This is a genomic window from Pseudobutyrivibrio sp. OR37, assembly GCF_900113655.1.
Lineage (GTDB): Bacteria > Bacillota > Clostridia > Lachnospirales > Lachnospiraceae > Pseudobutyrivibrio.
On sequence record NZ_FOQF01000011.1, the window covers coordinates 57672 to 108634 of the forward strand.

General features: G+C 39.6%; 47 protein-coding genes, 1 pseudogene and 1 other annotated feature (1 of these 49 only partly in view). Of the genes and pseudogenes, 3 read left to right on the top strand and 45 right to left on the bottom strand.

The window, feature by feature from the left end:
- The 12 genes from BM097_RS07325 to BM097_RS07380 form a co-directional block, all read right to left on the bottom strand.
- Positions 1–92, bottom strand: the start of a protein-coding gene (locus tag BM097_RS07325; protein ID WP_090547504.1) for an alginate O-acetyltransferase AlgX-related protein. The gene continues 1177 nt to the left of window position 1, outside the view; only the first 92 of its 1269 coding nucleotides appear in the window; its start codon is at positions 90–92; the stop codon falls past the left edge of the window.
- 20 nt (positions 93–112) lie between these two features.
- On the bottom strand, positions 113–1579 hold the full coding sequence (locus BM097_RS07330; RefSeq protein WP_090547506.1) for an MBOAT family O-acyltransferase: 1467 nt from the start codon (positions 1577–1579) through the stop codon (positions 113–115).
- Between the two features lies 1 nt (position 1580).
- A complete protein-coding gene (locus BM097_RS07335; RefSeq protein ID WP_090547509.1) occupies positions 1581–2684 on the bottom strand; it encodes an acyltransferase family protein in 1104 nt (367 codons plus the stop codon).
- Positions 2685–2687: 3 nt separating this feature from the next.
- Positions 2688–3068 carry a PH domain-containing protein gene (locus tag BM097_RS07340; RefSeq protein ID WP_090547512.1) on the bottom strand — a complete coding sequence of 127 codons (381 nt, stop codon included), beginning with the start codon at positions 3066–3068 and terminating at the stop codon, positions 2688–2690.
- 89 nt (positions 3069–3157) lie between these two features.
- Positions 3158–3994, bottom strand: coding sequence for a CPBP family intramembrane glutamic endopeptidase (locus BM097_RS07345; RefSeq protein WP_090547515.1), 837 nt, complete (start codon positions 3992–3994; stop codon positions 3158–3160).
- Between the two features lie 20 nt (positions 3995–4014).
- Entirely contained in the window at positions 4015–4689 is a 675-nt protein-coding gene (locus tag BM097_RS07350; protein ID WP_090547517.1) for a hypothetical protein, read from the bottom strand.
- Positions 4690–4700: 11 nt separating this feature from the next.
- The gene (locus BM097_RS07355) at positions 4701–5345 is read right to left on the bottom strand and encodes a hypothetical protein (protein WP_090547520.1); all 645 of its coding nucleotides are present in this window, start codon (positions 5343–5345) and stop codon (positions 4701–4703) included.
- 1 nt (position 5346) lies between these two features.
- A complete protein-coding gene (locus tag BM097_RS07360; RefSeq protein ID WP_090547523.1) occupies positions 5347–6225 on the bottom strand; it encodes an ABC transporter ATP-binding protein in 879 nt (292 codons plus the stop codon).
- Positions 6226–6249: 24 nt separating this feature from the next.
- Positions 6250–6615, bottom strand: a complete 366-nt coding sequence (locus tag BM097_RS07365) for a GntR family transcriptional regulator (protein WP_090547526.1) — start codon at positions 6613–6615, stop codon at positions 6250–6252.
- A 114-nt stretch (positions 6616–6729) separates the two neighbouring features.
- Positions 6730–7212, bottom strand: coding sequence for a peptide-methionine (S)-S-oxide reductase MsrA (gene msrA, locus BM097_RS07370; protein WP_090547529.1), 483 nt, complete (start codon positions 7210–7212; stop codon positions 6730–6732).
- A 39-nt stretch (positions 7213–7251) separates the two neighbouring features.
- Complete coding sequence (locus BM097_RS07375) at positions 7252–8145, bottom strand: hypothetical protein (RefSeq protein ID WP_090547532.1); 894 nt, start codon at positions 8143–8145, stop codon at positions 7252–7254.
- Between the two features lie 57 nt (positions 8146–8202).
- Positions 8203–9585: an MATE family efflux transporter gene (locus BM097_RS07380; RefSeq protein WP_090547535.1), complete on the bottom strand. Its 1383-nt coding sequence runs from the start codon at positions 9583–9585 to the stop codon at positions 8203–8205.
- 111 nt (positions 9586–9696) lie between these two features.
- Here BM097_RS07380 and BM097_RS07385 point away from each other — a divergent pair, with 111 nt between their 5' ends.
- Positions 9697–10539 (top strand): AraC family transcriptional regulator, encoded by an 843-nt coding sequence (locus BM097_RS07385; RefSeq protein ID WP_090547538.1) that lies wholly within the window; start codon positions 9697–9699, stop codon positions 10537–10539.
- A gap of 7 nt (positions 10540–10546) precedes the next feature.
- Here BM097_RS07385 and BM097_RS07390 read toward each other — a convergent pair whose 3' ends face one another.
- The 9 genes from BM097_RS07390 to BM097_RS07425 form a co-directional block, all read right to left on the bottom strand.
- Positions 10547–11719: an NAD(P)-dependent malic enzyme gene (locus BM097_RS07390; RefSeq protein WP_090547540.1), complete on the bottom strand. Its 1173-nt coding sequence runs from the start codon at positions 11717–11719 to the stop codon at positions 10547–10549.
- A 22-nt stretch (positions 11720–11741) separates the two neighbouring features.
- Complete coding sequence (gene fumC / locus BM097_RS07395; protein ID WP_090547544.1) at positions 11742–13106, bottom strand: class II fumarate hydratase; 1365 nt, start codon at positions 13104–13106, stop codon at positions 11742–11744.
- Between the two features lie 40 nt (positions 13107–13146).
- The gene (locus BM097_RS07400; protein WP_090547550.1) at positions 13147–13611 is read right to left on the bottom strand and encodes a hypothetical protein; all 465 of its coding nucleotides are present in this window, start codon (positions 13609–13611) and stop codon (positions 13147–13149) included.
- Positions 13605–13712 carry a helix-turn-helix domain-containing protein gene (locus BM097_RS16055; RefSeq protein WP_177197402.1) on the bottom strand — a complete coding sequence of 36 codons (108 nt, stop codon included), beginning with the start codon at positions 13710–13712 and terminating at the stop codon, positions 13605–13607. Before BM097_RS16055 ends, BM097_RS07400 begins: the two co-directional genes overlap by 7 nt.
- A gap of 160 nt (positions 13713–13872) precedes the next feature.
- A complete protein-coding gene (locus tag BM097_RS07405; protein WP_090547556.1) occupies positions 13873–14865 on the bottom strand; it encodes a sugar ABC transporter substrate-binding protein in 993 nt (330 codons plus the stop codon).
- A gap of 14 nt (positions 14866–14879) precedes the next feature.
- Entirely contained in the window at positions 14880–16874 is a 1995-nt protein-coding gene (locus tag BM097_RS07410) for a methyl-accepting chemotaxis protein (protein ID WP_090547559.1), read from the bottom strand.
- Between the two features lie 190 nt (positions 16875–17064).
- On the bottom strand, positions 17065–18009 hold the full coding sequence (locus BM097_RS07415) for an NmrA family NAD(P)-binding protein (protein WP_090547563.1): 945 nt from the start codon (positions 18007–18009) through the stop codon (positions 17065–17067).
- A 144-nt stretch (positions 18010–18153) separates the two neighbouring features.
- Entirely contained in the window at positions 18154–19032 is an 879-nt protein-coding gene (locus tag BM097_RS07420; RefSeq protein WP_090547566.1) for a LysR family transcriptional regulator, read from the bottom strand.
- Between the two features lie 82 nt (positions 19033–19114).
- Entirely contained in the window at positions 19115–20095 is a 981-nt protein-coding gene (locus BM097_RS07425) for a calcium/sodium antiporter (RefSeq protein ID WP_090547568.1), read from the bottom strand.
- Positions 20096–20282: 187 nt separating this feature from the next.
- On the opposite strand from BM097_RS07425, the gene sstT reads away from it, so the two are divergent.
- Positions 20283–21536 (top strand): serine/threonine transporter SstT, encoded by a 1254-nt coding sequence (gene sstT / locus BM097_RS07430; RefSeq protein WP_090547572.1) that lies wholly within the window; start codon positions 20283–20285, stop codon positions 21534–21536.
- A gap of 70 nt (positions 21537–21606) precedes the next feature.
- Here the strand turns inward: sstT and BM097_RS07435 are convergent, their stop codons facing one another.
- The 23 genes from BM097_RS07435 to BM097_RS07545 all read right to left on the bottom strand — a co-directional run bounded on the left by BM097_RS07435 (position 21607) and on the right by BM097_RS07545 (position 47792).
- Positions 21607–22245: a lactate utilization protein gene (locus tag BM097_RS07435; protein ID WP_090547574.1), complete on the bottom strand. Its 639-nt coding sequence runs from the start codon at positions 22243–22245 to the stop codon at positions 21607–21609.
- Positions 22246–22345: 100 nt separating this feature from the next.
- Positions 22346–23350, bottom strand: coding sequence for a DUF4179 domain-containing protein (locus BM097_RS07440; protein WP_090547576.1), 1005 nt, complete (start codon positions 23348–23350; stop codon positions 22346–22348).
- The gene (locus BM097_RS07445; protein ID WP_090547579.1) at positions 23347–23910 is read right to left on the bottom strand and encodes an RNA polymerase sigma factor; all 564 of its coding nucleotides are present in this window, start codon (positions 23908–23910) and stop codon (positions 23347–23349) included. Before BM097_RS07445 ends, BM097_RS07440 begins: the two co-directional genes overlap by 4 nt.
- 193 nt (positions 23911–24103) lie before the next feature.
- Positions 24104–24478: a VOC family protein gene (locus tag BM097_RS07450; protein ID WP_090547582.1), complete on the bottom strand. Its 375-nt coding sequence runs from the start codon at positions 24476–24478 to the stop codon at positions 24104–24106.
- Between the two features lie 41 nt (positions 24479–24519).
- The gene (locus BM097_RS07455) at positions 24520–25866 is read right to left on the bottom strand and encodes a hypothetical protein (protein WP_090547584.1); all 1347 of its coding nucleotides are present in this window, start codon (positions 25864–25866) and stop codon (positions 24520–24522) included.
- A gap of 84 nt (positions 25867–25950) precedes the next feature.
- Positions 25951–27183 (bottom strand): S41 family peptidase, encoded by a 1233-nt coding sequence (locus BM097_RS07460; RefSeq protein WP_090547586.1) that lies wholly within the window; start codon positions 27181–27183, stop codon positions 25951–25953.
- A gap of 269 nt (positions 27184–27452) precedes the next feature.
- Positions 27453–28640: an elongation factor Tu gene (gene tuf / locus BM097_RS07465; RefSeq protein WP_090547590.1), complete on the bottom strand. Its 1188-nt coding sequence runs from the start codon at positions 28638–28640 to the stop codon at positions 27453–27455.
- Between the two features lie 130 nt (positions 28641–28770).
- On the bottom strand, positions 28771–30888 hold the full coding sequence (gene fusA, locus BM097_RS07470; RefSeq protein WP_090547593.1) for an elongation factor G: 2118 nt from the start codon (positions 30886–30888) through the stop codon (positions 28771–28773).
- A 15-nt stretch (positions 30889–30903) separates the two neighbouring features.
- The gene (gene rpsG / locus BM097_RS07475; protein ID WP_028242927.1) at positions 30904–31374 is read right to left on the bottom strand and encodes a 30S ribosomal protein S7; all 471 of its coding nucleotides are present in this window, start codon (positions 31372–31374) and stop codon (positions 30904–30906) included.
- Positions 31375–31521: 147 nt separating this feature from the next.
- Entirely contained in the window at positions 31522–31941 is a 420-nt protein-coding gene (gene rpsL, locus BM097_RS07480) for a 30S ribosomal protein S12 (protein WP_028234583.1), read from the bottom strand.
- A gap of 164 nt (positions 31942–32105) precedes the next feature.
- Positions 32106–35774, bottom strand: a complete 3669-nt coding sequence (rpoC, locus tag BM097_RS07485) for a DNA-directed RNA polymerase subunit beta' (RefSeq protein WP_090547596.1) — start codon at positions 35772–35774, stop codon at positions 32106–32108.
- A 19-nt stretch (positions 35775–35793) separates the two neighbouring features.
- Entirely contained in the window at positions 35794–39699 is a 3906-nt protein-coding gene (gene rpoB, locus BM097_RS07490) for a DNA-directed RNA polymerase subunit beta (protein ID WP_090547598.1), read from the bottom strand.
- Positions 39700–39923: 224 nt separating this feature from the next.
- The gene (gene rplL / locus BM097_RS07495; RefSeq protein WP_028242924.1) at positions 39924–40298 is read right to left on the bottom strand and encodes a 50S ribosomal protein L7/L12; all 375 of its coding nucleotides are present in this window, start codon (positions 40296–40298) and stop codon (positions 39924–39926) included.
- Positions 40299–40342: 44 nt separating this feature from the next.
- A complete protein-coding gene (rplJ, locus tag BM097_RS07500; RefSeq protein WP_090547601.1) occupies positions 40343–40876 on the bottom strand; it encodes a 50S ribosomal protein L10 in 534 nt (177 codons plus the stop codon).
- Positions 40877–40917: 41 nt separating this feature from the next.
- Positions 40918–41052, bottom strand: a sequence feature (ribosomal protein L10 leader region).
- A gap of 28 nt (positions 41053–41080) precedes the next feature.
- Positions 41081–41776 carry a 50S ribosomal protein L1 gene (rplA, locus tag BM097_RS07505; protein WP_090547603.1) on the bottom strand — a complete coding sequence of 232 codons (696 nt, stop codon included), beginning with the start codon at positions 41774–41776 and terminating at the stop codon, positions 41081–41083.
- Between the two features lie 86 nt (positions 41777–41862).
- Complete coding sequence (gene rplK, locus BM097_RS07510) at positions 41863–42288, bottom strand: 50S ribosomal protein L11 (RefSeq protein WP_090547606.1); 426 nt, start codon at positions 42286–42288, stop codon at positions 41863–41865.
- A gap of 58 nt (positions 42289–42346) precedes the next feature.
- Positions 42347–42877 carry a transcription termination/antitermination protein NusG gene (gene nusG / locus BM097_RS07515; RefSeq protein ID WP_090547609.1) on the bottom strand — a complete coding sequence of 177 codons (531 nt, stop codon included), beginning with the start codon at positions 42875–42877 and terminating at the stop codon, positions 42347–42349.
- A 14-nt stretch (positions 42878–42891) separates the two neighbouring features.
- Positions 42892–43089 carry a preprotein translocase subunit SecE gene (secE, locus tag BM097_RS07520; RefSeq protein ID WP_090547611.1) on the bottom strand — a complete coding sequence of 66 codons (198 nt, stop codon included), beginning with the start codon at positions 43087–43089 and terminating at the stop codon, positions 42892–42894.
- Positions 43090–43107: 18 nt separating this feature from the next.
- The gene (rpmG, locus tag BM097_RS07525) at positions 43108–43257 is read right to left on the bottom strand and encodes a 50S ribosomal protein L33 (RefSeq protein WP_028234592.1); all 150 of its coding nucleotides are present in this window, start codon (positions 43255–43257) and stop codon (positions 43108–43110) included.
- A 170-nt stretch (positions 43258–43427) separates the two neighbouring features.
- Positions 43428–44285, bottom strand: a complete 858-nt coding sequence (locus tag BM097_RS07530; protein WP_090547614.1) for a carbohydrate ABC transporter permease — start codon at positions 44283–44285, stop codon at positions 43428–43430.
- Between the two features lie 15 nt (positions 44286–44300).
- Entirely contained in the window at positions 44301–45206 is a 906-nt protein-coding gene (locus BM097_RS07535; RefSeq protein ID WP_090547617.1) for a carbohydrate ABC transporter permease, read from the bottom strand.
- Between the two features lie 88 nt (positions 45207–45294).
- A complete protein-coding gene (locus BM097_RS07540; protein ID WP_090547620.1) occupies positions 45295–46692 on the bottom strand; it encodes an ABC transporter substrate-binding protein in 1398 nt (465 codons plus the stop codon).
- Between the two features lie 86 nt (positions 46693–46778).
- Positions 46779–47792 carry a LacI family DNA-binding transcriptional regulator gene (locus tag BM097_RS07545; RefSeq protein ID WP_090547622.1) on the bottom strand — a complete coding sequence of 338 codons (1014 nt, stop codon included), beginning with the start codon at positions 47790–47792 and terminating at the stop codon, positions 46779–46781.
- 327 nt (positions 47793–48119) lie between these two features.
- Between BM097_RS07545 and BM097_RS07550 the strand changes: the two genes are divergently transcribed.
- A complete protein-coding gene (locus tag BM097_RS07550; RefSeq protein ID WP_090547625.1) occupies positions 48120–50555 on the top strand; it encodes a glycoside hydrolase family 94 protein in 2436 nt (811 codons plus the stop codon).
- A 208-nt stretch (positions 50556–50763) separates the two neighbouring features.
- Here BM097_RS07550 and BM097_RS16330 read toward each other — a convergent pair.
- Positions 50764–50963: pseudogene (locus BM097_RS16330) on the bottom strand (IS4 family transposase); the annotation flags it as partial.

Here is a 50963-nt window from a genome sequence, read left to right on the forward strand (position 1 = left end):
ACCCGCACTGTCCCACCTGCTATCCATGGAAATACCAGTATAGCTAGAAATATCAATATGAAGATTTTATTTTTCAGTCCTGTAAAATTCATATAGTACCACCTGGTTTTTCTTAGAATTGATAGTAAATAAATGGGTTGTAGGTTCCATTTACCATAAGCAACAAGCTAATCAGAAGTAACGCGAGACACACAACCATATTTCCCTTCACTGCTTTTACACTCATGTGGGACTGGATAAATCCGCCAAATAGCGCACCGCAGATAATGGTAATTACACTCATTCCTGACAGATAGGTAAACAGATTTAATATTCTGATTCCACCTGCAAACATTCTTGATAAGTACAAGCCAGCCTCAATTATATTTTCTGCCCTAAACACTACCCAAAGGAAATTTACCACAAGGAAGGTGAGCAGACGATTGAAAAACTTTATAGGATTCTTTTTCAATAATTTGCCAAACCACACTCTTTCAAATATCAGTAATAGACCATACACAAGTCCCCACACAAGGAAGGTCCAGTTGGCTCCATGCCATATTCCTGTAAGCAGAAATACGATGAAAATATTTGCGCAAGTCTTCTTTAGGCTGCATCTGCTGCCGCCCAATGGAATGTAGACATAATCTCTAAACCATGTAGATAAAGATATGTGCCATCTGCGCCAGAAATCCTGAATTGATTCTGCCCTATATGGATGATTGAAGTTTTCCTTAAATTCAAATCCAAACATCTTTCCAAGGCCTATGGCCATATCTGAATATCCGCTGAAATCATAATAAATCTGGAAGGTGTAGCATATACTTCCAAGCCATGCCACTGTGGCATCAAGACTTCCAATATCGGTAGCCCATATTTTATCTGCCACCTGCGCTAACGTATTTGCAATAATCACTTTTTTGCCAAGTCCGAAGCAAAATCTCTTTATACCCTCAGCAAACTCATAGCTTCCTGAAACCCTATCCGTAAGCTGAGTGGAAATGTCCTTGTAATGTACAATAGGACCTGCTATCAGCTGTGGGAAGCAGGCTATATAAAGGGCGAAATATAAAAGATTAGGCTGCAATTCGGCCTGCTCATTATATATATCAATCACGTAAGAAAGGGCCTGGAAGGTAAAGAAGGAAATACCTACAGGTAGCACTATTTCTGCCAAGCCTAGATAGCCTGTACCCGTTCCAGTAAATATACCATGCATTCTTTCCGCAAATTTTAAATCTCCGCCAAAGAATATATTTTCAATTGTAGCTATAAACAGATTGAAATATTTGAAGAAGAAAAGAAGCCCTAAGTCAGACACAATTGCAAAAAGCAATCCAAGCTTTCTGATGTGATCATCATGTCTTTTCTTAGTGCACAAAAATCCTGCCCCCCAGTTGATTAGAATTACAAGGGAAATCAGGATTAGATACTTCACCCCTCCGAAGGCATAAAACAGAAGGGAAAAGCCAAGCAATATGTAATTAGATATTAATATCCTCTTGTCAAACCCTCCACCTATCAGCCTTGGAAGGCCATAGTAGGCCAACAGGCAGATAGGCAGGAATATTGTACAAAATAATAGTGAGCTGAAAACCAAGTTACTCTCCCTCTCCTTTAATCATCAGCTTGGTGAAAGGTTTTGTTTTATTAAAGAAGGTTACCACCACATCACATAAATATGCCCCGATGAAGGTAGTGATAACGCAAAGCACTGCCTTTACTGGAAAGCTTACCGTTGGAAGCAGTGACTGAATCAATCTAATGCTATAGAACTGATTTAAATAAATAAGCAGACTCATTTTTCCGCACCATGCAAACACTGGCTTATCAAAGATTTCGTGACATGGATTCACATTTGAGAATGTGAGCATCAATCCAGCGCACATGATAAATAGTGTAGCGAAGCTGTACTTTGGATCAATACCGGTGACTGCATATCCAAACACCAGTAGATAGCAAGCCAGCTCTACAAAAGCAAGAATCCTCTTTCCTGCCACTGTAAAATTAATCTTATTCAACTGTCTTGTAAAGCTATAAGAGCTGCAACCAAGTGCCATCTCTCCAAGGCCTCGTAAGAAGCATTTGTAAAAATGACCAGTCCAACCATCGATGCCCGCAAGGCTATGATATTCATGAGACATATAGCCCAATACGAAAAGTGCAATCAGCGGGCATGCAATCTTTACAAAAACATCATAATGCTTTCTTAGGAAGTACCAGAAAATAAATGTGACAACAAGCCATACATCCAAATACCATGTAAGCTTGTTTACCCAAGAGCTATCGAATCCGAAAATCTGGACAAAGAAAAGTGATGCCCATGAATCAACGGCGTAAGCGATTCTAGCCTTTGCAGTGTGATGCAAAAAATATCCATTCACAATGATGGTAAGTATGATTGCAAATAGATGATATGGGAAAACGTTCTTAATCTTTTTCCACATCATACCAGCCGTTTCAGTGCCTATAAACTCTGAACGCTTAGCGCTTTTGGCAAAGGCGCTGGCAGCCAGCAGGTAGCCTGAAACGAGGAAGAAGAACTCCACTCCAATATATCCGTGATTAAAGAAATATATTCCCTTTATTCCTATACTGATATTTCCATTTACAGCAAAACGCTTATGTATATGGAAAAACAAAATCCCCAAGGCAAAAATGAAACGTAAAAACTCCACTCGTCCGTTTTTTGCTTGTTTACTCATTTATTAAAAATCTCCTCCGTGGAAATCATCATCCACATCATCTACCATGTTTTCTCTTGTGTATACTCTCTTGGCCTCGCGCTGCTGCTCAACCTGTACTGAAAGCATCTCCTTAACATTTGCAGAATTCTTGATGTTCTTAATCTCAAAGTTTCCAAGGCTCTTATCAGATGAACTAACAATAATTGAGCCCACGCCAAAGATTCTCTGGCCTAAGCTTCTCTTAAGCTTTAAATCCAATATTCTATAAAGTCGAACCTCGTCCTGAGAAAGGTTAAGCAAACCTGTCTCCACAAAAAGTCTGTCCTCGCTCATGCTATATTTAGTAAAGCTGATTGGAAGACCGAAATATCTTTTTCTATCATGCCATAAAATATTAGCCATAGTATCCTCCTATTTTTACAGATATAAATATTATAACCAATTCCTAAAATAAAAGAAACCAGGGATAAATCTCCCTGGCTTACGATTAATTATTTAGTTTCTAGATTTCCTTCACGCTTTGCAATAGCTCGGATGACTAAGCGCACAAGGAAGAATGATGGTATTGAAAGGATTGCAAGCACTATAGCTGTTGTAGGAAGAGTTGAACTGGTAGCACGGCTTTGCTCTGCAACCTCGGCAAAATCCATTCCAGCTGCTTCCATTGCAGCATTCATTAAGAAAAGCATACACATATTTAATCCGTTAAATACCATATGCATTTCGATAGATGTAAATATGCTTCCGCTGGCTCTGTTTACAAAGGCGAAAATGATACCAAGTACTGTTGCATAGCAGAACTGGTTCAGATTTAAATGAATAATGCCAAACATTATGCCTGATATAATGGCTGCTACTGCAAATGGGAACACCTTCTTTAATCGGTTAGTAAAGAAGCCTCTGCATACTATTTCTTCTGTGATTGGTGCACTTATTACTGTTGCAAGAAGTGTAAGTCCAACTGATTCTGTTGCAAACTGATTCACTGACTGTACCATTACATTTGGAACAAAAAACTGAGATACAACATTTGCAAGCATTACCATTGGCTGAGCAACAATTACAAGTAATATTGTAAAGAAGAATGTGCTAACCTTTATCTTCTTGAATTCAAATGCTTCTACTATGGCATCGCCCTTTTTGAGAGTGTAAGCAAATACTGGTATCAGCAAACAGATATCAAGTATAAATACGTGAAGATATGTTGGGATTACTATACCTGCATTTTCCAATCGTCCAAATATAAACCCTAACAATAATTCGATTGCTACTTCCACCAAAAATAAAATCAATAGCTTGGCTGTTTCTAATTTGTTTTCATTTGTCATAATATTTTCCCCTTTTCTTATTACATACTTACATTTACTGGTATCTTTCTAAAAGTAATCCAGTTAACTACCAATCCTGCTACTGCAAAGGCTATCATTCCAATCCAAACTGGAAGCTGATTATAAAATGGATTAATAATCATATCTACAAGAAGTGCTGTAACATCTGATGCACCTGTGACCTCTCCAATTAATCGTGGGCCACCAATCATTATTAGTAAAAAGCATATATAATAAATCCAATATACTATCTTTCCATATCTAAGCATTCCGTTTCCAGCTATGCCTTCTATCCACATGATTAGGCCAAATACAATAATTGCGATTTTAAAAATAGTACTTGTTGCTATTGATACTGATACCAAGCTAACAATGATTGCAAAAACGGCTATCTCTAAAAAATCAGCTATTCTACTGTAACCAAAAAGTACTTTTCTAGTCATTCCAAAGCAAAGACCACGTGGAACCTCGTCTGCCTGCAAAAAGACTTTTATAAAAACATTCATTATTACATAGCCATAGGCTAAAATCCCTGCGATTAAATCTCCATAAGGTGTATCATCTTCCATTCCTGTGGAGCTGAATATGAATTCCAGTACAACACCAATTAGAATTGCAAGAGCAAGGAGGAATAAATTCCATATTTCTCCTGTCTTTTTAAGTTGGCATATTGCTTTAATATTATTTCTACTCATAGATTTTCCCCTTATTTAACCATGCTCTTTTGGTTCAATTTGTATGCCCATAGCTCTGCCAAAGCAAAAATAGCAATTGCACCTACGATTATTAGTGGAAATGTAAAACCAGGAAGCTCAGTAACATACTCTTTCATCCAAAAGCCACCTATAGCCAAGGATGCACCAAAAACTCCACCAATTATTGCTATTATCATTATTATTACTTTTCCGTACTTGCTTACCTTATGACCAACTATCAGTCCTATAGGTCCTAATGCGATAGCTATAATGCATGAAATTAAAATGAGTATTACGTATTTATACTGCTGGAAGATTACGGCAACAAGTGATAATGCTATAAAATTTCCAAATACGAAAGTGAACTGCTTTATCAACTCGCCTACAAAAATATCTTTTCTTCTGGCTCCCATGGACAATGCCATACTGTCATACCAGTTAGGCCCATAAAACGAATACATCATGTTCATCATAATGATGAAAATACTACCAACACTCATAAACATGTTAAGTACATATTCCACAAGGGATTTCTCATCTGAACCGATAATCAACCATTCGATAATTAGTACGCACTCTATGCCCAGCACTAATCCTAATGTCTTTATTCCCTCTTTAAAAAAGTACTTTGCAGAACGTTTTGCAAGACTACTCATACTAAGCCTCCTTTCTGCCATCTACACACATGGCATAGAAAAGATTCTGAAGTGGTACAGGCTCAACCTGAACATCACCAGCGAAACCATCTACAGGCTCATCAGCAAGAACTGTTACCACCTTGTTTCTTCCGATAGATTCAGGATGATATGTCTTGAAATCCTTTACCGCTGCATCTACATTAGTTTCTTCTCCGCTTACACGATACGCTCTGGCAAGAAGCTCCTCTGTGTTTTCCTCTATAATAATCTGTCCATCATCAATGATGATTACCTTTTCAAATAATGACGAAGCCTCTTCAATGATGTGTGTACTGATTACGAAGGTTCTTCCTGTTTCAGCATACTCATCAATTACAAGCTTGTAGAACTGCTCTCTGGCAACTACGTCAAGACCTGCAACTGGCTCATCCAAAATAGTGATATCTGCTTTGCTGGCCATGGCTACGATGATGGTTACTGCTGAAAGCATACCCTTGGAAAGCTTGTTGATGCGCTTCTTAGGATTAATTCCAAAAAGCTCTATTAATTCCTTAGCATATTCTTCATCCCAGTTAGCATAGAAAGCTCTTGCTGTTGCAAGATAATCCTTTACCTTAATTGTGTTAGGGCCAAACATTGTTACCTGGGAAATCTCTCTTGAATAACAGATGTGTGAAAGTGCCTTTTCATTTTCCCAAACTGGCTCACCGTCCAGTGTAATAGTTCCCTCTGTAGCAGGATTCTGAGCTGTAAGAATAGAAAGAAGTGTTGTCTTACCTGCGCCATTTCTTCCGATCAGTCCGTATATTTTTCCAGTCTCAATTTCCACGTCTACATTCTTTAGAACTGTATCTTTACCATATTTTTTTACTATATTTTTTCCTGCTAAAATACTCATATTTCCTCCTCGCCTACCCCTAGGCTAATCTGTTGTTTCGTCTATCAATCTCTTTAAATCAGCCTTACTAAGTCCTATTAGCTCTGCCTCACTGATTATCTTTTTTAGATATGTCTCTTTGAATTTTTTCTTTCGAGACTCCATTACCTTTTCTTTTGCTCCTGCCTGTACAAACATTCCTATACCTCTCTTTTTGTATAAAATGCCTTCATCTACCAAAATATTTATTCCCTTTGCAGCCGTTGCGGGATTAATCTTATAAAACTTTGATAGCTCTGTAGTGCTGGGAACTTGTTCTTCCTCATTAATAATATCCCTTAAAATTTCGTCCTCTATCATCTCACTTATTTGTAGATAGATTGATTTATCTTCCCCTAAGTTGTCTAACACAGACTCACCTCCTTTGGTTGAGTGGTTAATTACTTGTGTAATTAACCATAACACCAATTATGTTTTTTGTCAACAAAAAATGCAACGCACCATTTTGTACGTTGCATTACTCAATTATCCTCGTCTTCCAGATTCTACCATTTCCTTTTCAAAAGCCTCTGGATTTTTCAGGTAATAATCCTGATGTTCTTCCTCCGCTTCATAGAAGCTTTTGAATGGTTCCAGGGCGATGTAAACCTTTTTACCTGTAGATTCTTCAAGCTGTTTTATCTTTTCCTGCGCTAAGTTAAGTTCCTTTTCGTTCTGATAATAGATAGCTAATGTATAAGAAAATCCCTTATCGATAAACTGTCCATCCTTATCAAATGGATCTACGTTTGCAAGATAAATATCAAGAAGCTTGTCATAGGTTACATTATCTTCCTCATACTCTAGAGCGATAGTCTCTCTGTGGCCTGTGCGCTGGCTTTTAACCTCCTCGTATGTAGGATTTACCTCGTCACCACCAGAATATCCACAAGTAACCTTATCCACTCCATAAATCTTGTAGATTGGTGTAACACACCAAAAGCATCCACCTGCAAAATATGCTTTCATAAAACTGTCCTCATTTCTAGTAATAATTGTTCATTATAATCAAAACAAATCCAAAGCACTATCTAAATATATTTCTTCTCTGACTAATAGCTGATATTCTGGCTTCACCATATAGTACAGAATGAATTCCAATACTATTGCGCTTCCCAAGCTACGCCCTTCAATCTTAAAATTTGAAAAGCCTGCGGGCATGTAGATGTTCTGAATATCATCCACGCTTATAAACCCTGGATTAGTCATAGCATCTGAAAAACGATAACCACGCGCAGCCTTTGGAGATGTGCATACGTGGTCTTCACAATCCTCGCCTAAGCTTTTTCTGCTGACATTCTCATAGCATGACTTTCTATCTGTGCACCCGAAGGAACAGCATTCATTGCAAAGAAATTCTACTTTATCCTTTTGGGTTTCAGTTAGTGCATTTAACTGTTCTAGCTTTTTATTCAGACGAAAATCTGGAACAACATATTTAAAATCATCCCTATCAAGCTCTGCCTTCAAATCATCAAAATCTGTAAGCACCTTTGTGGTAGATGAGACAAAATAGTATTCTGGATAATTTTTCTTAATATATTCCAGTAGAAGGTCAGAATAAATTATCACTCCGTTTTTGACCTCGCCTGTCCTTTCAAATAGCTCGCACAAGCGATTACATTTTTTATCTGTCAAATGTTCTTCCCTGATTAAGGAATTGCTAAAGGTAAGTCTTGATGATATACCATATTCCTTCATCAGCCTTATTACATCAGTGGCCTGCTCATCTCCAAAGCCTACACGGCCGCCACCCCACAGACAATCTGCTGGCGCGCCATAGATAGAGCCAATCTCGCACCAGTCGTAAAAATATTCTCTATGATTTTTAAATAGTGGTAGCAGAACCTTGTAGAATTCGTAAAATTCAAACAAGCCTGGTAAGTGATAGTATGCTTTCATTACTCTTGCTCTCTCGTTTTAATCTTTAGTAAATACTAATACGAGAGTAGCTTCAAGTCAATTCAAGGCTCTTTTTAGCTTGTATTGTCTCTTATCGTGGAGCAGAGGATAAAGCGATAGATAAAGTGCCACTACATTTACAATCAATGCTCCAACCCAAGCGCTTATTTCCGCGTAGGCTGTGGCTGGGAAGCCAATCCTTCCTATGAAGAATGATACTGTAAAGGTTCTTAAAACCATCTCTAAAATACCAGAAAGCATTGGAAGCATAGGCTTTCCCATACCCTGAACAGTAGCTCGTACCACGAAAAGTACATCAACAGCTATAATCATCACGCCGCATCTAGGTAGGTACTGGCACACCAAATCTATCTGGTCCTTTCCTGATAGCAGAAATCCGCCCAGCTGTGCAGGAAAGAACACCATAAGTGAGCCTAGAAGGATATAGGATACAACAGATATTCCCATGCACACCTTAAGACCTTCCTTGATTCTTCCATATTCTCCTGCGCCGTAGTTTTGGCTGGTGTAGGATGTCATTGCGCTTCCCGCCGTGGCTGCTGGGTTCATAAACAGATTGTTATATTTTCCGCATGCCGCATAAGCCGCTGTGTATACAACACCGTAGCTATTAACAAAGCCTTGAACAACCATGCATCCTACCGCTGTGATGGAATTCATGAATGCCATTGGCAGGCCATTCTTAAGTAGCTCTAAATACACCTTTATTGAATTTCTAAAATGTTCCTTTTGCATCTTAATTTCAGGTATTTCTTTCAGGCGATTGATGCAGATTAATACAGATATTACCTGGGCTACAAGAGTTGCAATAGCAGCCCCCTCTACACCTGTTTTTAATACAAGGATTAGCAAGCTGTCTAAAGACAGATTGACTATAGATGACACAATAATCGCCCTAAGTGGAGTCTGGCTATCACCAAATGCTCTGAGAATAGAACCCGCGATATTGTAGCAGATACCAATCGATAAACCGCCAAACAAAATGTAACCATATTTTAAACTATCGCCAATAATCAGTGGATCTGTACGCATGAAATTAAGCAATGCTGGTAGAAATACCACGCTCATTACAGATAAAGTGATGGCAAGGATAACTCCTAATACTATTGTGGCTGCCAAACGATGTCTTAATTGCTCTATGTCCTTTGCGCCGTAGCTTTGAGCCACAAGCACTGAAAATCCATTTGCCAATCCAAAAGAAAATCCTACTATCAAAAAGAAAATGGAGCCCATGTTTCCAACTGCTGCAAGTGCGTTATCGCCAAGTCCCTTACCTACAATCAAAGTATCCACAAAATTGTACACCTGCTGCAGCATGCTGGTTAACAGCAATGGCCAATAAAAAGCCAATATCAGTTTTAATGGACTTCCCTTTGTAAAATCCCTTTGTCCACCTTTTACACTAGTTTTAACACTCATTTCAACACCTCTATACATTACTTTCTAAGCAATTGACATTTTACGCCCTGCCATTTGCAAATAGAATTTCATATTTGTTGAGTTTTGCCCGATTTTTGTTATCATACTTTTATGGAGAATTTTGGAAAAGAATTTATCAAATTTGATACCGTTTCATCTGTCAGCGTAACAGATGTTTCAGCCCCAGGCACTTACCACGCCCACTGGCACAATGCAGCTGAATTTACCGTTACCCTTAAGGATGGCTGTGTCTACAGAATAAATGATGAAGTGTTTGAATTAAATGCAGGTGATGTGCTTTTAGCATGGCCTCAGCAAATCCACGAGACTATTTCTATTCCTGCAGACGGGGCGATGTTTACCCAGTTTTCTGCAGTTATCATTGAAAACAACCTGGATTTGGTATCTATTTCCCGTTTCTTGTACAACTGCAAGTATATCTCTGCTAAAAAATATCCCGAAGTTACCAGATATATTTCTGACTCCATTATGGAAATAAAAAAAATACACAGCTCCTCTGATCCCCTTGCGGAAACCAAATGTAAGCTATGTATTTACAATATCCTTATTAAGATTAGCGAGCATGTTCTTTCAACCATCAATTACAATTATAGCGATGAAACTCCAGACACTAGTTGGAATTACATAAAGGCTGCTTGCACATATATCATCGAAAATTCTGCCGATGATATCAGCCAAAAGGATGTTGCCGACCATGTGGGCCTTAGCACCTTTTATCTGTCTAAGCTTTTTAAAAGATACATGAACATGTCCTTTCCTGCTTATCTTTCAAATATCAGGGTGCAAGCTGCCGCAAAGCTTTTGATGGATAAATCCATATCTATTACGGACTGTGCCTTTCTTGCAGGCTTCCAATCCACTACAGCCTTCAATAACGCCTTTCATAAAATAACTGGGTACTCGCCTAGGGATTATCGAAAGCTGTATAGATAAATGTCTTTTATATTCTAGCCACTCCTGTGCGTCTTGCTGCTTCAGCTGTAGCGTTTGCTACGGCATCCTTTACTCTTGGGTCGAATGCCTTTGGAATAACATATTCTGGGCTAAGCTCCTCGTCTGAAACAAGCCCTGCGATTGCATAAGCTGCAGCCTCTTTCATGGCATCGTTGATATCTGTTGCCCTAACATCTAGCGCTCCACGGAAAATTCCAGGGAATACTAATACATTGTTAATCTGATTTGGGAAGTCTGAACGGCCCGAGCCTACTACAGCTGCACCTGCAGCCTTGCTGTCCTCTGGCATAATCTCAGGCACTGGGTTTGCCATAGCAAAAACGATTCCGTTGTTCATGCTGGCAACCATTTCCTTCGATACTAATCCTGCGCGAGACACACCGATAAATACATCTGCGCCCTTCATAGCATCTGCTAAATTTCCGTGCTCATGGTTGTTATTTGTAATGTGAGACATTTCCTCCTGACCAGAGTTCAAGCCTTCATCACCCTCGCAGATGATTCCATTGATATCGCAAAGCACAACATTTCCAAAGCCCATTGTAACAAGGAGCTTTCCAATAGCACAGCCTGCTGCACCTGCTCCGTTTATTACGATTTTCACTTCTCCCATCTTCTTGCCAGTTACCTTAATAGCGTTGATTAGGGCTGCTGCAACAACTACAGCTGTTCCATGCTGGTCGTCATGGAATACTAAGATATCGCACTTTTCCTTAAGCTTCTTTTCTATTTCAAAGCAGCGTGGTGCTGCAATATCCTCTAGGTTAATTCCTCCGAAGGAACCGGCTAGAAGTGATATGGTATTTACAATTTCATCTACATCCTTGGAACGAATGCAAAGTGGAATGGCATCTACATCTCCAAATTCCTTGAACAGAACGCACTTGCCTTCCATTACAGGCATTCCCGCCTCTGGGCCAATATCTCCAAGTCCCAGTATGGCTGTTCCATCAGTAACAACAGCTACTGTGTTCCAGCGACGTGTCAGCTCCCAGCCCTTTTCGGGATCCTTGTGAATCTCCTTGCAGGCCTCTGCAACACCTGGTGTATATGCAAGAGCTAAAGCTTCTGAGCTATCTACCTTGGCTCTTGATTTAATCTCTAGCTTTCCCTTTAAATCATAATGAAGTTTCAGTGATTCCTTTGATACATCTGCCATGATTATTCTCCTTTTCTATGTGTTAAACCATCTTCTCTGGTCTTACTGTCTCATCATACTCCTTCTCAGACAAAAATCCCAGCTCAAGAACTGCCTCTTTTAATGTCTTGTCCTCCACGTATGCCTTGTGGGCACAGGCTGCTGCATTCTCATAGCCTATAACAGGGCTAAGGCAGGTAACCAGCATGAGGGAATTGTTCAGATTGCTTTCCATCTTATCTCGTTTTGCCTTGATTCCTGATACGCAATTCTTATTGAAGGAATTGATGCCATCTGCAAGCAGTCTGATAGACTGAATCATATTGTAGGCTAAAACTGGCATGAACACATTAAGCTGGAAATTACCCTGGGATGCGCCAATGCCTATGGTGGTATCATTTCCCATCACCTGAATGGCTATCATGGTGATAGCCTCGCACTGAGTAGGGTTAACCTTGCCTGGCATTATTGAACTGCCTGGCTCATTTTCTGGGATGGTGATTTCTCCTAATCCGCAACGTGGCCCATTTGCCAGCCATCTGATATCATTTGCAATCTTCATAAGATTTGCTGCCAGACCTTTCAGGGCGCCACTTGTGTACACATATCCATCCTTTGATGTGAGGGCATGAAATTTATTATCGCTTGGCTCAAAGGTTTGTTTTGTGAGTCTTGAAATTTCTTCGCAACACATCTTATCAAATCCTTCGGGACAGTTAAGCCCTGTTCCTACCGCTGTGCCACCGATTGCAATTTTCCGCAAGTGATTTGATGCTTCGATAATCTGCGCTCTTGACTCCTCTAGCATTCCCCTCCAGCCCGAAATTTCCTGGCTGAAACGCAGTGGCACAGCATCCTGCAGATGGGTGCGTCCGATTTTTATAACATCATAGTTTTCATTCTCAAGGCGCTTCATGGTCTCGATTAATCCATCTATAGCTGGTATGAGCTTCTCATGAATCATTATCACTGCAGCCATATTCATAGCCGTTGGAAATGTATCGTTAGATGACTGAGACATATTGACGTGATCATTAGGATGAATGTCAATGTCAGAATGATTCGCCTTTACGATATGGGCGATGACCTCATTCACGTTCATATTAGACTGAGTTCCTGAGCCTGTCTGCCACACCTTTAGCGGAAATTCTTCATTGTACTTTCCATTTAGGATAGCTTGGCAAGCATCTGCTATTGCAGTAGCCTTCTCATCATCAAGCTTTCCAAGCTTGGCATTTGCTGTGGCCGCTGCTGATTTTAACACCACAAAAGCATTAATCACTTCCATAGGAATAGTTTCCGTTCCTATAGCAAAATTTTCCAGGGAACGCTGTGTCTGCGCTCCCCACAAATGCTCATCAGCTACTTTGATTTCTCCCATTGAATCATGCTCAATTCTAAATCCCATAGTTCCCCCTTTATTCATGCCACTTAACTACATAAAAAATCTATTCTCCATATCCACTCAATTCCTTAGTTCCTGGAAATTGATATGAATAAATTGAAAACTTCTTCCAGGTCTCAATACCTGCTTCTTCATACTCAGCAGTATCCGCCTTAAGATAATTCCCCATTGCATTTATTTCTTCGATATCTATTTCAGAAATGTATTTAACAAGTGCATAAATAATCTTGCACTCACTTTCATCCAAAAGAGCATATTCGTAGGTGCCACAATTACCATCTGCTGCAATGTAGGCTGGATAGGCATACATGCTTTCATCGTACATGATATTCTGAGTTATCTTTTCATCGCTATCTACACGACCATTTTCTATGGTAAGAGATATATTTGAAAGTCGTTCAAGCTCCTGCTCATAATCCTCTTTAGAATATGTCGCCTCCAAAATTGTATACCCAGTAGTCCCAACTAAATTGGAAGGAAGCTTTGAAACATAAGTTGCTTCTACCATGTTAGCTGTGCTACCCCTAAAATCTCTCCTAGCTTTTCCTGGGTTATTCCCTTTTCTTTTCTAAGCTCCCTAAGAAACTTTCCAATTTTAATTTGGTCCATTTTATTTCTCCCTTTTTTTCTTTGGAGTCTATCATTATTGTGCTTTTAGGGACAGGACACAAAATGAGAAACGCTTATTTCCTTATATCATAGCCAATCTTCACCATAAAAAAAAGCCCTCCGAGGTAATCCTCGGAGGACCTTTAGCATTAATCGTCGTTTAATTTAGGTAGTTCTTGGCATTTGATGCGTCTACGCTTTCGAATGGAACCCAAAGATGCAATTTATCACTTGAAAGCGATTCAAAATTGCTAATCGTTCCACCCTTTGCTAATTCTATTGCTGCTTTCGCGGCCTCGGCACCTTGTGGAGCAGCTGGCTGGTAAACGGTAAATACCATTTCACCGTCCAAAATCGCTTGGCAACCATCCTGTGTGGCATCTACACCTAATATTGGCATATCCTTTAGATTGATGTTATTATCCTGACATGCCTGTATAGCGCCTCTAGCCATTGCATCATTATTACACACTATTAAATCGAATTTTTTTCCTTTGCTTATTAAAAAATTAACATCTTCTCTAGCTGTATTGGTGTCAAAATCTGCAAAATCCTCGAAAACATAATTTATCTTTTTTCCACTTGCCTTTAAGTCTTCCTTTAATGTTTTTGTTCTTCCCACTGTAGCCGCGTGTCCATCAAGCCCTTTTAATAGTACTACATTAATTTCATCTTTTGACGAGAACATGTTTAATATAAATTCAGCCTGAAGCTTTCCTGCTACCCCTTCATCCGATGCACAATAAATATATTTATCTTCCTTTAGTGTGGAAGCATCTGGTGAATTATTGCAGAATATAATTGGTAAATCCCCTGCTGCAGCTTCTAGCTGTCTAGCTGTTGATGCATCCTCAGGTATGCACATTATTGCGCTATATCCTTGACTCTTAGCCGTCTTTATTTGCTCAATCTGCGTTTCCAAGGAATTCTCTGGATATACACAGTCTGCAACTGCCCCAACACTTGATGCATATTCCTGAGCACCTTCTGCTAATGTGTCTCTGAATGCGTTTCCCTCTTCCTGTGAATATGTGAACAATATCTTTACACCATTACCAGTTGTTGTTGATGAAGATCCTTTTGAAGAAGATAATCCGCAACCAGAGATAGACAATGTTACTAATAAAATTATAGATAGTATTTTCTTTCTCATCTCGATTAACTCCTTTAAATCTTAAACTGATGTACTTGCCTGTCTAATTCCACTGAAGTTGATGCTAACATTTCAGATTCCTTAGCTACCTTCTCACTGTTATTTGTCAGTTTAGCTGACTGTTTAACTATTTCCTCTGACGTTGATAAGATAATATCTGCACTTGCTGCCTGCTCTTCTGAAATTGCCGCTACATCTGTTGCAACTGCATCTACTTCACCTACCTTTTCAATCATATCTGCTACCATTTCATTCGTCTGCTGTATATTCTGGTAGATTAATGAGAAGGTATCTACAGCATTGTTGATATACTCACTACTCTCATCAATGCTCTTAACACTTTCTTCTGCTTTCTTTTCAGCATCTTTTACTAAATTGTCTATTCCATAAACAAGCTCTGTTATCTGCTGTACAGAATTTGTACTTGTCTGCGCAAGCTTACCAATCTCATTGGCAACAACAGCAAAGCCTTTTCCTGTTTCACCAGCTCTTGCCGCTTCAATTGATGCATTCAATGATAGTAAGTTTGTTTCCTCAGCAATGCTACCAATCAGCTTAACAATTTCTGTAATCTCATTTGAGGCAACGCCTACATCATTAATTGCCTGCTGAAGCTCATTAATGGATGAAATAATATTGCCCATTGCATCGCTTACTTTTTCCATGTCCTTCTGGCCCTTATTTGCAACAGTAACCGTTTCAGACATCTGCTCACTTACGCTTTCTCCATTTGTTCTGGTATCTGTTACAACCATTGCCAATGTTGTTGCGCTATTAGCGATTTCATTAATAGAGCTTGCCAATCCATCAACAGTTTCATTTAATCCCTGCATTGATGTTTCTTGTAACTTTGAAGCATCATACATTTCTCTTGATACAACATTACTTTCATCAGCCTGATTATTCAAATTCACAGCAATATTTCCAATCTTGCTTATCAGGTCCTGCATTGTTCCAGCAAAATCTCTGATTCCCTCTGACATTGAAGTTATTTCATTATTTCCCTTAACTTCAACCTCCATTGTGAAATCACCATCTGTCATAGTATTGATTACTCCTGACAATGTGTTTACAGGCTTAATCAAGAAATGTACTGTTCTTTCAATTAATACTATCAACAGCAATGTTCCTGCTATTGCAAGTATAGCTAGTATGGTACCTAATGTTTTTACATCACGTAAGATTATATTTGATGGTACAAAGGAAACCAGTATCCAATCCGTTCCATTAACCTCGCAAAATGCTGTCATGTTTCCATTTATCTCTTTTGTGTACAAATCAGATGCGCTTATGGCTTCCGCAACACCCTTGTAGAATTTGTCTGAACTATAATCGGATATATTTGTTCCAACCTTTGTTGAATCTCTATTACTTATAATTGTTCCTGTTGTGGATTGTACAAGGAATGTTTCCGCATTCTCCATTTCAACATTGGAGTTTACAATAACGCTTATTCTATCTAGTGTTACGTCTGCTCCAATAACACTTATACCCTCATCAACATTTCGAAGCATACCTGTAGCACTTATTACTTTTTGCCCATTGCTATTTTCGTATGGTTCACCGTAGGCCATGTTTATTCTGGTTGAACCTTCCTGGTACCAGTTTGATGTCAAAACATTACTCTCTGATTTTGTAGAGCCTGCACCAGTAATGAGTCTTCCATCACTTGTTCCAATATAAAATCCATCTGCAAATGTACTATTGAACCCAACTGATCCGTCTAAAACTGCTTTTAGAGACTCCTCATCTACATTTGAGCTTTCTATTGTATTTTTTACGATTTTGAAGGAATCCAGATTATCTTTCATCCATGCTTCAATATCGTTCTTTTGGCTTCTGATAGAAGTTTTCAATAGCTCTTCTGCTTCTTTTCTTAAACTTTTCGATGAAATTTGATATGAAATTGCTACTAATGCTATCATCATAAATGCAACTATCGGAATGATGATAATCAGAAGATTAAATTTAATCGATCCTCTTCGTTTAGTTTTTTCCACCCTTGCCATTGTGTCCTCCTTCCCTACTTATCTTATTGTACTATATACACTGTGGTTTTTATGTGTTTTTTCTGATATTTTTAAAAATTGTTTGTTATTTTATGATTATTTTTTTACAAAAATACAAAACTTCATTTTTATATAAAAAAGCCCTCCGAGGAAATCCTCGAAGGGCAAATAAATAATTCAAATATAAAATTTATGCATCCTTTGAGTGACGCTCACCAATCTGGAAGTCGTCGCTGTGCTCAAACATGTACTGAACTGTCATTGGGTCAGAACCTGTAAGCTTCTTGAAATCATCTGTGAATACATCCATCTTGCCCTCGCGGATAGCCTGAGCAAATGTAACCATACCATCAGATGAGAATGGAGCCTCTGAACCCTTCTTGAATTCACCATCAGTTGTTCTTGGAACTCCCATAGCATCGAATACCTGGTAATTTTCCTCGTCTGTGAGCTCCTTGTATGTAACGTGATTTCCTGTAGCCTTATTTCCAATCTCGATGAACTCTGTGATTGTCATAAGCTCTGGTCCGTTGATATCAAGTGTAGCGTGGTCGTACTCAGCACCTCTGTAAAGAGCGTAAGCAACTGCCTTTGCGCAATCCTTTCTAGAGATGTAAGCCATCTTTCCATCGCCCTGGCTGTTCTTTAAAACGCCATCGCCCTTAACGTATGTGAAGTAGTTTGTAATCATAGCCTCTGCATACTGTGAGTTGCGAAGGAAGATATAATCAAGACCAACTTCCTTGATGTAGTTTTCTGTGTAGATGTGATCCTTCTTTTCTACTGAAGGGTTTGTCTCATCACCAGCATTTACAAGTGATGTGTAAATAATCTGCTTAACGCCAGCAGCCTTTGCAGCATCAACAACGTTCTTCTGAGCGTTCTGTCTCTTTGCTCCTACGAATGGCATAGAGATAAGTGCTAATCTTTCTGCTCCTGCGAAAGCTTCTTCCAAACCTTCGTATTCGTTGAAGTTTGCCTGACGTGTCTCAACACCCTGTGCTGCAAATTTATCAAGAGCTTCCTTGCTATATCCTACAAAAATAAGGTCTTCCTTGTTTGCAAGAGTTAAAAGTACTCTTGCTGCCTCAGAACCTAAGTTTCCGTCAACACCTGTTAATAATAATTTTCCCATGTTTCCTCCTTTTGGCGTAGCCAATCTGTTAATTATTTAACTATATTTGTATGATAGTTAAATTTTTATCAAACGTCCAATTCAAAAAAACAATAGGTTATAACTAAAACTTATGCTAACAGGTTTGCGTAAAATCTATAAATTTCAGGAAATAAATTGTAGGAACTTTTTCAAGGTTATATTCGTGTTTGATTTTGAATATCCTGCAGCCACAATATATCTGTGTGGGCTGTCTTCTAATTTTATTAATCTGATGTCATCCCCATATTCTGCCAGGTTTTGACTCTCTGGACAAAAGCCTATGAAGCCTTCGGTAATAATGGAAAACATTTCTGTCTCCACATTGTCTACAGTCTTTTCTATAATCGGCTCATACCCTTCTTTTCTGGCGCGCTCTACCATTTTGTCGTACATGCTGCCGATTACAGCTTTGCTAAGCATTATAAGAGGATATTGGTAAAGCTCCTTGATTGCAATTGAATCTTTATCAAATAAATCATGGCCTTTTCCAACAATCGCTAAATATTCGCCTTCTCTTAAGATTTTGTATTTGATGCTTTCCTCTTCGATAAATTCTGTAGAAAAAGAAACTACAATATCACATAAGCTCTTATTAATATAATCTGCTGCCTCACCTAGATTAATCTTGTTAAGCTGCAGCTCTACATCCGGATATTTCTCCTTAAAGGATGGAATGATTGTAATTAGTGTCTGTATATCTACAGGGGAAGAATATGCAATTCTAAGGGGTGGCATGGTATCTTCTTTTTCACGAGCCATCCTCTCTACTGCTATAAGATACTGCTGATAAAGGATTTTGCTTTCCTCATAGAATGTAGTCCCCGCCGATGTTGGCTGAATGGGCGTAACATTTCTATCAAAAAACTGCAGTCCAAACTGCTTCTCCAGGGAGCTTATAAACTGACTCAAGGCAGCCTGAGAAATAAAATTCTTCTTTGCAGTCTCTGTGAAGTTTCGACATTCATATAAATCTATATAGCATTTTAGTTTCTCAATGTGCATATCGTTATCCTCTTTTGCAACCACACTTACTTCTTTTTTGATTTTAACATAAAATCAGTGTGTATGCGTGCTTTAGGACTTCTTAGTGCCTCAATATAGCATATCCAACGTAAACAACGTACAGCATCACCATGATCGCGCCTTCCCATCTAACGATTTTCTGTGAAGTTCTTGAATATATGTATGTTATGATGGTGCATACTATCAGTATAATAAAATCTATTATGGTTGCTAAATTTACGCCCATTGGACTAATCGCCCCTGAGATACCCAGTATGAATAACAGATTAAATATGTTAGAACCGACTACATTTCCTATGGCAAGCCCTGTTTCCCCTTTTCTTGCTGCTACAATTGATGTGACTAATTCCGGAAGGGATGTTCCTGCTGCAACTATTGTTACACCTATAAGCGTTTCTGTCATCCCTGCCATTCTTGCCAATTCTTTTGCATTATCGACTACAAGCTTTCCTCCACCAATTACAAGTGCTAACCCTATAATTATGAGAACGATACATTTTAGCATAGACACGCTGTCTGTATTATCATCATCTGCCCCGCTATTTCGTGCAACCCTAATTAGTAAATACAGGTACGCCACAAATCCAATTAAAAGCGCTATTCCTACCCATCTATAAACCATACCAACATTTTCATTGACGTTAAGCGCCTGCAGATCTATTTTGTTAAGCACGGAATAATTAATGCAAGCGATTAATGTAAATACAGTGATTATTATGGATATTGGCATGTCTCGCTTTAGTATTTTATTATCTACGGTAAGCGGCTTAATTATGGCACATACACCAAGCACAATTAATATGTTAAATATATTCGAGCCTACCACATTACTAACTGATATTTCATTTGCACCTTCTATGGCTGCAGTTAAGCTAACTGCAAGCTCTGGGGCACTTGTTCCAAAGGCCACTATTGTAAGTCCGATGATTAATGAGGGCACTTTTAGATTCTTAGCTACATCCGAACTCCCTAGTACAAACCAATCTGCGCCCTTTACAAGTGCAATAAATCCAAGCATTAGCAGAAAAATGTTGAATATCATTTGTAGCTTCCTCCTTTTTTGTTTTATGTATTTTTACTTCATGCAGGTAAAATTCATCTAAAATTTTCGTTTTATATTTTTAAATAGTATTTTTCCGTTGCTTCTTTACTTTAGTGTTTTAAAGTGTTAAACTTTCTCTTAATAAATACCTTGCTGTAAGGTAAATAAAATACTAGGGAGTTCTTATATGAAACTTGTTAAAGCGTACAATAGCGTAAGCCTTATTATTAGGATTTTATGCGGATTATTGATTGGTGCTGTTTTGGGCCTACTATTCAATAATCTTCAGGTTATTACACTTTTAGGTACAATTTTTGTAGGAGCGTTGAAGGCTATAGCTCCAGTACTTGTATTCGTCCTGGTTGTTTCAGCGCTAGCTCAAGGAAATGATAAGCTGGATAGAAGATTCGGACTTGTTATCCTTCTTTACATGGCAAGCACCTTTTTAGCATCAGTAGTGGCTGTTGTTGGAAGCTATATTTTCCCACAAACCATCATGCTTAGTGAAGCTGCTGAAGCTGATACAGTTCCCACTGGCGTGGGAGAAGTACTTTCAAATCTTCTTGTAAACATGGTTGGCAATCCAATTGGTGCTATTGTGGACGGTCGATACATTGGCATTCTATTCTGGGCCGTTGTCCTTGGCCTCGCATCTAAAAAAATTGCTAGCGACAACACAAAAAAATTAATGGAAGACTTTGCTAACATTGTTTCTCTTGCTGTTAAATGGATAATTAATCTTGCTCCATTTGGTATCATGGGTCTTGTTTATTCAAATGTTTCAACAAATGGTCTTGCCATTTTCACAGATTATGGAAAGCTTTTAGCTCTTTTGGTAGGTTGCATGCTTGTAGTTGCCTTAGTAGTTGATCCACTACTTGCCGCTATCGTACTTCGCACAAACCCTTATCCACTAGTATTTAGATGCCTTAAAGAATCTGGTGTTACTGCATTCTTTACACGTAGCTCTGCTGCAAATATTCCTGTAAATATGGAACTTTGCGAAGCTCTTGGCATGGATAGGGAAATGTATGCTGTTTCAATTCCTCTTGGAGCAACAATCAATATGGATGGCGCAGCTATTACAATTGCTGTTATGTCACTTGCTGCTGCAAATACTGTTGGAATTCATGTTTCATTCGCCACAGCTCTTATCCTTGCATTTATTGCAACATTAGCTGCATGTGGTGCATCAGGTGTTGCTGGTGGTTCTCTACTTCTTATTCCAATGGCATGCTCATTATTTGGTGTTAACGCAGATGTTGCCATGCAAGTTGTTGCCGTCGGTTTCATCATTGGTGTTGTTCAAGATTCAGTTGAGACAGCGCTTAATTCATCAGGTGATGTTATGTTTGCCGCTACTGCAGAATATTCTCAGTGGAAGCGCGATGGAAAGTCTCTTCCAACATTTCTTGGCGGAACAACAAAGGTTGATATTTAATTTTGTACATAAATAAGGCGAGCCTCGGCTCGCCTCATTTGTTCAATACATCTATATAATGGAGTTTCATCTAAAATCCCAAATTATCATTAACCAAAATTACATGAATTCTATCAGTGTGGCGAGAATAGCGTGTAATTAAAAACTGGCAGCAAATAGTGTCAGGAGACTTACAATTCATGCATGAACCAGTTTTTGCGCAAGGTGTATTTAGCCCAAATCGCTGAGCATTAATCGGTGCTGCCACATTTCTTGCTCGCTTCATAGCTCCATCCACATCATCACAAATCTTATTCATTCCTACAATGAAAAGAACATGCTTTGGTCCATGTGCAATCATTGAAACTCTGTTGGAATTCCCATCTATATTTACTATTACTCCATCTTCAGTCATCGCATTGGCACTAGCTAAGAAATAATCAGCATCATAACCTTCAAGTGTTGCCTTACGCTTTTCTTCGTCAGTAGATGCCCCTTCTCTTTCAATAAAATGATATTTTCCATTTTTAATTGCATCGACCAATCCAATCTCTCTAGCAGACATAGCGCCACCCATAGTGACAGACGTATTTTCTGGAATTAATTCAAGTGCTATCTTAAGCGCCTCTTCCTTATCAGCAGCATAATAGCCTTTCATATTTCTTGACTCAAGTCCCTTAATAACCTTCTGTGCCAGCAGTTGGTTACGCTTTATAATATTTTCATTCATAATAATCCTTCTCCTTTCCCTAATATAATAGCCAATCTTAGATTATAAAAAAACCCCTTTCGCTGGATTTGTCCAGTAAAAGGGGTACATATTAAAATACCTATTTCAATTCAATTGTAGCCTTATTTCCATTTATATCCTCAATCTCAATTGCTTTGACAGCGTTTGGATTGATTACATTATTAAACTCAACGGAATATATTGCACTGTTATTTATTCCATCAATATCATGTAGATGATCGCAATCTTTACAATTTATAACTGTTCCATCATTAAAAGTCATGCTTGTAATATATGGTACTCCTTCTTTACCTAATGGAATATCAAACCATTTTTCTTTTACTTCATCAGTGAGGTTGTATCTAATCTCTGCTGAAATTGGACTAAACTTAATTGATGCTGCTTCACATTCGAATTCTGGAAGAGATTTATTTAAATCGATTACAACAGCGTTGCTCACTTCAGGAATTGGTAGATCAAAGGTCCACTTACCGCCTATAGTATTCTCCGAAAAGTCACTATTTACAATACTAAAATCGCTTAATTCTACATGTATTGTTTTACCAGTTAATGAAATTCCAGAATCAATTGAATCTGTGCCATCTACTGATAGCATGATTTCATCATCTTTAAATCCCATACCGATTCCTAGTGTATCACCGTCGAAACCTTCGATATGAATATCGTCAATATTTATATTTGGCTCACAGCCCTCTTCTATCTCTACTCCAGAAAATTGTATTGCAAGATTTATCTTATTATCATCAGCTATTATTGCCACTGGCGTAAGTGTTATTCCTTTGTCAGTAATAGCATAATTTGAATAATCATCTTTTTCAGAGAATACAATTGCTTGTCCCTGTTCTGTAAGTTCCTGTTGCTGTGCATCAGAAGCATTAAAATAGCTGCTTAGTCCCTTACCCCAAAAATGATGAATCGCAGCTGTCGCCGTTATCGCAGTTAAAAGAATCATACATACGCAAGCTGCCACCGAAAGTCTTTTATGTAGTCTTACCACTTTGCTACTAGCCTGGTATCCAGCGCACTGAGTGATTAAATCATCATCCACACCATTAAATGCTAAAAACAGATTTTCCTTGTTCATGATACCAAATACCCCTCCTTTACCAAACGTGTCTGAAGCTTTGATCTTAATCTGCTAAGAATTACAGAAACATTGTTTTTTGAAATTCCATATTTCATGGAAATAGCTGATATATCTTCTACATAAAAATATCTACTTAGAAAGATATATGCCTCTTTTTCTGGAAGTCCCCTTACAAAATCAGCAATAATCGTCTCCAGTTCTTTACCTATAATTGAGCTTTCAACGCTATTTAAAGCAGGGATACATTCTTCTAATTCATCTAGAACCTCATTCATTGTGCCACTTCCACGCTTCTTACTTCGAGCAGCTCTATATCTATCAAAAGCCAATTCTCTCGTAATTTTTGCTAGAAAAGCTTTCAGAACTCTTGGCCTAGTAGGTGGTATTCTATCCCATGTTTTTAGATATGTATCGTTTAAACATTCCTCAGTATCTAATTTATTATTGAGAATATTATCAGCTATAGACTCTAAATAATTTCCATATTTAAAGTCCGTTTCTTGAATAGCTCGTTCATTTCTTTTGAAATATAACTCAATAATTTCATCGTCTTTCATATATGTCCCCCTTTATCCAAGTATTTGCAAGCGCTTTACACTTATATAGCCGTAAAACATACTTGGATATTACAAAGATTCCCTTATTTTTTTACAATAGAAACCTTACCAAACTATTACCTATTTTACTAGGAACATCACTCTACCTCAAAATCGAAAAGGCTCCCGAGGATTTCTCGGAAGCCTTTCAATCTTATATTTTATCGCTCATTGGAGTTCCAACTTCGATGAGATTTCCATCCAAATCATAGAAACGTATAACCTTTTGTCCCCAAGAGTGGGTCATCAATCTGTTTACATACTTAATATCAGGATAAAGTCTCTCAAGCTTTTCTGCAAATTCTTCTATGTTTCGTTCCTCGAAGTATAGCTCAGTGGCATTATTCTGGTATTTGACATCTTTACCAAGGAATTTCTTCCAAATAGCCTCGTCCTGTAAAACAAGCCCCTCTGTGAGAATCATATTGCCATCATTGTCTAACAGCATATCTAATCCAAATAGGTCATGATAAAACTTCTTTGATTTTTCTATATCTTTTACAACTATAAGTATGTTTCTAAGCTTCATGATATATTTTCCTCATCTACAAGTATACTTAATCTTTTTATCTACTCACTTACGCTCTGTTTTCTGCTATTTTCCAATTCCACATAGGACTTTCCGAAAAATTCTTCATAAGACTTATCAGAAGACATGAAATCAAATAAGCCATCAAGACCCTTCAAATCTATCAAATAAGCGGTAAAACTCATGGCTTCTGTGTATGATAGTTCTAAACCATAATATTTTGATTGCTCGTTTGGTCCAAAGTTTGTTGCCACCTTTTCCTTTAACTTAGGATAATCCGAAACATCTTTACCTTGATACAGACGATTTACAACATAGTCAAAATACAGTCTTACTATATCATTATCATTGTAATTTTTAGATTGTAGGTAACGCTTAAAATCACCATCTTCATATGAATCATCAACCGACATTTTACTTATACCCTCAACCAATTTATTGTCCGGGTATAAAATATAAGCTACATATTCACAAAAGCCTTCTTCAATCCAATACTTATTTAAATCAGTATAATCTACAAAAAAGCCATGCATCAATTCATGTTCTAGCTTTCGTACAGTCAAATCATTTAATGTGATATCTATTTTCCCGTCTGAATCTATGCTTGTATAACTTCTTCCACCTTTATTTTCTATATGATAGGTAATATCATCAACATTTCCACCATACATAGACTGGTCAATATTTATATCTTTTAAAAGCTTTTTCAGATTTTCTTTTGTGATAGCTTCGACTTGAATTAGATCTATTACTTTTTCATAGGTACTATCATCTATTAGATTACTATTTATAATAAATTCAGACCCATCAGTTTTAAATATACAATTATTATCACCATCTATGAACAGTTCGGTTTCCTCTGCAGTTTCCAGTTGTTCTTCACTAAATCCTGTAGTCGAAAAAATCACTGGTTGATCAGCAGTTTCCACATTGAAAATATTCTTATATTCTTCAAAGGTCTCTTTGCATTGGCCTTTTTTCAGCATCAGATGAACAATCCAATATCTATAATCATATTCATCGAGATATTTCTTCGATAGAAACAGAGCATCATCCTCTACAACTGGTCCTACTATTCTGTCATCAGCCACCACATAAATGTTTAATTTTTCTTGAGTCACCTTATCTGATGAACGTATAATCTGCTTGCGTGATTCGTCAAAATCTTTTACTAATTTTTTTGCTTCCTTTTCTTCAACTATGTTGCTTTCGAAATTATATTTACAACCATTGTAGTCTACTGTAATAGTGTCGAATACTCCCGAGTAGGTATAATTTCTTTTGTATGAGTCCTCGTAAAATGTTATTCTTGATTTTAAAAATATAAGTACTCCAGCAATGCACACTAAAAGTATAAGAGGGATTATGATTATGTATTTTCTACGCAAGTTTGTATCTCCTTTATGATTTCATTTGTAAAAAGTTTTTCCTTAATTTTCAATTCCATAAACATCTAAGCGCCCAAATTGCTTCTAGAGTCCAACTTGGCTATCTTGCCTTATTTGTTCAATACATTTATCTAATGGAGTTTCATTTTTTATGCACTGTATATTAGGACTAGTTCCTTCTACTGCGTTAAGCTTATCATCATCAATAACTACATCAATGGCAAATCTAACCAGTAATCCTGAATTTGGCAATAATTCAAGTATTGGCGTCATTCCGCCCCCTGCTCCTCCTGTACTATCACCAACTAAACAAGCCCAATTTGTATCTTTGCAAAACTGGACAAAGCTATCTACCGAAGAATATGTATTTCCTGAAATTAACACCCATTTCTTTATATCCTTACAGTTTGATTTTATTTTTGTTTCTCCACTAACAGACAGGCTATTATCCATATACTTATCTAAATTAAGCTCAAGCACACATTTAGGAAAATTTTCTAATGATGCTATATCACTAAGCATATCATTTCCTAAATAATCTTCTGTTATATCAGATTCCTTGAAATATAAGATTGATTTTTGTTCGTAACTTCCACCAAAAGGTTCAACTAGATTTTCAATCCAATATTTATCACTTCCACCAGAGTTACCTGAAATATCAAAAATAACATTTTCTGTTTTGTGGTAATCAGCAAATGCTTTTACCAGTACATCCTTATCTCTATCTATTAAATCTTGGGAAAAAGACGGAATTTTAAGAAACAAGGTGTTGATATCTTCTATGTACTGTATTTCCACTTGTGGATACATGTCTTCCCTATTAACATCAAGTTCCTTGTTATTCTGCAAACTATACCTTGGCGCCAATTTTTTACTGGTTAACCTCTTCCTGAAAGCAGTATCAATCCTTTCATTTCCAAATCCACCTCTGTTAAGTACAGACCAATACCCTATGTAAGTATTGTTGTCTACAACTGATAAATGAGCTAATCCACCAAGCTCATCAAACATTCTTGAGAGTACTTCTGCAAAGCTTTCTTCATCTTCAATATTAATAACTTCGTCTCTATATCTTTCTTTTACATCCTCAATATCTACGCCTTCGTTTTCTATACATCTATAATATGGATAGTTTGATTCTAATAAATTCCATACATATTCATAGTCTTCTACGTATTTATTTGTTCTTTCAATACATGATGTTAGGAAAACTGAAAGTGTTATTATTGCTACACATACACTTAGGACTTTATATTTAAAATAAAATATTTCCCATAATACTCTTCCATTCTCATTATTATGCCTATTTTTGAACATTAACTCCCCAATTCCCAAAGTAAATTAAATCTAATATTTTTTCATAAGTACTATCATCTAATTTGCTTGTATTTATAATAAATATAGCCCCTGTGCTTGTAATTTCTTCAATTATTCGAATTTTATCATATTCGACTATTTATATCAGTATTTTACGTAATAATATTCTCGTTTTATTTTGCCACACATTTTTGGGGTATAAAAAAGCCCTCCGAGGAAATCCTCGAAGGGCATAATTTTATAATTTGGGTTGGGCTGTTCGCTCGAAATTATTCGATGATTGTAGCAACACGACCAGAACCTACTGTTCTACCACCCTCACGGATAGCGAATGTAAGACCCTGCTCCATAGCGATTGGGTGGATGAGCTCGATTGTCATCTCTACGTTATCGCCAGGCATGCACATCTCTGTACCTGCTGGAAGCTCGCAAACACCTGTAACGTCTGTTGTTCTGAAGTAGAACTGTGGACGATAGTTGTTGAAGAATGGAGTATGACGACCACCTTCATCCTTTGTAAGAACGTAAACCTGAGCTGTAAACTTTGTGTGGCATGTTACAGTACCTGGCTTAGCAAGTACCTGTCCACGCTGGATCTGATCACGGTTAACACCACGAAGAAGTGCACCGATGTTATCACCAGCCTGTGCCTCGTCAAGAAGCTTACGGAACATCTCGATACCAGTTACAACAGTCTTCTGTGTATCTTCCTTGATACCGATGATTTCAAGTTCGTCGTTAAGGTGAAGAACACCACGCTCTACTCTACCTGTAGCAACAGTACCACGACCTGTGATTGTGAATACGTCCTCTACTGGCATAAGGAATGGCTTATCTGTCTCACGCTGTGGATCTGGGATGTACTCGTCTACTGTAGACATAAGTTCCATGATCTTGTCGCCCCACTCGCCGTTTGGATCTTCAAGAGCCTTAAGAGCTGAACCCTTAATGATTGGGCAATCATTGAAGTCGTACTCTTCAAGCTGCTCTGTAACTTCCATCTCTACGAGCTCGATAAGCTCCTCATCGTCAACCATATCACACTTGTTAAGGAATACAACGATGTAAGGTACACCTACCTGACGAGAAAGAAGGATGTGCTCCTTTGTCTGAGCCATAACACCGTCAGTTGCAGCTACTACAAGGATAGCGCCATCCATCTGAGCAGCACCAGTGATCATGTTCTTTACATAATCAGCATGGCCTGGGCAGTCAACGTGTGCGTAATGTCTCTTCTCTGTCTGATACTCAACGTGAGCTGTAGAAATTGTGATACCTCTTTCACGCTCTTCTGGAGCCTTATCGATGTTCTCGAAATCTACCTTTGCGTTACCAGCAACACGCTCAGCAAGTACCTTTGTGATAGCTGCTGTAAGAGTTGTTTTACCGTGATCTACGTGTCCGATAGTACCAATGTTACAATGTGGTTTGCTTCTGTCAAAATGCTCTTTTGCCATTTTTAAAAATCCTCCTTAAATTAGTGCCCCAAAATGGGCATAGTTAGTTCTAAACTCTCAGTACTTTCGATTATATCGAAAGTACTGAGGTTTTTCAACTATTTTCATTTATTTCATAACCAATAGGCTATTACTTAGAGTGGTTAGAAATGATCTGTTCCTGAACGTTCTTTGGAACTGGCTCATACTTCTCGAAGAACATTGAGTAGTTACCACGTCCCTGTGTTGATGAACGAAGCTCTGTAGAGTAACCGAACATCTCTGCAAGTGGAACAAGTGCTCTAACGATCTTACCGCCGCCAAGGTCATCCATAGACTGGATCTGACCACGCTTAGCGTTAAGAGAACCGATTACATCACCCATGTATTCCTCAGGCATAGTAACTTCAACCTTCATGATAGGCTCAAGAAGAACTGGAGCTGCCTTAGCCATAGCTTCCTTGAAACACATTGAACCAGCAATGTGGAATGCCATTTCTGATGAATCGACTTCATGGTATGAACCATCATAAACATCTGCTTCAATACCAAGTACAGGGAATCCGCAAAGGATACCAGCCTTAGCTGCTTCCTCGATACCCTCACCAACAGATGGGATGTATTCCTTAGGAATAGCACCACCAACTACTGAAGACTTAAATCTGAATGTCTCTTCAGCGTTAGCATCCATTGGAGTAAATCTAACCTTACAATGACCGTACTGACCACGACCACCAGACTGCTTAGCATACTTGTATTCCTGATCAACTGCCTTTGTAAATGTCTCTTTATATGCAACCTGAGGTGCACCAACGTTAGCCTCAACCTTGAACTCTCTAAGAAGACGATCAACAATGATCTCAAGGTGAAGCTCACCCATACCAGCAATGATTGTCTGGCCTGTCTCCGGATCAGTATGCTGACGGAATGTTGGATCCTCTTCAGCAAGCTTAGCAAGAGCTTCGCCCATCTTCTGCTGTCCAGCCTTAGTCTTAGGCTCGATAGCAAGCTCGATAACTGGCTCTGGGAATTCCATAGACTCAAGGATTACTGGATGCTGCTCATCGCAGATTGTATCACCAGTTGTTGTAAACTTAAGACCTACAACAGCTGCGATATCACCAGAGTAAACCTTGTCTAACTCTGTACGCTTGTTAGCGTGCATCTGAAGAATACGACCTACACGCTCCTTCTTATCCTTTGTAGCGTTGAGGCAGTATGAACCTGAGTTCAATGTACCTGAGTATACACGGATAAATGCGAGCTTTCCAACGAATGGATCAGCCATAATCTTGAATGCAAGAGCTGCGAATGGCTCATCATCAGATGAATGCTTAACAATTTCGTTGCCATCAAGGTCTACACCCTGAATAGCTGGTACGTCTGTAGGAGCTGGCATATACTCAAGGATAGCATCAAGAAGCTTCTGAACACCCTTGTTTCTATATGCAGAACCACAGCATACTGGGATAGCCTTACATTCGCAAGTAGCCTTACGAAGTACAGCCTTTAACTCAGCCATAGAAGGCTCTTCGCCCTCAAGGTAAGCCATCATAAGATCATCATCTAACTCACAGATCTTCTCAACGAGTTCTGTGTGATAAAGCTCAGCATCCTCTGCCATATCAGCTGGGATGTCTGTGATAGAAATATCATCGCCCTTATCATCGTTATAGATGTATGCCTTCATCTCGAAAAGATCGATGATTCCCTTGAAATCATCTTCCTTACCGATTGGAAGCTGAAGAACGATAGCGTTCTTCTTTAATCTATCACGGATCTGATCAACAGCTCCGTAGAAGTTTGCACCAAGGATATCCATCTTATTGATGAATGCCATTCTTGGTACGTTATATGTGTCAGCCTGTCTCCAAACATTCTCTGACTGTGGCTCAACGCCACCCTTTGCACAGAAGACACCAACGGCGCCATCAAGTACACGAAGGGAACGCTCAACCTCAACAGTGAAATCTACGTGGCCTGGTGTATCAATAATGTTGATACGGTGCTCAAGAGCACCCTTCTTAGGCTTGCAGTTTTCCTGCTCAGTCCAGTGACATGTTGTAGCAGCTGAAGTGATTGTGATACCTCTCTCAGCTTCCTGCTCCATCCAGTCCATGGTTGCAGTTCCTTCGTGAGTATCACCGATCTTGTAGTTTACACCAGTATAATAAAGAATACGCTCTGTAAGTGTAGTCTTTCCGGCATCGATATGAGCCATGATACCAATATTTCTGGTACGCTCAAGTGGATATTCTCTTCCTGCCACTGTTTGTCCCTCCTATTAGAATCTGTAATGAGCAAATGCCTTATTAGCTTCTGCCATTCTATGCATCTCTTCTTTTCTCTTTACAGCTGAACCTGTGTTACCAGCTGCATCCATGATCTCGTTAGCAAGACGCTCTTCCATTGTCTTCTCTGTACGTGTACGTGAGAACATTGTGAGCCATCTAAGGCCAAGGGCCTGACGACGATCTGGTCTAACTTCGATAGGTACCTGATATGTAGCACCACCGATACGTCTAGCCTTTACCTCAAGTACAGGCATAACGTTGTTCATAGCTTCTTCGAAAACCTCAAGTGCAGGCTTTCCAGTCTTTTCTGCGACTTTGTCAAATGCACCATATACAATCTTCTGAGCTACACCCTTCTTACCATCAAGCATAATGTTGTTGATAAGCTTTGTAACTACCTTGCTATTGTATATAGGATCTGCCAATACGTCTCTCTTTTGAGTATGTCCTTTTCTTGGCACGATACTTCCCTCCTTAACTAAATTTTTGTTAGATCAACGGTACTCACAAATTTCTTGTGTTCATGCATTATTAATTCTATAGAGAAAAAATAACAACATTAACCAAATTTTGTGATATACAATAAATTTTTAAGCCCTTACGCTATTTTATTTAGCGTCCTTAGGTCTCTTAGCGCCGTACTTTGAACGTCCCTGCTTGCGGTTAGCAACGCCGGCTGTATCAAGTGTACCTCTGATTACATGGTAACGTGTACCTGGTAAATCCTTAACACGACCACCACGAATCAAAACAACGCTATGCTCCTGAAGATTGTGGCCTTCGCCTGGAATGTATGAAGTTACTTCGATTCCGTTTGAAAGACGAACTCTGGCAATCTTACGAAGAGCTGAGTTAGGCTTCTTAGGTGTAGCTGTCTTAACAGCTGTACATACACCACGCTTCTGTGGAGAAGAAGTGTTAGTAGGCTTCTTCTTAAGAGAGTTATAACCTCTCTGAAGTGCTGGTGCTGTAGACTTCTTAACAGATGTCTGACGACCTTTTCTAACTAGCTGGTTGAATGTTGGCATTCTTTTTTACCTCCTAATTTATTTCTTCGCATGCAAATGTGTATAGTTATCCTATTAGCGCATGCTAGAACATTATATTTCCTTAAAATCATTCTGTCAAGATAAAAAATGTGAAAAAAATGGCCTTGGTATAACGCCAAGGCCATTCAATATTTATAAATATATTATTCTACATCTACTAATTCATCTGCTGAATCTGCTTCTGAACCTTCATTCTCAAGTGCTTCGAGAGCTGCCTGAGCCTCTGCCAACTGATTGTCAGTTGAAAGTGGGATGTTAGAATATCTCTTCATACCTGTACCAGCAGGGATTAAGCGACCGATGATAACGTTCTCTTTAAGACCGTTAAGTGGATCAATCTTACCCTTGATAGCTGCATCAGTAAGAACCTTTGTTGTCTCCTGGAATGAAGCTGCTGAAAGGAATGAGTTAGTAGCAAGTGCTGCCTTTGTGATACCAAGAAGTTCCTGTGTACCAGTAGCAAGCTCCTTACCTTCTGCTTCCATCTTTTCGTTTGCATCTTCAAAATCAAGCCAATCTACAAGTGAACCTGGCATAAATCCTGTATCACCTGCTTCATCGACACGGATACGCTTTAACATCTGACGGCAAAGTACTTCAATATGCTTATCGTTGATATCAACACCCTGTAAACGGTAAACACGCTGAACTTCACGGATTAAGTAATCCTGAACTGCTGACTTACCCTTGATTGCAAGGATATCATGTGGGTTTACAGAACCTTCTGTAAGCTCATCACCAGCCTCAAGCTCCTGTCCTGAAAGAACCTTGATACGTGAACCATAAGGGATGAGGTACTTCTCAACATCACCTGTAGCAGAGTTTGTAACAACAACCTCTCTCTTCTTTGTCTTAGAGTCTTCTTCAATAGAAACTGTACCAGCAATCTCTGTGATGATAGCAAGTCCCTTAGGCTTTCTAGCCTCGAAAAGCTCCTCGACACGAGGAAGACCCTGTGTAATATCGTTACCAGCGACACCACCAGTATGGAAAGTTCTCATAGTAAGCTGTGTACCTGGCTCACCGATTGACTGTGCAGCGATGATACCGATTGCTTCACCGACCTGTACGGCACGACCAGAAGCCATGTTAGCACCATAACACTTAGCACAAACACCAACGTGTGAACGACAGTTAAGTACGTTTCTAATCTTAACCTTCTTGATTGGCTGTCCCTTCTCATCTACACCACGCTCGATGATTGCAGCTGCACGCTTAGGTGTAATCATGTGATTAGCCTTAACAATCATTTCGCCATTAGCATCGTAGATTGAGTAGCAAGAGAATCTACCTGTGATACGGTCCTTAAGAGACTCAATCTCTTCACGACCATCCATGAATGCGTATACCCACATACCAGGGATTTCTCTATCTGTTCCAGCAACACAGTCTGACTCACGGATGATAAGTTCCTGAGCAACGTCAACCATTCGACGTGTCAAGTATCCTGAATCGGCTGTACGAAGCGCTGTATCTGAAAGACCCTTACGAGCACCATGAGCTGACATGAAGTACTCAAGTACGTCAAGACCTTCACGGAAGTTTGACTTAATAGGAAGCTCGATAGTCTTACCTGTTGTATCAGCCATCAAACCACGCATACCTGCAAGCTGTTTAATCTGCTTTTCAGAACCACGGGCACCTGAATCAGCCATCATGAAGATGTTGTTGTACTTATCAAGACCATCAAGAAGGTCTCTAGTAAGCTGATCATCAGTTTCCTTCCATGTATCTACAACTTCACGGTAACGCTCTTCCTCTGTGATAAGACCACGCTTGTACTGACGAGTAATCTTATCAACTGTCTCTTCTGCCTGTGCAATAAGCTCTGGCTTCTGAGGTGGAACTGTCATATCTGAAATTGAAACTGTCATGGCAGCAATTGTTGAGTAGTGGTAACCCATTGCCTTGATATCATCAAGAACTTCTGCTGTCTTTGTAGCTCCGTGTGTATTAATAACTTTTTCAAGAATCTGCTTTAACTGCTTCTTACCAACATGGAAGTCTACTTCTGGAACAAGATCGTTCTCAGGCTTTGTACGATCTACGTAACCTAAATCCTGTGGAATGATCTCGTTAAAGAGAAGTCTACCAAGTGTTGATGAAACATCGCCTGTAACTACAGTACCATCAGCATGTGTCTTAGAAACACGAACTGTGATACGAGCATGCATTGTAAGAGCCTTGTTCTCGTATGCAAGGATTGCTTCGTTAAGGTTCTTGAATACCTTACCCTCGCCTGGCTCTTCTCTAGTATCGCCAACTGTAGTACCACGCTCCTGTGTAAGGTAGTAAATACCAAGTACCATATCCTGTGAAGGAACGGCTACAGGACCACCGTCTGAAGGCTTAAGTAAGTTGTTAGGTGAGAGAAGCATAAATCTACACTCAGCCTGAGCCTCCTGAGTAAGTGGGAGGTGAACAGCCATCTGGTCACCATCGAAATCGGCGTTGAAGGCTGTACATACAAGTGGATGAAGCTTGATAGCTCTACCTTCTACAAGGATAGGCTCGAAAGCCTGAATACCAAGTCTATGAAGTGTAGGAGCACGGTTAAGCATAACTGGATGCTCTTTAATGACATCTTCAAGGATGTCCCAAACCTCTGGCTCAAACTTCTCTACCATCTTCTTAGCGTACTTAATGTTGTGTGCCATTCCGTTGCCAACAAGCTCCTTCATAACAAAAGGCTTGAAGAGCTCGAGAGCCATCTCCTTTGGAAGACCACACTGGTAAATCTTAAGTTCTGGTCCAACGACGATAACTGAACGACCTGAGTAGTCAACACGCTTACCAAGAAGGTTCTGTCTGAATCGACCAGACTTACCCTTAAGCATGTCTGAAAGTGACTTAAGTGGTCTGTTACCAGGACCTGTAACTGGACGTCCTCTTCGACCATTATCGATAAGAGCATCAACAGCTTCCTGAAGCATACGCTTTTCGTTACGTACGATGATATCAGGAGCACCAAGCTCTAATAATCTACGAAGACGGTTATTTCTGTTGATAATACGACGGTATAAGTCGTTAAGGTCAGATGTGGCAAAACGGCCACCATCAAGCTGTACCATAGGACGAAGATCTGGTGGAATAACAGGAATAACTGTCATAATCATCCACTCAGGTCTGTTTCCTGACTCACGGAATGCTTCAACAACCTCGAGTCTCTTAATGATACGTGAACGCTTCTGACCTGTAGCGTTATCTAATTCAATCTGAAGTCTAGTTGCTTCCTCATCAAGATCGATATCCTTGAGGAGCTCCTGAATAGCTTCAGCACCCATTCCTACTCTGAAGCCGTTACCATACTGCTCTCTAGCTTCCTGGTATTCAGCTTCTGTAAGAACCTGCTTGTACATAAGAGCTGTCTCACCTGCATCAAGCACAATGTATGATGCAAAGTAGAGAACCTTCTCTAATGTCTTTGGTGAAAGATCAAGAATAAGTCCCATACGTGAAGGGATTCCCTTGAAATACCAAATATGTGAAACTGGTGCAGCAAGTTCAATGTGACCCATACGCTCACGACGAACGCTTGCCTTTGTGATTTCTACGCCACAACGGTCACAAACTACACCCTTATAACGAATCTTTTTGTACTTTCCGCAGTGACATTCCCAGTCCTTGCTAGGTCCAAAAATCTTTTCGCAGAAAAGACCATCCTTTTCAGGCTTCAGTGTACGATAATTGATTGTCTCAGGCTTCTTTACCTCGCCACGAGACCACTGTCTGATCTTCTCAGGTGAAGCCAATCCAATCTGTATTGCGTCAAATGCTATTGGTTGATATGTCGCTTCTTTATTCTCTGGCATTTTGTAGCTCCCTTCCTATTTATTCCTCATCAAAATCATCTGCTACATCGCTAAAATCTTCATCATCTTCGAATGGTGTATCATCTTCATCATCAACAAGGTCACCATCAGAATCAAACTTCTTCTTAGTAAATCCTGCCTGTGCGAATGAATTGTCATCTTCGAAAGCGAAGTTTCTATCACTACCTGCGATGATAGCATTGAGGTCTGTATTTCCATATTCACTTGTTTCCATGAGCTCTACCTCTTCACGGTTTTCATCGAGCACACGAACATCAAGACCAAGTGACTGTAATTCCTTAAGTAATACCTTGAATGACTCAGGGATACCTGGTTCAGGAATGTTTTCACCCTTGATAATAGCTTCGTATGTCTTAACACGACCGATAACATCATCAGACTTCATTGTAAGGATTTCCTGAAGTGTATATGATGCACCATAAGCCTCGAGGGCCCAAACTTCCATTTCTCCGAAACGCTGTCCACCAAACTGTGCTTTACCACCAAGTGGCTGCTGTGTAACGAGAGAGTAAGGACCAGTTGAACGAGCGTGGATCTTATCATCTACCAAGTGGTGGAGCTTAAGGTAATGCATGTGACCGATTGTAACTGGGCCATCAAATGGCTCACCTGTACGACCATCACGAAGCTGTACCTTACCATCACGAGAGATTGGAACACCCTTCCAAAGTGCTCTGTGTGCACGGTTTGTTGAAAGGTAATCCATAACGTCATCACGAAGAATATCTACATACTTATCGTAGAATGTCTCCTCGCCGTTTTCAGCTTCTTCCTTGTCAAATGGCATGTTTACATAATCATTTGCAAGTTCAAGTGTATCCTGGATATCAATTTCCTTTGCACCATCAAATACTGGTGTCTCAATGTCAAATCCAAGTGCCTTTGCTGCAAGAGAAAGGTGAATCTCAAGGACCTGACCGATATTCATACGTGAAGGAACGCCCAATGGGTTAAGTACGATATCAAGTGGACGACCATTTGGAAGATATGGCATATCTTCTACTGGAAGCACGCGGGAAACTACACCCTTGTTACCGTGACGACCGGCCATCTTATCACCAACACCGATTTTTCTCTTCTGAGCGATGTAAATACGAACTGACTTGTTTACTCCTGGAGCAAGCTCATCACCGTTTTCACGAGTGAATACCTTAGCGTCTACAACGATACCGTAAGCACCGTGTGGAACACGAAGTGATGTATCACGAACTTCTCTAGCCTTCTCACCGAAGATTGCAAGAAGAAGTCTCTCTTCTGGTGTACGCTCTGTCTCACCCTTTGGTGTAACCTTACCAACAAGGATATCACCGGCACGAACCTCAGCACCGATACGGATGATACCGCTCTCATCAAGATCCTTAAGAGCATCATCACCTACACCAGCAACATCACGTGTGATTTCCTCTGGTCCAAGCTTTGTATCACGAGCATCGATTTCGTACTCTTCAATATGGATAGATGTATAAACATCATCCTGAACGAGGCGCTCTGAAAGAAGAACGGCATCCTCGTAGTTGTAACCTTCCCATGTCATGAAACCGATAAGTGGGTTCTTACCAAGGGCAAGCTCACCATTCTTTGTAGAAGGACCATCAGCGATAACCTCGCCAGCTTCTACATGGTCACCCTTAAATACGATAGGGCGCTGATTATAGCAGTTAGACTGGTTAGAACGTGTGAACTTGAAGAGTGTGTACTCATCTCTTGTTCCGTCTTCGTCAGCCTTAACGATAATTCTGTTTGTCTCAGACATCTCAACGATACCTGCGCGCTTTGCAACTACGCAGACACCTGAATCGACAGCTGTCTTAGGTTCCATACCTGTACCAACAACTGGTGCTTCTGTAGTAAGAAGAGGAACGGCCTGACGCTGCATGTTTGATCCCATGAGGGCACGTGTAGGGTCATCGTTCTGAAGGAATGGAATAGATGCAGTAGCAACTGAGAATACCATCTTAGGAGATACGTCCATGTAATCGAACATCTTCTTATCGTATTCCTGTGTCTCCTCGCGGAAACGACCAGATACGTTCTTTCTCATGAAGTGGCCTTCTTCGTCAAGCTTGACATTAGCCTGTGCTACATGGTAGTTATCCTCTTCATCTGCTGTCATGTAAACAACTTCGTCTGTTACACGTGGGTTCTCTGGGTCTGACTTATCAATACGTCTGTATGGCGCCTCAATAAAGCCGTACTCATTGATACGAGCATAGCTTGCAAGAGAGTTGATAAGACCGATGTTAGGTCCTTCAGGTGTCTCGATAGGGCACATACGTCCATAGTGAGAATAGTGAACGTCTCGAACCTCGAATCCGGCACGATCTCTTGAAAGACCACCAGGACCAAGAGCTGAAAGACGTCTCTTATGTGTCAACTCTGAAAGTGGATTGTTCTGATCCATGAACTGTGACAACTGTGAACTACCAAAGAATTCCTTGATAGCAGCTGTAACAGGCTTAATATTGATAAGGTTCTGTGGAGAGATATCCTCAAGGTCACGAGTAGTCATACGCTCACGTACAACCTTCTCAAGACGTGATAAACCGATTCTGTACTGGTTCTGTAATAACTCACCGACAGCACGGATACGACGGTTACCAAGGTGATCGATATCATCATCCTTACCAATGCCATATTCAAGATGCATGTTGTAGTTAATAGAAGCAAAAATATCCTCAACAGTGATGTGCTTTGGAATAAGATCTGCTACATTTCTTACGATAGCATCTTCGATATCTTCTTTTGTTGTGTTCTCAGAGAGAATTCTCTCAAGAACTGGGTAATAAACGAGCTCTGTAACACCAAGAGCTTCTGCATCACAATCAACAAACTTTGTGATGTCTACCATCATATTTGAAAGGACCTTGACATTGCGTGTCTCTGCCTGAATATATACATGTGTAACTGCTGCGTTCTGGATTTCATCAGCCTTCTCGATAGTAATCTTATCTCCAGCCTTTGCGATGATTTCACCAGTTGTTGTATCAACAACATCCTCAGCTAAAATCTGACCTGCAATACGGTTGCGAAGCATAAGCTTCTTATTGAATTTATAACGTCCAACCTTTGCAAGGTCATAACGTCTAGGATCGAAGAACATACCGTGGATAAGTGACTCTGCACTATCCTTAGCAAGTGGCTCGCCTGGACGAAGCTTACGATATAACTCTAAAAGGCCGCCTTCATAGCTACCCTGTGGATTCTTTTCTGTGATAGATGGATCCTTAGCAAATGTAGCAAGAATCTTTGGCTCCTCACCGAAAACATCTATAATTTCCTGGTTTGTTCCTAAACCAAGTGCACGGATAAGAACTGTAACAGGTACCTTTCTGTTACGATCTACACGTACATAAAAAACGTCATTGGAATCAGTCTCATACTCTAACCAAGCACCACGGTTTGGAATTACAGTACAAGAATACAACTCCTTACCAATCTTATCGTGACCGATTGCATAGTAGATACCTGGTGAACGTACCAACTGGCTGACGATAACACGCTCCGCTCCATTGATAACGAATGTACCTGTCTCAGTCATAAGTGGTAAATCACCCATAAAGATTTCGTGCTCCTGCATATCGCCGGATTCCTTGTTAACAAGGCGCACTTTCACCTTTAAAGGTGCAGCATATGTTGCATCTCTTTCCTTGCACTGTGGGATTGTATATTTCACCTCATCCTTGCACAGTGTAAAGTCAACAAAATGTAACTCAAGCTGGTTACCCCTATCTTGAATAGGAGAGATATCTGCGAATGCTTCTTTTAATCCGTCCTTAACGAACCAGTCGTAACTGTCCTTCTGGACCTCGATTAAATTAGGCATCTCAAGTACCTCTTTTTGTCTCGAGTAACTCATACGCAAGTTCTTTCCAGCTTTCACTGGACGTATTCTGTTTTTCTCCATTGACGTTCCACCTCTCATAATATTTTAAATTTGGAAAAATCTTAACTAAATTAGGTGTGAAAATCCATGCATAAAAATAAGCATAGAAGTACACACTGCACCACAATAGTGCAAACTACATTCTATGCCAAAAGCAACAATAAAGTCAAGTATTTATTTGTATATTTTAAAAAAAATTTGGCAGGCTCTTACGAACCTGCCAATGATTAACAATCGAGTTTAAATTACTTTAATGTAACCTTTGCACCGATTTCCTCAAGCTGAGCCTTGATTGACTCTGCTGTAGCCTTGTCAGCTGCTTCCTTGATTACCTTTGGAGCGCCATCAACGAGTTCCTTAGCTTCCTTAAGTCCAAGACCAGTAGCCTCACGAACAACCTTGATAACCTTAACCTTCTCAGAACCTACTTCTGTAAGCTCTACGTCGAACTCATCCTTTTCCTCAGCTGCTGCTGCACCGTCTGCTGCTGCTGCAACTACAACGCCTGCTGCTGCAGAAACGCCGAATTCTTCCTCACATGCCTTTACAAGGTCATTTAACTCTAATACGCTAAGCTCTTTGATAGCTGCGATAAACTCTTCTGTTGTCATCTTTGCCATGATTATTTTCCTCCATTAAATGATTAATTAAAAAATAAAATAAATTACTCTGCATCTGCTGCTGGAGCTTCCTCTGCTGGAGCCTCTGTAGATGCACCACCCTGCTCTGCGATCTGGTTGAGTACGCGAGCGAAGTTTGTGATTGGTGACTGTAAGCTGCCAAGTAACTTTGAAAGGAGCTCCTCTCTGCCTGGTACAGCTGCAACTGCTGTCATGCCCTGAGCATCATAGAATGTTCCTTCAACAACGCCGGCCTTAATCTCAAGCTTATTAGCTGTCTTAGCAAACTTAGCAATGATTCTAGCTGGTGCTGTAGCGTCATCCTTTGATACAGCGATTGCGCTAGGTCCTTCAAGAACCTCATCAAGTGCTGCGAAGTCAGTTCCTTCGAAAGCGCGCTTCATAAGTGTATTCTTGTATACCTTGTATGTAACGCCTGCTTCACGAAGCTGCTTACGTAACTGTGTGTCTTCTGCAACTGTAAGTCCACGAGCGTCAACTACTACAACTGATGCTGCATCTTTAACCTGAGCTGAGATCTCGTCAACGATAGGCTGCTTTAATTCAACTTTTGCCACGAATTTTTCCTCCTTATAATTTTCTTAGTGTTGCTTATATGAGGATAAGTAAAAAACCTCTATGCCATAAAGACATAGAGGTGATTAATCGATAAATACTTAATCGTCCTCGGCTGGTAGAATAAATCTTTACGGCTAACGCCACCTGCTGTCTTCGGCAACAACTTTTTGCATTATATCATTTGTATATAGGACTGTCAACTATTAGTTAGAAACCTTAGCAACATTAAGCTTAACGCCAGGTCCCATTGTAGGAGCAAGTGAAATGCTCTTAATGTACTGACCCTTTAAGCTTGATGGCTTAGCCTTGTTGATAGCGTCCATAAGAGTCTGGAAGTTGTCCGCTAACTGCTCCTCTGTGAAAGAAGCCTTTCCGATAGGTACATGGATAATGTTTGTCTTATCAAGTCTATACTCAATCTTACCAGCTTTGATTTCCTCAACAGCCTTAGCAACATCCATAGTAACTGTTCCAGCCTTAGGGTTTGGCATAAGTCCTCTAGGTCCAAGTACACGACCAAGACGACCAACAACACCCATCATATCTGGTGTAGCAACTACAGAATCGAAATCAGACCATCCTTCGTTCTGAATCTTTGGAATGAGTTCCTCGCCGCCTACGAAATCAGCGCCTGCAGCCTGTGCTTCATCAAGCTTAGCACCCTTAGCGAATACTAAAACTCGTACAGTCTTACCAGTTCCGTGTGGAAGTACAACTGCACCACGGATCTGCTGCTCAGCGTGACGTCCGTCACAACCAGTTCTGATATGAGCTTCAATAGTCTCATCAAATTTTGCAGTAGCATTCTTCTTTACCTGTGAGATTGCTTCTGCTGGATCATATGCAACTGACTTGTCGTATGAGCTAACAGCTGCAACGTATTTCTTTCCTCTTTTCATGTTTACCTCCTGTGGTTTATCGAGCTTTTCAGCTCTCCCACTCAATTAATTAATAAGTAAGAACGTTGTTTTCGCTAAGCTGCAAATTACTCTACAACCTCAACGCCCATTGATCTACATGTTCCTTCGATCATGCTCATAGCTGCCTCAAGTGAAGCTGCGTTAAGGTCAGGCATCTTTGTCTCTGCGATTTCCTGAACCTGAGCCTTTGTAATCTTTGCAACCTTTGTCTTATTAGGTGTGCCAGATGCCTTCTGAAGCTTGCAAGCCTTCTTAATAAGAACTGCTGCTGGTGGAGTCTTTGTGATGAAGCTGAAGCTTCTATCTGCATAAACAGTGATAACTGTAGGAACGATTGTATCTCCCATATCAGCTGTCTTTGCGTTAAACTGCTTTGTAAACTCCACGATATTTACACCGTGCTGACCAAGTGCTGGACCTACAGGTGGGGCTGGTGTAGCCTTGCCTGCTGGAATCTGCAACTTGATATAGCCTTCAATTTTCTTTGCCATGATATCCTATTCCTCCTGCAAAACTATCCGACACATTAATTCAAAAGATAGTGCCGAATTAATCCATCTTTCGTACGTCCGTGAAATCAATCTCAACTGGTGTTTCACGTCCGAACATTTCAACGCTGATTGTGACTGTCTGTTTCTTAGCATTGATAAACTTAACAACACCAACGGTATCTTTCCAGGTACCATCGATAACACTAAGGGTATCCCCAATCTCAAAGTCAACCTCAACGTTAACCTTTTCAGTGTTTGAACCTAGTAAGTATGCCTGAACCTCTGCGTCTGACAATGGCACTGGCTTACTTCCTGGTCCAACGAAGCCTGTAACACCTCTTGTGTTTCTGACAACATACCAGGTTTCATCATTCATAATCATCTCAATAAGAACGTAACCAGGGTACATCTTTTTTGAAACTTGCTTTTTAACGCCATCCTTAGTTTCGGTAACCTCAACCATAGGTACTCGTACATCAAGAATCTGCTCCTCGAGATGTTGTGTCTCGATTGCCTTTTCAATGTTTGTCTTGACTTTGTTCTCATAGCCTGAGTAAGTATGAACTACATACCACTTTGCCTCTGCCATATGCGATGCCTCCATTATAAATTAACTAGGATATTAACACCCTTGTTGATCACTGCATCTAATACGATGATGATCACTGCTACAACTACTGACACAGCAACTACTGCTGTTGTCTGCTTTGACACGTCCTTAGGATCTGCCCAGACAATCTTGTTAAACTCTGCCTTGAGACCCGCGAAACGTCCTGACTTTACCTTCTTCTCTTCTGTCATCTCTGCACCTCCGCTAGACTACTTTGTCTCTTTGTGCATTGTGTGTTTCTTGCAGAATCTGCAATACTTCTTTGTTTCCATTCTGTCAGGGTGTGTCTTCTTGTCTTTTGTCATGTTGTAATTACGCTGCTGGCACTCTGTGCAAGCCAATGTTATCTTTGTGCGCACAACTTCCACCTCCGTTAAATTTCTACTTTGGTCCCCTTATACTCACTCATCATAGCGAACAATTTGATGAGGCGAAAAAAGAGCATAAAAAAAAGACCTGCTTTTCTTAGTCGCTAGCTAAATTTATCATAGCTTGCAATAAGTGTCAAGTCTTTTTTTATTTGTTACTATTAACCCTTCACACCACCAAGTGTTACGCCACCAACGATGTGCTTAGATAATACTAGATAAACTATTATAACAGGGAAGATTGAGAATGCAATCATCATATAAACCTGTCCCATATCAAACTTAAGCCAGTCTGCGTTACGGAGCTGAGCAATAAGAATAGGAAGAGTCTTCTTTGCATCATCATGAAGTACAAGTGCTGGAGTGAAGTAATTGTTCCAGCTACCTACGAAGCTGAAGATTGCCTGTACAGCAATGGCTGGCTTCATAAGTGGTACTACAATCTGGTTAAAGGTTCTAAATTCTCCAGAACCATCAATTCTGGCTGCCTCTACAAGAGATAGAGGAAGTGTAGCATCCATGTATTGCTTCATATAGAAGAATACTGCTGGAGATGCTATTGCAGGTACAACAAGAGGAATTGCACTGTTATCAAGCTTCATCTTATCAATTAACTGTAAGAAACCAAGTACAGTTACCTGTGTTGGAATCATCATAATCATTAATATGAAAGTAAAGATGAATTTCTTAGCCTTAAATTCATATGCATGGATAGCATAAGCTGTCATTGTTGAGAAATATGTAGCTAAGGTTGCTGTTAAAAATGCAATTATTAATGAGTTGAACATACCTCTTATAATAGGTAAAGTTCCGTTTTTAAGGTTTACCCAGTTCTCAATAAAATGATTACTTGGGATAGCTGTAAAGCCCGCACTTAATTCCGAATTACTTCTTGTAGCGTTAATAAACAATACATAGAACCAGAACAAGCAAAGGAAAGATATTAATATTAATACAATGTAGGCAATTAGTCTTCTGACATGAATACCACCGCCGGATTGTTTTTTATTTTCTGCCATTGTTATTCTCCTTGTTTATTTCTTTTCTGAATTTGTAAACTTATAAACAACCATGCTTAGTATTCCAGTGATTATAAACATGTAAACCGAAAGAGCACCTGCAAGACCAAAGTTCTTGCTAAACAAATGCTTATTTAAGTACATGATAAGAGTCATTGATGAACGCATTGGATCACCAGTACCGTTTGTTAAAATCTGTGGAACATCAAACATCTGTAAACCACCAATAAGTGATGTAATCATTACATATACCAATATTGGTCTAAGTAATGGCAGAGTAATTTTATAGAAAATCTGATTAGCAGTCGCGCCATCTACCTGAGCCGCCTCGAATAATGAAGGATCAATTCCCATCATACCTGCCATCAGAAGAATAGTCGTATTTCCAAACCACATAAGACAGTTCATTGTAGCCACAAGTCCTCTGACAGTTCCTGCATGGCTCATAAACTTATATGCTTCTTTTAAAACACCAACCTGAATCAACAACGAGTTGATTGGGCCACTATCAGCAAATAATGTAAAGAACAACATCGCGAATGCAGATGCCATAATCAAGTTAGGCATATAAATTACTGTTTTAAAAAATGTCTGGCACTTTAATCTAAGTGAAGGATCAGTAAACCAAGCACCTAATAATAATGAAAGTACAATCTGTGGAATAAAGCCTAGAATCCACATAATCATTGTGTTCTTGAAATATAATGGTAAATCACCATTTGTAATTATTGTTTTATAGTTTTCGATACCTACAAAATTAGGACCAATCTGTGTTAATCCTGAACGATAATTTTCAAAAAATGAATTGTATACAGTAGATACCAATGGAATCAACTGAAACACTATAAATATAACAAGGAATGGAAGTAGAAAAATGTAACCCCACTTGTTATATCTAACCACTTTACTTTTCTTAGTCATAAATGCTCCCTTTTTCTTTTAAATAGGGCGCATGGAGCTTATCCCCCATGCGCCCCCATTTTAATTATCCATCAATTAAGCAAAATAATTAGTCTACTGTTACGTCTGGATACTTCTCATGAACAGCCTTCTTGAACATATCAAGAGCTTCATCCTTTGTAGCGTTGCCAAGGAAGTAGTTCTTCATAGCCTTCTCAAGCTCTTCTGTACATCCCTGATCATAAGCAGAAAGGTTAGAAAGGTCGATCTTTTCTGCACCTTCAGCAAGACCTGCGTATGGGTTCTGTCCACCAAGAAGCTCAAGGTTACCAGACTCATCAGATGCAAGTTCCTGAAGAACTGTCTTAGAGTTTACGCAGTCAGCATCCTGCTGAGCGATTTCCTTAAGAACAGTCTTGTCTGTTGTCATTGTAAGGATGATATCCTTTACAAGGTTAGCATTGTCTGTACCTGTTGCAGCGCAGATCCATGTACCACCCCAGTAGTAAGACTGTGGTCCAACGCAGTAGCCCCAGCCGCCCTGGTTAGCGATTGTGCCTTCTTCGTCAGCTGCAAGACAGAAGTTGAAGAACCAAGCTGGTCCAAAGTAGCAGAAGATATTTCCTTCTGGTCTCTTACCCTTTGCCCAGTCATCGCCCCAAAGGTCATCTGTTGTCTCAGCCTTAGCATCAACAAGTTCCTTAGAATCATCGATCCACTTCTCGATGTTCTTATCCATTACTAACTTGCCATCCTGTACCCACTTACCAGATACGTTGTTTGAGTATGTACGATATGTATCAAATGCTGAGCACATCTTGTAACCAGCACCAACAATCTTTTCTGATGTCTCTTTGAACTTATCCCAATCAGATACAAGTGCCTGTACTTCATCAGGATCATCTGTTCCAAGAACTTCCTTAGCCATCTCTCTGTTGTAGATAAGACCAGCTGAGCAAGCCTGCCATGAAGCACCCTTTAAGTTACCGTTTGAATCTGTAACGATATCCTGTGTGTATTTATACTGATCAGAAAGGTCAGCATCTGTAATACCAAGATCCTTAAGAGCCATAGCATAATCTGTGTCAACATACTTTAAAGCGTAGTCAGCTTCAACAAGGAATATATCTACCTTGTCATCTGCAGAAGCAGATTCCTGAGCTAAAAGAGCCTCATCAAGGTTGTTCTGGTATGCATTGTCTGTAGAAGGTGTGATTGTCCAAACTACATCAACATCACCAATCTTACCGTGTGTAGCATCTACTTCCTCGTAGTTCTTGTAGTGTGACTTAAGTCTTGACTGGAACTCATCATTCCAGCAATGGATGTTGAGAACTTTACCAGTGTCTTCTGGAAGCTCAACTGCAGCGTCAGCTGCTTCTGTTGTCTCTGTTGCGCCATCAGCAGCAGATGTGTCTGTAGAAGCTGTATCAGAGCTTCCACATCCAGCAAACATAGTTGCTGTCATTGTTGCTATTGCTAGCAAACTCACAATTCTTCTTTTCATTTGTGTTCCTCCCAATTTTTACGCGCCTTGCGCGTTTTTTATAATTGTTACCGCATTTATAATAAGTTGATTCCTCAACCAAATGCCTATTTCAAATTCTGAAGGGTGTCACCTTCAAGTAATTTACCTTTTACAACCACCTGCTTAACAAGTGTTGTTTTTGGTCTTTCTATTAAATCGATTAGATTTTTTGCTGCCTGGAATCCAAGCTCATCAGCATCCTGACGATAAGTTGTAAGCCTTGGTCTGATATGACGTGCAACTTTAATACCATCAAATCCAACAACAGATACATCTTCTGGAACCTTCAAGCCTTTTTCAGAGATAGCTCGCATACCACCGTATGCAGCATAATCATCTGGATAAAAGATACAGGTTGGTCTATCTTCTAGCTCCAAAAGCTCTAAGGTCTTTTCGTACGCCCCGTGAGTATCTCTATAAGCAGATTCAAGAATATACTCATCTGGAACTGTGATTCCGTACTCTTCCAACCTCTTATTAAAGGTAATCATTCTTGTTCTTGTAACAGAAGAATCTGCGCCGTGAATGTAAGCGATTTTCTTGTGACCATTTTCTACTACGAAATCCACTAGTGTGTTAATTCCATCTACATTATCTGAAAGAATTGTTGTTGTGTCGTTGTAGATATGATCAATGGTAACAACCGGAATGTCGCTTCGGACCAGCTCTACTACCTCTGGGTCGTCAAAATGTACATTTGCAATTATTACTCCATCGAATCTTCTGTATCTTGCATGATTTAGATAAGATGACCTGCTTGGCCTTGTTCTGTCATTAGAAATAAAGGTTATATCATATCCTTCTTTTTCAACTTCCTTTTTAAAACTTTCAAGGACGCTGGCGAAGAAGTCATGCTGTAATCCGCTATTTGCATCATCCATAAATAAGACTCCAAGATTATGGGTTCTATTTGTTTTCATGGATTTTGCTGCTGCATTTGGCACGTAGCCTAACTCTCTTGCTGTCCTTCTAATTCTAGCCTTGGTTTCCGCTCCGATATCACTGTGATCGTTAAGTGCCTTACTAACAGTAGCTACGGATACATTACACTGACTTGCAATATCCTTTAATGAGACCATTATTCCATCCCTTTTCCCTTCTGAAAACGCTTAATCGTTTTCGTAACTTAAATATAGCTCTATTTTCGAAAATCTACAAGCTATTTTTCGAAATTTGTGTTTCTGTTAAATTTTCAACCCATATTTTAGTGCTTTTTGCACAAATATTGTGTTCCTGGATTGCTTTTTCACATGGTTATGGTATTCTTAATGCGTGAATAGTATGTCTATTCGCTTAAACGTTTACGTTAGTATAAATAGGTTTTTGTAGTGTTTTTTACTACTTTTATCATATTTTATACACTTAAACGTTTACTAAAATTCATTTTTCAAAATAGGGAGGATTATATGAAATACGGTTTCTTCGATGATAACAACAAAGAATATGTTATCACCACACCAAAAACTCCTTTGCCTTGGATTAATTACCTTGGCTGTACGGATTTTTTCTCTTTGATATCTAACACCTGCGGTGGCTATACCTTCTATAAAGATGCAAAGCTTCTTCGCATGACTAGATATCGTTACAATGACACTACTCCAGATACAAATGGAAAGTATTTCTATATTAAGGATGGAGATACTATTTGGAATCCAGGATGGCAGCCAACAAAGACCGAATTAGATTCATACGAATGCCGCCATGGTATTGGTTATAGTAAATTTACAGGTACTAAGAACGGCATCGAAGCTGCTCTTACAACTTTTGTTCCTATAGGTGATCCTGTTGAGCTTACAAAAGTAACCTTAACAAACAAGGGCACTGCTAAAAAAGACATCACACTCTTTTCTTATGTAGAGTGGTGCTTATGGAACGCTGATGATGATATGAAGAACTATCAGCGTAACCTTTCAATCGGTGAAGTTGAAGTAGTTGATTCTACTATTTATCACAAAACAGAATACAGAGAGCGCCGTAATCACTACGCTGTTTACTCTGTAAATACAAAGATTGATGGCTTTGAGACAAGCCGTGATGAATTCCGCGGTGCATACAACGGACCAGATAAGCCAGCTGCAGTTATTGAAGGAAAGCTTCATAACACAATCGCTTCTGGTTGGTATCCAATCGCTTCTCATCAGATTAATGTTAGCCTTGAGGCTGGCGAAAGCAAGACTTTCGTATTTGCTTTAGGATATGTTGAGAATGCTGAGGATGATAAGTGGGAAGCTCCTGGAATCATTAATAAGAAGAAAGCAAATGCTCTTCTTGCCAAGTATCAGACAACAGAAGATTTCGATAAGGCTTTCGCAGCTCTTAATACATATTGGAATGACCTTCTTAGCAAGTTCCACATCGAATCTAAGGATGAGCATGTAAACCGTATGGTAAACATCTGGAACCAGTATCAGTGCATGGTAACATTTAACATGTCACGTTCTGCTTCTTACTATGAGACAGGTATCGGCCGCGGAATGGGATTCAGAGATTCTTGTCAGGATCTTCTTGGTTTCGTTCATTTAATTCCTGACAGAGCCAGAGAGCGTATCATTGATATTGCTTCAACTCAGTTCCAGGATGGTAGCGCTTACCATCAGTATCAGCCTCTTACAAAGAAGGGCAATTCTGATATCGGTTCAGGCTTTAACGATGATCCATTATGGCTAATCGCTGGAACAAGCGCTTACATTCGCGAAACAGGTGACACTTCAATCCTTAAGGAAATGGTTCCATACGACAACGATATGTCAGTGGCAACTACACTTATGGAGCACTTACAGCGTTCATTTGATTATATTGTAAATCACAAGGGTCCACACGACCTTCCACTTATCGGTCGTGCCGATTGGAATGACTGCTTGAACCTTAACTGTTTCTCTGAGCATCCAGGTGAAAGCTTCCAGTGCTTCGGACCTTCAGAGGGACCTGTTGCAGAATCAGTATTTATTGCTGGTATGTTTGTAAAATATGGTCGCGAGTATGCAGACCTTTGCAAGCTTATGGGCGACAATTCTGAAGCTGACAGAGTTTTAGCTGAGGTTGATAAGATGATTAAAGCCATTGAGAAGGATGGCTGGGACGGCGAGTGGTTCGTAAGAGCTTATGATGCATACAGCCACAAGGTTGGTTCTAAGGAATGTGATGAAGGACAGATTTACATCGAGCCACAGGGTATGTGCGTAATGGCCGGAGTTGGTGTTGATGATGGCAACGCAAAGAAGGCCCTTGATTCAGTTAAAGAAAAGCTTGATACAAAGTATGGTGTTATGATTCTTCAGCCTGCTTACACAAGATATCATCTTGAGCTTGGTGAAATCACATCATATCCACCAGGATACAAGGAAAATGCTGGTATCTTCTGCCACAACAATCCATGGATTTCTATTGCAGAGACATGCATTGGTCGTGGTGACAGAGCCTTTGAAGTTTACAAGAAGACTTGTCCATCATATATTGAGGACATTTCTGAGATTCATAGAACAGAGCCTTATGTTTACTCACAGATGGTTGCTGGCGCAGATGCTAGATTCCACGGTGAGGCAAAGAACAGCTGGCTTACAGGAACTGCTGCATGGACATTTACAAATATTTCTCAGTACATTTTGGGAATTTATCCAACACTTGAGGGACTTTCAGTTAATCCATGTATCCCTGCAGAGTTCGGTGATTTCAATATCACACGTGTTTACCGCGGCGTAACCTACAATATTGAAATCAAGAACCCTAACAAGGTTCAAAAGGGTGTAGCTTCACTTACAGTTGATGGCGTTGAAGTTAAGGGTAATGTAATCCCATTCGACGGTAGCAAGAAGACTGTAAATGTAATCGCTACAATGAATTAGTTTCTTTTTCTTCATTAAATAATATTATTCTCCTTCTAAGAAAGAGCCAGACATTGACATCAATGTCATTAAGTTAACATTGCGGTGGAGGCTACGATGAAGAAAACGAGATTGAAGTGATATGCTTCAATCTCGTTTTTTCCTTTTTTAGACATTAAAAGAAGACAGATTGTATATCTGCCTAAATAACATTTTTAACTTTTCATTTTTATGCTACTCTATATAAGAAACCTCTAAAGATTCTTGCTGACTGGTATCTTTCACGATGTCGGTCTGGTCTAATGGGTACAAGATTTCTTGATATGATGGTTTCTAAATCAGGTGGAGATGTAATACCGCGGTAAAACTTTTTGCACATGTGAGCAGCAACTGAAAAGTTGGCTTTATATGTATATTTTCTTTGTTTTT

Bases quoted from the DNA above. Each gene is read 5' to 3' on its own strand.
- sstT (WP_090547572.1), top strand. From the start codon at position 20,283: ATGAAACTTGTTAAAGCGTACAATAGCGTAAGCCTTATTATTAGGATT.
- BM097_RS07530 (WP_090547614.1), bottom strand. From the start codon at position 44,285: ATGGCAGAAAATAAAAAACAATCCGGCGGTGGTATTCATGTCAGAAGA.
- BM097_RS07420 (WP_090547566.1), bottom strand. From the start codon at position 19,032: ATGCACATTGAGAAACTAAAATGCTATATAGATTTATATGAATGTCGA.
- rpsL (WP_028234583.1), bottom strand. From the start codon at position 31,941: ATGCCAACATTCAACCAGCTAGTTAGAAAAGGTCGTCAGACATCTGTT.
- BM097_RS07360 (WP_090547523.1), bottom strand. From the start codon at position 6,225: ATGAGTATTTTAGCAGGAAAAAATATAGTAAAAAAATATGGTAAAGAT.
- rplK (WP_090547606.1), bottom strand. From the start codon at position 42,288: ATGGCAAAGAAAATTGAAGGCTATATCAAGTTGCAGATTCCAGCAGGC.
- BM097_RS07440 (WP_090547576.1), bottom strand. From the start codon at position 23,350: ATGAACAAGGAAAATCTGTTTTTAGCATTTAATGGTGTGGATGATGAT.
- BM097_RS16055 (WP_177197402.1), bottom strand. From the start codon at position 13,712: ATGGACCAAATTAAAATTGGAAAGTTTCTTAGGGAGCTTAGAAAAGAA.
- BM097_RS07335 (WP_090547509.1), bottom strand. From the start codon at position 2,684: ATGAGTAAACAAGCAAAAAACGGACGAGTGGAGTTTTTACGTTTCATT.
- BM097_RS07460 (WP_090547586.1), bottom strand. From the start codon at position 27,183: ATGTTCAAAAATAGGCATAATAATGAGAATGGAAGAGTATTATGGGAA.
- BM097_RS07435 (WP_090547574.1), bottom strand. From the start codon at position 22,245: ATGAATGAAAATATTATAAAGCGTAACCAACTGCTGGCACAGAAGGTT.
- BM097_RS07550 (WP_090547625.1), top strand. From the start codon at position 48,120: ATGAAATACGGTTTCTTCGATGATAACAACAAAGAATATGTTATCACC.
- BM097_RS07385 (WP_090547538.1), top strand. From the start codon at position 9,697: ATGGAGAATTTTGGAAAAGAATTTATCAAATTTGATACCGTTTCATCT.
- BM097_RS07540 (WP_090547620.1), bottom strand. From the start codon at position 46,692: ATGAAAAGAAGAATTGTGAGTTTGCTAGCAATAGCAACAATGACAGCA.
- rpoC (WP_090547596.1), bottom strand. From the start codon at position 35,774: ATGCCAGAGAATAAAGAAGCGACATATCAACCAATAGCATTTGACGCA.
- nusG (WP_090547609.1), bottom strand. From the start codon at position 42,877: ATGGCAGAGGCAAAGTGGTATGTAGTTCATACTTACTCAGGCTATGAG.
- BM097_RS07390 (WP_090547540.1), bottom strand. From the start codon at position 11,719: ATGGCAGATGTATCAAAGGAATCACTGAAACTTCATTATGATTTAAAG.
- BM097_RS07535 (WP_090547617.1), bottom strand. From the start codon at position 45,206: ATGACTAAGAAAAGTAAAGTGGTTAGATATAACAAGTGGGGTTACATT.
- BM097_RS07345 (WP_090547515.1), bottom strand. From the start codon at position 3,994: ATGACAAATGAAAACAAATTAGAAACAGCCAAGCTATTGATTTTATTT.
- fumC (WP_090547544.1), bottom strand. From the start codon at position 13,106: ATGGGATTTAGAATTGAGCATGATTCAATGGGAGAAATCAAAGTAGCT.
- tuf (WP_090547590.1), bottom strand. From the start codon at position 28,640: ATGGCAAAAGAGCATTTTGACAGAAGCAAACCACATTGTAACATTGGT.
- secE (WP_090547611.1), bottom strand. From the start codon at position 43,089: ATGACAGAAGAGAAGAAGGTAAAGTCAGGACGTTTCGCGGGTCTCAAG.
- BM097_RS07355 (WP_090547520.1), bottom strand. From the start codon at position 5,345: ATGAGTAGTCTTGCAAAACGTTCTGCAAAGTACTTTTTTAAAGAGGGA.
- rpoB (WP_090547598.1), bottom strand. From the start codon at position 39,699: ATGGAGAAAAACAGAATACGTCCAGTGAAAGCTGGAAAGAACTTGCGT.
- BM097_RS07380 (WP_090547535.1), bottom strand. From the start codon at position 9,585: ATGAGTGTTAAAACTAGTGTAAAAGGTGGACAAAGGGATTTTACAAAG.
- BM097_RS07410 (WP_090547559.1), bottom strand. From the start codon at position 16,874: ATGGCAAGGGTGGAAAAAACTAAACGAAGAGGATCGATTAAATTTAAT.
- rplA (WP_090547603.1), bottom strand. From the start codon at position 41,776: ATGAAAAGAGGAAAGAAATACGTTGCAGCTGTTAGCTCATACGACAAG.
- BM097_RS07375 (WP_090547532.1), bottom strand. From the start codon at position 8,145: ATGAAAGCATACTATCACTTACCAGGCTTGTTTGAATTTTACGAATTC.
- BM097_RS07400 (WP_090547550.1), bottom strand. From the start codon at position 13,611: ATGGTAGAAGCAACTTATGTTTCAAAGCTTCCTTCCAATTTAGTTGGG.
- BM097_RS07415 (WP_090547563.1), bottom strand. From the start codon at position 18,009: ATGGGAAAATTATTATTAACAGGTGTTGACGGAAACTTAGGTTCTGAG.
- rplL (WP_028242924.1), bottom strand. From the start codon at position 40,298: ATGGCAAAGATGACAACAGAAGAGTTTATCGCAGCTATCAAAGAGCTT.
- BM097_RS07350 (WP_090547517.1), bottom strand. From the start codon at position 4,689: ATGAGTAGAAATAATATTAAAGCAATATGCCAACTTAAAAAGACAGGA.
- msrA (WP_090547529.1), bottom strand. From the start codon at position 7,212: ATGAAAGCATATTTTGCAGGTGGATGCTTTTGGTGTGTTACACCAATC.
- BM097_RS07545 (WP_090547622.1), bottom strand. From the start codon at position 47,792: ATGGTCTCATTAAAGGATATTGCAAGTCAGTGTAATGTATCCGTAGCT.
- BM097_RS07445 (WP_090547579.1), bottom strand. From the start codon at position 23,910: ATGAAAGACGATGAAATTATTGAGTTATATTTCAAAAGAAATGAACGA.
- BM097_RS07425 (WP_090547568.1), bottom strand. From the start codon at position 20,095: ATGATATTCAACATTTTTCTGCTAATGCTTGGATTTATTGCACTTGTA.
- BM097_RS07450 (WP_090547582.1), bottom strand. From the start codon at position 24,478: ATGAAGCTTAGAAACATACTTATAGTTGTAAAAGATATAGAAAAATCA.
- BM097_RS07340 (WP_090547512.1), bottom strand. From the start codon at position 3,068: ATGGCTAATATTTTATGGCATGATAGAAAAAGATATTTCGGTCTTCCA.
- BM097_RS07405 (WP_090547556.1), bottom strand. From the start codon at position 14,865: ATGAGAAAGAAAATACTATCTATAATTTTATTAGTAACATTGTCTATC.